This is a genomic window from Halovulum marinum (assembly GCF_009697225.1).
GTDB classification, from domain to species: Bacteria; Pseudomonadota; Alphaproteobacteria; order Rhodobacterales; family Rhodobacteraceae; genus Halovulum; species Halovulum marinum.
In genome coordinates, this window is the sequence record NZ_WIND01000001.1 from 552474 (window position 1) to 607100 (window position 54627).

A 54627-nucleotide genomic window follows, 5' to 3' on the forward strand; every position below is an offset into this window, starting at 1 on the left:
GGCTGGGGCGCGTTGGGCATGGCCCTGCTGGCGCGCGCGCCCGGTCTGGAAAGCTGCGATCTGATCGAGGCCGAGCACGCGGCGGCCGAGGCCGCGAGGGCCAACGTCACCGATCCGCGCGCCCGCGTGCACTGGGCCGACGCCACCGCCTGGACCGGCGGCCCCTACGATCTGATCGTCTCGAACCCGCCGTTCCACGTCAGCCGTGCGGCGGACCCGTCGCTTGGCCAGGCGTTCATCGCCGCCGCGCCACGGCTACTGACGCCGCGCGGACGGCTGCTGCTGGTCGCCAACCGGCAGTTGCCCTACGAACGCACGCTCGACGCGCACTTCCGCAAGCGCGAGATTCTGGTGGCCGATTCGCGCTACAAGATACTCGCGGCCGACCAGCCCCGGCGCGGCTAGCGGCGCAGAGCCACAGAGGACCCCTTCCCATGGCCTTTTCCCTGGACGGCAAGACCGTCATCGTGACCGGCGCCAGCCAGGGCGTCGGCCTTGCCATCGCCCGCCGGTTCTCCATCCACGGCGCCCGCGTGATGATGACCGGCACCGACGAGGAGCGGCTGGAGGCCGAAGCCGCCACGCTGCGGAAATCCGAGCGCGAGGTCAGTCATTTCGCCGGCGATCTGCGCGAGAAGCTGACGGTCAACAACCTGATCGCGGCCACGGTGGACCAGTTCGAGGGCATCGACATCCTGATCAACGCCAGCCGCGAGGTGCGCAAGTCCGACCCGCTGGACCCCGACGATACCACCTTCGAGACGCTGATGGACCTGAACGTGCGCCCCACCCTGCACCTGAGCCAGGCGGTGGCGCGGCGGATGATCAAGCTGGCCGGCCCGGCCGACGAGGACCGCGCCGGCATCGGCAGCATCGTCAACGTGACCTCGATCGCCTCGCGCCGCACCCTGCCCGAGCTGATGGCCTATTCGGTGGCCTCGGCGGCGGTGGACCAGCTGACCCGGTCGATGGCGGTGGCCTTCGCCGCGCACCGGATCCGGGTGAACGCGATCGCGCTGGGCTCGGTCCTGTCCGCCAGCCTGCAATCGGCGCTGAAGGACCGGCGGGACCTGCAGGACAACCTGACCGCAGTCACGCCGCTGGGCCGCATCGGCGAGGCCGACGAGGCCGCCGAGGCGGCGGTATTCCTGGCCTCGGACAGCGCCAGCTTCGTCACCGGCCAGATCCTGGCGGTGGATGGCGGGCGCACGATGCTCGACCCGATGGACACGCCGGCGCACTAGCCGGCCGAGCGCAGCAGCATCCCGTAAAGGTCGCGCGGATCGTCCGGGTCGGCCAGCAGGTCCAGCATCTGGCAGTGCCCGGTGCGAGCGACCCGTTCGCGGACGTAGCCCAGCGCCGAGAAATCCTCGATCGCGAAGCCGACGCTGTCGAACAGGGTGATCTGGCTGGCGTTCCTTCGTCCCTGCGCCCGGCCGGTGACGACCTGCCACAGCTCGGTCACCGGGTGGTCCGGGTCCAGCTGCTGGATCTCGCCCTCGATTCGGGTCTGCGGCGGGTATTCGACGAAGATATCGCTGCGCAGCAGGATGTCGCGGTGCAGCTCGGTCTTGCCGGGGCAGTCGCCGCCGATGGCGTTGATGTGCACCCCGGCGCCGACCATGTTGTCGGTCAGGATCGTCGCGAACTGCTTGTCGGCCGTGCAGGTGGTGATGATCTGCGCGCCGGCGACCGCCTCCTGCGCGCTGGCGCAGGACGTCACCCGCAACCCGGCGGCGGCAAGGTTCCGCGCCGCCTTCGCGGTCGCCGCCGGGTCGATGTCGTAAAGCCGCACCTGTTCGATTCCCAGCATGGCGCGGAACGCCAGCGCCTGGAATTCGCACTGCGCGCCGTTGCCGATCATCGCCATCACCGACGCGTCGCTCGGCGCCAGGTGCCGCGCCGCCATCGCCGAGGTCGCCGCCGTGCGCAGCGCGGTCAGCAGCGTCATCTCGGTCAGCAGCGCCGGATAGCCGGTCTCCACGTCCGAGATCACGCCGAAGGCGGTCACCGTCTGGTGGCCGGTGCGGACGTTCCCAGGGTGGCCGTTGACGTACTTGAAGGCATAGGCCTTGCCGTCGCTGGTCGGCATCAGCTCGATCACCCCCTCGGGCGAGTGCGCGGCGATGCGCGGCGTCTTGTCGAACGCGGGCCATCGGCGGAAGTCGGCCTCGATCCGTTCGGCCAGCTCGGTCATCATCCGCTCGGGTCCGACATCGCGGACCATGCGCATCATGTTGTCCACGCTGACGAACGGCACCATCGCCAGTTTCGACGGGGCGGGCGGGGTCATGGCGTTCATCTGCGTCTCCGTCAGTGGCTGCGGGTCGGGCGGTCGAGGATGCGGCGGCCCATCAGGCTGGCGGTCAGATCGACCATCAGCCGCGCAGTGCGGCCGCGTTCGTCCAGGAACGGGTTCAGCTCGACCAGATCGAGCGAGGTGACCAGGCCGCTGTCGTGCAGCCGCTCCATGATCAGGTGCGCCTCGCGCACGGTGGCGCCGCCGGGAACGGTGGTGCCGACCGCCGGGGCGATCTCGGGATCGAGGAAATCGACGTCCAGCGACACGTGCAGCAGCCCGTTCGCGGCCGCGATCTGCTCCAGGAACGGCTCCAGCAGCCGCAGCACGCCGTGGGTATCGATGGCGCGCATGTCGTGGGTGACGAAGCCCTGCCCGTCCAGCCGTGCGGCCTCGGCCTCGTCGACCGAGCGCAGGCCCATGAAGCAGACGTGGGCGGGCGCGACGCGGGCGCGCAGCGGCGGGAACAGCCCGTCGAACCCCGGCTGGCCGGTGACGTAGGCCATCGGCGTGCCGTGCAGGTTGCCGCTGCGGGTGGTGTCGGGCGAATGCAGGTCCGGGTGCGCGTCCAGCCACAGCACAAACAGCGGCCGGCCCGCGTCCTGCGCGTGGCGGGCGACGCCGGCGACGGTGCCGGCGGACAGCGCGTGATCGCCCCCCATGAACACTGGAAAGCCGTCGCGCATGGCCGCGCGCGCCGCATCGGTCAGTGCCGCGGTCCAGCCGGCGACGACGTCGAGCTGCTTTACCGCCGGCGGCGCCGCCGCGACATCGGCGGGGCGCGCGGTGACGTTGCCGCGATCCTCGACCGGAAATCCCAGACCGGTCAGCGCCGCGGCGATGCCCGCGGTGCGCAGCGCGTCCGGCCCCATGATGCAGCCCGGGCGGCCGGCGCCATCCTGCACCGGAGCGCCCAGAAGGATGCACTTGCCGTCGGTCATGATCTGCGTCCGCCCTTTGCCTCTGTCACAACATGGCGCGGGCGTGCCGTTCGCAGATAGTCGCAAATCTGCGCATTTTCGGCTATGGATTGGACAGAGTGACAAGCGAAACGGACAAGATGGAAACTCAGCTGCCCGATGCGACCGACCGCCGGCTGATCGCCGCGCTGCGCCGCGACGCGCGCCTGCCGGTGTCGTCGCTGGCCGCGGCGCTGGGCCTGTCGCGCGCCACGGTGAAGGCGCGCATCGACCGGCTAGTCGCGGCGGGGGTGATCAGCCGGTTCACCGTGGAGCTTGGTACCGGGCAGGAGGACGACCGCGTGCGCGCCATCGTCCTGATCGAGCTGGAGGGCAGCCTGTCGCGCGCGGTGATCCGGGCGCTGGCGGCGCTGCCGCAGCTGGCGCGGCTGCACTCGACCAACGGCAACTGGGATCTGGTGGCCGAGATGGACTGCGCCGACCTGCGCGATTTCGATGCCGCGCTGCGGCGCATCCGCGAGGTACCGGGCGTGGTCAGCAGCCAGTCCTGCCTGCTGCTGGACACGGTGGGCTGACGCGCCCGGCCGATTGGCGGCGGCCTGTGCGGCCGCCGCCGGATCTCAGTCCTCGTCCTCGTCATCCTTGTCGTCCGACTTCGGCAGGTTGAACAGGCTGTCGGCGTCGAACTTCTTCCCGGGCTTGCCCTCGTCCTCGTCCGTGCTTTCGTCCTTGCGGCTCAGGCTGAAGGTCTCGAGGCCGGAGATGCTCGACGGCATCCGCGGCTCGTCCCCCATCGACAGCGCCTGCTCGGTCGAGACCAGCTTCATCCGGGCCTCGTCGTCCAGCGCCTCGCCGGTCTTGGCGGCGCGCTTGGCGGCCTTGGCCACGGCGGCGTCCAGCTCGACCTGCTTGGTCAGGCCCAGCGCCACCGGGTCGACCGGCTGGATGTTCGACATGTTCCAGTGCGTGCGGTCGCGGATCGACTGGATCGTCGGCTTGGTGGTGCCGACCAGCTTGGCGATCTGGCCGTCGGACAGCTCGGGATGGAACTTCACCAGCCAGGCGATCGCCGCCGGCCGGTCCTGGCGCTTGCTGAGCGGCGTGTACCGCGGCCCCTTGCGCTTGGTCTCGCCTTCGGCGGCGGGGTTGTGCATCAGCCGCAGCCGGGCGCGGGGATCGTCCTCGCAGCGTTTGATCTCGTCCGGGGTCAGCTGGTGATTCGCGATCGGGTCGAATCCCTTGATGCCGACGGCGACTTCACCGTCGGCGATACCGTTCACTTCCAGTTCGTGAAGGCCACAGAACTCGGCGATCTGCGTAAACGTCAAGGTTGTGTTCTCGACCAGCCACACAGCCGTAGCCTTCTGCATCAGGGGCAGTGCCATTTTATCTCGTCCTTGTCTCAACACGCGGGTTTCCCGAGGAAAACCGCGGGGCATTTGCCGTATTTGCAGTTTGTCGGGGAATGCAAACGGGTGTATACCTGCATTCGACAAACAGGGAAAGGGGGCTTCCGATGAAGCGCGTCCTGTCTTTGTTTTTCACGGTTGCGCTGTTCGCGCGGGTCGACGCCGCTGAAATCGGCAATTTCGACTACTACATCCTCTCGATGGGCTGGTCGCCCAGCATCTGCGCCGAGGCCGGAAGCAAGGACTGCGCCGGCGAGACCGGTCGCGGCTTCGTGCTGCGCGGCTTCTTCCCCCGCTTCGAGGAGGGCATGCCGTCGTTCTGCCTGAGCGGCGCGGTCGGCCCGACCCGGGAATCCGCCGACGCGATGGCCGATATCATGCTCAGCGGCGACCGGGCGTGGTGGATGTGGAAAAAGCACGGCAGCTGCTCGGGGCTCGAGGGCGACACCTACCTGCGGGCGGCGCGCTATGCCTACGAATCGATCACCCAGCCCTGGTCGCTGAAAGAACTGGACAAGGACGTCGAGGTTCCGCTGGATTCGATCCGCGACACGATCCTGATGCTGAACCCGGAACTGCCGCCGCAAGGCATCGCCGTCACCTGCGAGCGCGGCCGGATGACCGAGATCCAGATCTGCCTGGACAAGGACCTCAACCCGCGCGATTGCGCCGCCGAGATCCGCGCCTCGTGCCGCCAGGAACGGGTGGCGATCGCGCCGCTGCCGCAGGGCTGAGGTCAGCCGGCGACGTCCAGAACGATCTTGCCGATGTGCGCCGAGCTTTCCATCCGGGCGTGCGCCGCGGCCGCATCCGCCAGCGCGAACCTGCGGTCCATCACCGGCCCGATGCGCCCGGCGGCCAGGTGCGGCCAGACCTCGCGCTCCAGCGATTCGGCGATGGCCGTCTTCGCCGCCATCGACTGCGGCCGCAGCGTCGAGCCGGTGATCGTCAGCCGCTTCACCATCGCCGGCGCCAGGTTCAGCTCGACCTTCGGCCCCTGCAGGAACGCGATCATCACCAGCCGGCCGTCCGCGGCCAGCAGCTTCAGGTCGCGGGCGATGTAGTCGCCGCCGACCATGTTCAGGCTGACGTCGATCCCCTGCCCGCCGGTCGCCTCGCGCAGTGCCTCGACATAATCACGGTCGCGGTAGTTCACCGCGCGCTCGGCGCCCAGCGCCTCGCATGCGGCGCATTTCTCGTCCGAGCCGGCGGTGGTGAACACCCGCGCGCCGCGCAGCCGCGCCAGCTGGATCGCCGTCGTGCCGATCCCGGACGAGCCGCCGTGCACCAGGAAACGTTCGCCCGCCGCCAGCCGGCCGCGGGTGAAGACGTTGCTCCAGACGGTGAAGAACGTCTCGGGCAACGCCGCCGCCTGCGCCAGGTCCAGCCCCTCGGGCACCGGCAGCGCGTGGGTGGCGGGGGTCACCGCGTACTCGGCATAGCCGCCGCCGGGCAGCAGCGCGCAGACCGCGTCGCCCTCGGACCAGCGGCCGGCGCCGGGGCCGACGGCGGCGACGTGCCCGCTGCATTCCAGCCCCGGCAGGTCCGAGGCATCGGGCGGCGGCGCGTAGCTGCCGGCGCGCTGCAGCGCGTCGGGCCGGTTCACCCCGGCGTGGGCGATGCGGATCAGGATCTCGCCCGCGCCCGGCCGCGGCACCGGCCGCGCGACCGGCTTCAGCACCTCGGGGCCGCCGGGGGAGGAGATCTCGACGGCGGTCATCGTCGCGGGCAGGCTCATCAGGCGGTCTCCAGCTCGGAATGGGCAAAGTCCCAATAGGCGGCGCGGGCGGCCTTGCCCACCGGGCCGACCGGCAGGTCGCGGTCCTCGAAGCGGGTCACGGGCATGACCTTGGAGGCGTTGCCGGTCAGGAAGATCTCGTCGGCCCGGTGGAAATCGGCCACGCCGAGCGACGTCTCGACCACCTCGTGCCCGGCGTCGCGCAGCAGGCCGATGACCCGCGCCCGGGTGATGCCGGCCAGGAAGGTGCCGTTCGGGACCGGGGTGAACACCACCCCGTCGCGCACCATGAACGCGTTGGTCGAGGCGGTCTCGGCCACGTTGTCGTCCAGGTCCAGCGACAGCGCGTTGTTGAACCCGCGCCGGCGGGCGTCGGCGATGATGCGCGCGTTGTTCGGATAGAGACAGGCGGCCTTGGCCTCGGTCAGCGCGGTGTCCTGCCGCGGCCGCCGGTAGGGCGAGACGGTCAGCGCCAGCCCGGCGGGCTCGGGCATCGGCAGATCCTCGATGCAGATCGCCATCGCGGTCGAGCCGGGCAGCGCGTCGATCAGCGCCGGCGACGATTCCGTCGACCACATCATCGGCCGCAGGTACAGCGCCGCGCCGGGGGCGAAGCGCCGGACGCCCTGGCGAATCAGCGCGGCGATCTCGGGCCCCTCCATCACCGGGTCCATGCCCATCGCCCGGGCCGAGCGCGCCAGCCGCGCGCAGTGCGGCTCCAGGTCCGGCATCACGCCCTCGAAGGCGCGGGCGCCGTCGAACACCAGCGTGCCCTGCCAGGTGCCGTGGTCCGCCGCGCCCAGGATCGGCAGGTTGCCCTCGTGCCATGTGCCCCTGAACCAGGTCTGCGCGACGGTGCCCATTGCCATGCGGTATGCCCTTGCGTTGCTGCCCCGCCGGACCGGGGGCGTCCGGCGCGCATCTTCGCGCCGGCCCCGCCGGGGTGCAACCCGTTCCCGGTCCCGCCGGCCGGCTAGTGGCGCCAGCGGCCGGGCAGGTCGGCGCCGCCCGCGCCCGGGGCGCGGATGCCGCCCAGCAGGCGGCCCGGACCGGCCATGAAGGCGCGGCCGAGCGGATTGTCGCGCATCGCCGCCTTGACCTTCTCGACCTGCATCACGTCGGCGATGCGGCGGTCGATGAAGCCGCGGGTGTCGGCATGGCCGGGGCTGTCGTCGCCCAGCCAGTACAGCACGCACGAGGAATAGACCGCCGACAGCGTCATCCGCTTGGTGTACCAGTTCACGTCGTCGGATCGGTCGCCCAGTGCGGTCCAGATCGTGTCGGCGGTGTGCCAGACTGCGCGGGCGCCGTCGGCCGCGTGGATCGGCAGCGCGAACAGCGCCGCTGCCCGGCGGACCGCCTCGCGCTCTGCCGCGGCGATCTCCAGGCGCAGTGCGATGGCGTGGGCGATGCGCTCGGAGAAGCGCATCTCGGCCAGGTCTTCGGTCTCCAGCCGGGCGGCGAGGGCCTCGTCGTTGGCATGGTGGAACGCCAGCGCCAGATCGACGCCGCCGCGCGGAAAGGCCAGCCGTGCCAGCCCCGGATCGACCCCGGCGTGGCGCACCGCATCGGCGAGCGTGCGATCGGTCCAGCCGTCGAAGGCCACATTGGGCAGTGCTGCGCTCAGCACGGCCTGGCGTACCTGCGCGACGCTGTCGGCGGTCGGCGTCTGTTCGTCTGTCATGCTGTCTCTCGTCGAATTGAGGTCCGTTCAGGCGCCGCGCCGGGTGTGGACAGTGCGGCGTGTCGTTGTTATATAGCGGCTTCCTGCGAGATTTCGAAACTCCAACCGACGGAAAGGTGGTGAAAACCAGTGCAGGTACAGGTACGCGACAACAATGTCGACCAGGCGCTCCGGGCTCTCAAGAAGAAGCTTCAGCGCGAGGGTGTGTTCCGCGAGATGAAGCTTCGGCAGCATTTCGAGAAGCCCTCGGTGAAGCGCGCCCGCGAAAAGGCCGAGGCCATTCGCCGCGCGCGCAAGCTGGCGCGCAAGAAAGCGCAGCGCGAAGGGCTGCTTTAAGTCGGCATTGCCGCGTGAAGCGGGCCTTCGGGCCTGCCCCAGACGGGCCCCGGGCATCAGCCACGGGGCTTTGTCGTTTCCAGACCCTCGCCACAGGACGCCCGCGCAATGCCCGGAACCGACGGCCGCCGGATCTATGCGATCGGAGACGTGCACGGCTGCCTGGAGCAGCTGGACACGGTGCTGGACCGCATCGCGGCGGACCTGGCGCAGCGCCCGCATGACGCGCCGCTGATCGTCTTTCTCGGAGACTACGGCGACCGCGGCCCCGACAGCCGCGGCGTGATCGAGCGGCTGGTGGCGCTGGCCGCGGAGCCGCTGCCGACGCTGTTCCTGCTGGGCAACCACGACCACATGTTCCTGGAATACCTGCGCGAGCCGCCGGTGCGCGGCAGCGACCGCCTGCACTGGCTGAGCCGCGCGCTGGGCGGCAGCCGGACGCTGGCGTCCTACGGCGTCACGGCGAACGCGCTGGCCCCCGGGCGGGCGCACCGCGCGTTCGTCCGCGCGGTTCCCGCGGCGCATGTCGCGTTCCTCGAGGGCGCCGCGTTCGGCGCCCGGATCGGCGGGTATTTCTTCGCCCACGCCGGGATCCGGCCCGGGGTGCCGCTGGACCGGCAGGACCTGTGGGACCTGATCTGGATCCGCGAGCCGTTCCTGTCCGACACCGGCGCGCACCCGGCGGTGGTGGTCCACGGCCACACGCCGACCGATCGCGTCGAGAACCACGGCAACCGGATCGGCGTGGATACCGGCGCGGTGTTCGGCGGAAGGTTGTCGTGCATCGTGCTGGAGGACGAGGACCAGGCCGAGCTGACCGGCGCCGGCCTGGCGTCGCTGCCGCTGCTGCGCTGATCGCTAGCGCATGCCGCTCAGCACCCGGACGAAGCTCAGCGTGTCGTCGGTGGCGCCGAAGCGGCCCAGGTCCTCGTGCCCGCCGCCCTCGTAGACCCGGATGAACTTCGGGTCGCGGGCGGCGTCGAACAGCGCCCGCGCCTGCGCCACCGGCACCCGGTCGTCGGCGGTGCCGTGCAGGATCAGCAGCGGCGTATCCACCTTGTCGATATTGTCGAGCGTCGCGTATTCCTCGCCGGCCAGCATCCAGCAGCCGGGCAGCAGCCCGATCAGACCGGTGGTCGCGGCACAGAGCCGGGTGAACGGCGCCTCCAGGATCAACGTCAGCTCCTCCTGCTCGGCCGCCAGCCGCGCGGCCAGCGCCGCGCCCAGCGAGAACCCGTAGATCACCCGCCTGTTCTCGCCCACCGGCTCGGCGAACAGGGTGTCGAGCCCGGCGTACAGCCGCCGCGCGTCGCGGAACAGCGCCTCCTCGGAGGGCTCTCCGGCCTGGCCGCCGCCGCCGCGATAGGCCATGGCGGCGATGCCGAACCCGGCCTCGGCGATGTCGCGCAACCGCGGCTCGTAGACCGACAGCGCGCCGACGTCGCCCATGAAATAGACGAACACCGGATACCCCGGTTCGGGCTGGGTGACCCAGACCTCGAGCGCCGGGTCGTCGCCATGCGCGGGCAGCAACTCGACGCTGGTGCGCGGCAGGTCGGCCGGGCCCGCCGCGGTCCGCGTGAACAGGTAGATGAAGTCGGTGCGGGTGAACCACAGCATGCCGATCAGCAGTGCGACGATCGTCAGCAGCACGACCGCCAGCCGCCCAGCCGCCGACATCAGCGGGCCGGCCGCAACGCTTCGGGAGGCAGCGCCTTCTCGGTGTCGTCCTCGTAGACGTAGCGGTCGATCACGTTGGGCAGGCGCGCCACCTGGGTGCGCAGCTGCTCGGGGAAGAAGCTGCTCCGGAAGCTGGGCAGCCCGTCCACCCCGTTCAGCACCGCGATCGTGTCGACGGTGCAGAAGGATTTCGGCGACGGCCCCTGCGCCTGCGCGCGGCGCAGCGTCGCCTCGGCCACCTCGCGCGAGACGGGGATCTTCTGGACATGGACGAAATGGGACTTCCGCGCGTGGTAGCGCTCGTAATAGTCGATCATCCGGTCGGTCGCACCGTAGTTTATGTCCCCCCGCTCCGGCATGGCGGGGTGCTGAAAGGTTCCGGCCGGATCGTAGATCACCCGTTCTGAAGCATTGATGAACAGCGCCGTGTGCGCCGCCCGACCGTCGCGGTAGGCCACCATCGACACCACCGCGACATAGGGCGCATCTGCCGGGACAAACCGGGCGCGGGCGATTTCCTCGGCCGGGGCGCCGACCTCGACCGCGCAGCCGGCCAGAGCCATCAGCATCAGAACCGGGGCGATCAGCCGGCCTAGGCCCATGAGCAATTCCTTTTTCAGGAGCCCCGCGCCTGGCGCGTGCACTCCCCCTGGATCATCCTGTAGTCCGCGCCGAACCGTTCGTTGAAGGCAATGATCGTCGGATCGTCGAACTGCGCACCCTTCGATAGCACGCTCATCAGGTCCAGCAACTGCAGGACGCCGGCGGCGCCGAAACCTTCCTCGAAGCGTGTCAGGATGCACACGGCCCGCGACCGGCGCTGCGGCGCACTCAGCCCCGCCACCGGCGAGGAGCCTTCCAGCTGCGCGTGGAACCGGTCCGACAGCCGCACGAAGCGCTCGACGGTGTCGGGATCGACCGCCAGCGCGGGCGCGCCGGCTGCCGCCCACGCCAGCACGATCGCCGGGGCGGCCAGGCAGGACCGAAGGCGCCGGCCGGCGCGAGCCATCAGGAGTTGAAGATCGCCAGGAAGATCAGCGTCGCGACACTGATGCCGAACAGCCAGATCCAGAACTTGATGAATCCCTCGAACGTCTTTTCCTGTTCGGTGATGTCCATCTTGCCGTGCTCGTGTTCCGACATGTCCCGTGATCTCCGGTTGCATAGTCCAGCGTTCGCGCTCCCTTACGCAAAGCGTAGCAGAATGTCACGCCCTAAGCGAACGCCGCGCCGCCTGCCAGGCCCAGGCGCCGTCGTCGCGGCGGCGGCGGGTGGCCCGGCCGCTGCGCAGCAGGTGGTTCAGGTGGCCGACCGCCTCGACCAGGGCCAGCCCGTATTCGGCCTCGCCGATCTCGCGCTTGTAGAGCGCCGGGAAACAGTCGTGCGCGGTGCGCGGCCGGTCCAGGTGCGCCTCCAGCCGCGCCAGCGCCCCGCGATGGTTCTGGATCAGCTGCGCCAGCCGCTCGGGCAGGCCGTAGAACGGCAGCTTGTGGCCGGGCAGCACATAGTGGCGGTCGGTGGCCAGGATCTGCAGCCGGCTGCAGCTTTCCAGCCATTCGCCGACCGGGTCGGCCTCGGGCTCGGTCGGGTAGACGCCCAGGTTGGGCGAAATGCCCGGCAGCACCTGGTCGCCGGCCAGCACCAGCGTTCCGTCCGCGGCCCAGAAGGTCGCGTGTTCGGGCGCGTGGCCGTGACCGATGCGCACGGTCCAGTCGCGGCCGCCCATGCGCACGGTCTGGCCCTCGACCAGCCGGCGGAAGCCCAGCGGGATCGGATGCACCACGTCGGCGAAATTGAACGGCCGTTCAGACATCCGCTGGTCGAGCAGCGGCGCCGGCATGCCGGCGCCGCGCAGAAAGTCGATCTGCCGGGCCGAGGCCTGCTCCTGCACGTCCAGCGTCAGCATCCGCGCCATCAGCCAGGCGGTGCGGGTGGCCCAGACCTCGGCGCCGCGCGCGGCGAACCAGCCGGCCATGCCGACATGGTCGGGGTGGTGATGGGTCAGCACGACGCGGTGCACGGGGCGGCCCTGCAGCGGGCCGGACAGGATGCGCTCCCACAGGGCGCGGGTCTTGCCGGTGTGAAAACCGGTGTCGATCAGGGTCCAGCCGTCGCCCTCGTCCAGCGCGTAGACGTTGACGTGGTCCAGCTTCATCGGCAGCGGCAGGCGCAGCCACAGGATGCCCGGCGCGACCGTCCGCGCCTCGCCGTGCGGCGGGGCGTCGGCATGGGGGAAGCGCAATTCCTCGCCGCCGCCGTCCATCAGACCGCCAGCGCGTCGGCGTCGAGCGCGTAGAGGTCCGCCGCCCCCGCCCTTGCCGCGGCGCACAGCGCCGGCACCTCGGGCAGCATCTGCCGGACGGCGAAGCGCGCCAGCGGCAGCCGCGCATCCTCGGCCAGCGCGGCCTTCAGCAGGTAGTGCCCGCCCAGCACCAGCGCGAAGCCGCGCAGGAATGGCGCCGCGCCGGCGAATCGGTCGTTCAGGTCCGGCATCGCCAGGACCGTGTCCAGCGTGTCGGACAGCGCGTCGACCGCCGCGCTCAGCCCGGCCGACAGCTCCGGCTGCGCGGCGGCGGCCCGTTCGGCGGTCGTCCCGGCCTCGGCCAGCAGCGCGCGGGCCGCGGTGCCGCCGTCCATCAGCTTGCGCGCCACCAGGTCCATCGCCTGGATGCCGTTGGTGCCCTCGTAGATCGCCGTCACCCGGACATCGCGGTAGAACTGGGCGGCGCCGGTCTCTTCGATGAAGCCCATGCCGCCATGGACCTGCACGCCCAACTCGGCCACGCGGCAGCCGGTGTCGGTGCCGAACGCCTTGGCGATCGGCGTCAGCAACGCGCCGCGCGCCTGCCAGTCGTCGCCCTGCCCGGCCCTGGCCATGTCCAGGCTCAGCGCGCAGTCCAGGCAGATCGCCCGCGCCATCGCGGTCTGCGCCTTCATCGTCATCAGCATCCGCCGCACGTCGGCATGGTCCAGGATCGTGCCGGTGCCGCCCGCGACCGGCGGCCTGCCCTGCCGGCGCTCCAGCGCATAGGCCAGCGCCTTCTGGTACGCCGCCTCGGCCTGGCTGAGGCCCTCGACGCCGACCCCCAGCCGGGCGTTGTTCATCATCGTGAACATCGCCGCCATGCCGCCGTGCGGCGGGCCCACCAGCCAGCCGGTGGCGCCGTCGAACTGCATCACCGCCGTGGGCGATCCGTGCAGGCCCATCTTGTGCTCCAGCGAGACCACCGACAGGGCGTTGGCCGGCCCCGGCCTGCCGGCGTCGTCGGGAAGGTACTTCGGCACCATGAACAGGCTGATGCCGCGGGTGCCGGGCGCGCCGTCGGGCAGGCGGGCCAGCACCATGTGACAGACGTTCCCGGCCAGGTCGTGATCGCCCCACGAGATGTAGATCTTCTGCCCGCTGACCGCGTAGGTGCCGTCGCCGTTCGGCTCGGCCCGGCTGCGCAGCGCGCCGACGTCCGAGCCGGCCTGCGGCTCGGTCAGGTTCATCGTGCCGGTCCATTCGCCGGAATTCAGCTTCGGCAGGAACAGATCGCGCAGCGCGTCGTCGGCGTGATGCTCCAGCGCCTCGATCTGGCCCTGGGTCAGCAGCGGGCACAGCGACAGCGACAGGCAGGCACTGCCCAGCATCTCGTTCACGCACGAGGTCAGCGTCATCGGCAGGCCCATGCCGCCCCAGCGCGGATCGCCGGCGATGCCGACCCAGCCGCCGTCGGCGATGGCGCGGTAGCCATCGGCGAACCCGGGCGAGGTGCGCACGACGCCGTTCTCCAGATGCGCGGGGTGCAGGTCGCCGGCGCGGTTGAGCGGCGCGAGCACGTCCTCGGCCAGGCGGGCGGCCTCGGCCAGCACGGCGTCGGCGGTGTCCGGCGTCGCCTCGGCATAGCGGTCGGTCCGGGCCAGCCGATGCGCCCCCAGAACGCTGTCCAGATAGAACCGCATCTCGCGGATCGGTGCGCGATAGCTCATCCCGGTCCTCCCGATTGCCGCTTGTGTCGCGGGCGGTTTCCTCATACCGCAGGCCCGAACCGTAGAGCCCGCCTTTTTTACGGACAAGGACCGACGCTGCGTCATGGCGACACCACCGTCCGAAAACACGATCCGCCTCGGCGACACCGGCCGCGGGCTGCGCGCCGCCGCGGCGATGCTGCGCGATGGCCGGCTGGTCGCCTTCCCGACCGAGACTGTCTACGGACTCGGCGCGGACGCCACCGACGCGCGCGCGGTGGCCGCGATCTTCGCCGCCAAGGGGCGGCCCCGCTTCAACCCGCTGATCGTGCACGTGCCGGACCTTGCCGCCGCCGAGGCGCTGGCCGAGTTCGACCACGACGCGCAGATCCTGGCCGATGCGTTCTGGCCCGGCCCGCTGACCCTGGTGCTGCCGCGCCGCGCGGGCGCGCCGCTGGCCGATCTTGTGACCGCCGGCCTGCCCAGCGTGGCGCTGCGGGTGCCCGCGCATCCGGTGGCGCGGGCGCTGCTGCGCGCCTTCGGCGGACCGCTGGCGGGGCCGTCGGCGAACGCGTCGGGGCGGATCAGCCCGACCACGGCGGACCATGTGCTGCACAGCCTGGGCGGGCGCATCGCCGGCGTGATCGACGCCGGGCCGACCGGCGTGGGCGTCGAGTCGACGATCATCGGCGTGACCGACGGCGTGCCGCGGCTGCTGCGCCCCGGCGGGCTGCCCGCCGAGGCGATCGAGGCGGCGCTGCGCCGGCCGCTGTCGCCGCCGGTCGCCGCCGAGGGGATCACCGCGCCCGGACAGCTCGGCTCGCACTACGCGCCGGGCGTGCGCCTGATCCTGGACGCGGACGTCGCCGTTGCCGGCGCGCTGTGGCTGGCGTTCGGGCCGCTGGCCGGCCGGCGCGGGCTGAGCCTGTCCGACAGCCGCGACCTGACCGAGGCGGCGGCGCATCTGTTCGCCCATCTGCACGCGCTGGACGCCGAGGCACGGGCGGCGGGGCTGGACCGGGTGCTGGTGGATCCGGTGCCCGAGACCGGGCTGGGGCGGGCGATCAACGACCGCCTGCGCCGGGCGGCGGCGCCGCGTCCCGGCGAAGATCGGGCCAAGGACGGCTGAACCGACGCAGGCGGGTCAGGCGCGGCCGCCCTCACCGGACAGCAGGCGCGGGTCGATGCCGATCCGCTCCATCGCCGCGGCCCAGCGATCCTCGGGACGGGTGTTGAACACCAGCGCCTCGTCCGCATCGCAGGTCAGCCAGCCGTTTGCCTGGAATTCCTGCTCCAGCTGCCCCGGCCCCCAGCCGGCGTAGCCCAGCGCCAGCAGCGCGGCGCGCGGGCCCTGCCCCTCGGAGATGTCGCGCAGGATGTCCAGCGTCGCGGTCATGCCGAAGCCGCCGTCGACCTGCATCGTCGCCCCCTCGAGCGCGTATTCCCCGGAATGCAGCACGAATCCCCGGCCGTGCTCGACCGGGCCGCCGAAATAGACCAGCGGCCCCTGCGCGCCGCGCCGGACCGGGATGTCGAGCTGTTCCAGCAGCTCGGCGAAGGTCAGCTCGTCGGCCTGCTTGTTGACCATCAGCCCCATGGCGCCTTCGGCGGAATGCGCGCACATGAAGATCACCGCGCGTTCGAAACGCAGATCGCCCATGCCGGGCATGGCGACCAGCAGCTTGCCCTCGAGGAATGCGGGTGCATCGTCCATATGTACCTAGATGGCGCGGCTGAACGGGGCGATCAAGCGCGTTCTGACCGAGACGTGAGTTCCCTGTTCGGCCGCGCGGGCCTAATTTCCGCTCACCGCAACCGCTTCCGACAGATGAGGCCGCGTGCTGACCGACCTTAGCCGACCCTTCCTTGCCCGCAGCGCCGCCCGCTGCCTGACCGCGTGCGCACTGGCGGCAGGCGTTCTGGCCGCCGCCCCGGCGGCGCGCGCGCAGCCGAATGCGCAGGACGACATCTCGCAGATGACGCTGCTGCCGGGCTGGATCACTGAGCGCGGCACCCGCATGGCCGGGGTGCGGATCACGCTGGCGCCGGGGTGGAAGACCTACTGGCGCGCGCCGCAGGGGATCGGCATCCCGCCGCAGTTCGACTGGGCCGGCTCGCAGAACGTCGCGCGGGCGCAGGTGCACTTCCCGGCGCCCGAGGTGCTGGACAGCTTCGGTCAGCTGTCGCTGGCATATTCCGACGAGGTGGTGTTCCCGGTCGAGCTGACGCTGCAGGATCCGGCAAAACCGGTGCGGCTGGCGCTGTCGCTGTCCTACGGCGTCTGCGCCGAGGTCTGCGTGCCGGCGCTGTCCGGCGCCGCGCTGGCGATCCCGCCCGAGGCCACCGGCGGCGGCGCCGCGATCCGCGCCGCCTGGAACACCCGCCCGGTCGCCGCCGCCGCGGCCGGCTTCACCGGCGCGGGCTGCACGATCCGCCCCGCGGGCGACGGCTATGCGCTGTCGGCGCGGCTGGCGCACCGCGGCACCCCGGCGACGCCGCGCATGGTGGTGTTCGAGCCTGCCGCCGACGACATCTGGATCACCACCGACCGGGCCAGCGCCGCGCCCGGCGAGCTGCGGATCGACGCCACGATCGACTATTTCGGCGAGGGCGCGTTCGCGCTGGACCGCGGCGCGCTGCGCATGACGCTGATCGGCGACGGCCGCACCGTCGAGCTGACCGGCTGCCCCGCGCCATGATCCGCGCCGCGCCCCTTCAAGTTCAGATCGAACGGCCTTTCACAGCGGCAGGTCGAGACGCCCCGCCAGCCAGTGCTCGATCAGGAAATGCGCGATCGCGCCGCGCCGCGCCGGGCGCAGGCGCGGGCTCTCGGCGGTGCGCTCGGCCAGCAGGCCCTCGCGGCTGATCCAGAACGCGTCCTCCAGCTCGACCGGGTCGAGGACGATCTCGTCCGACAGCGCCTCGGCCCAGCAGCCGATCATCAGCGAGGCCGGGAACGGCCACGGCTGGCTGGCGAGATAGCCGACCCGGCCGACGCGCACGCCGGTCTCTTCGATCACTTCGCGGCGCACCGCCGCCTCGATGCTTTCGCCCGGCTCCATGAACCCGGCGAGCAGCGAGAACATGCCCTCGGGCCAGGCCGGCGAGCGGCCCATCAGCAGCCGGCCGCGGTGCAGCACAAGCATGATCACCACCGGGTCGGTGCGCGGGAAATGACTGCCGCCGCAGGCGTCGCACACCCGCTGCCAGCCGGCCTGGGCGACGCGCGACGGCGCCCCGCAGCGGGCGCAGAACCGGTGCGAGGCATGCCAGCCGAAGATCCCCTTGGCGGTCACCGCGTCGCCGGCATCGGTCGGGTCCAGCCGCGACATCGCCCCGCGCAGGTCCTGGAATCCCAGCCCGCCCGCCGCCGGATGGCGGTTGATCGAGGTGTCGGCGAAGCCGGGCGCGGCGTCGGCAACGGGATCGGCCCAGCCCGAGATGTCGTGCGCGAACCGCGGCGCAGTGCCGTCGAGCCCGAGAAAGATCGGCGGCTCGGCCGCGTCGCCGAGGATCGGCGCGTCCGGCGGCAGCCAGGCCAGCCGCGGCGCCGCATCGTCCTCGAACAGCGCCTTGCCGCGCCACATCACCATGCTCCGCGCCTCCGGATCGGCCAGCAGCGCGTCGGCGCGCATCCGCAGATGCGCGGCGCGGTCGATCCGCCCGCCGGCGAACAATACGGTCTCGCTGTCGAACATCGCCCTGCCCCCGAATACCTGCCCCCGAATGCCTGCCCCGCTTGTATCACCCGCAGGCGCGCTGCCAAGGCCGGGATCTTGCAGTCCGGCGCGGGAATCGCTATATTCCCCGGTGAGAGGTTGGTGCGGGCGAACGCCTCGCCAACCCGGTCAGGTCCGGAAGGAAGCAGCCGTAACGAGTCCCGTTTGGGTCGTTTTCCAGCCTCTCACCTTCGGCCCGAGAAAGGCCGCGAAGCCCCGCGCTGCAGTCGCGGGGCTTTCTCGTTGCACAGGCCCGCCGGCTCGTTGCACAGGCCCGCCGCCTCGTTGCACAGGCCCGCCGCCTCGTTGCACAGTCCCGCCGCCTCGTTGCACAGGCCCGCCGCCTCGTTGCACAGGCCCGCCGCGTCCCGGCGGTTTGCAGTTTGCCCCCCAGACGATTGCTGCTAGCAAGACGGCATGAGCGGCGACCCCTCACAGACGACTCGATACCAGGTTCTGGCGCGCAAGTACCGGCCGGCGAACTTCGCCGACCTGATCGGCCAGGACGCCATGGTCCGCACCCTGCGCAACGCCTTCGATGCCGACCGCATCGCCCACGCCTTCGTGCTGACCGGGGTGCGCGGCGTCGGCAAGACCACCACCGCGCGGATCATCGCCAAGGGGCTGAACTGCGTCGGTTCGGACGGCAGCGGCGGCCCCACCACGACACCCTGCGACGTGTGCGAGCCGTGCCGCGCCATCGCCGAAGGCCGCCATGTCGACGTGCTGGAGATGGACGCCGCCTCCCGCACCGGCGTGAACGACATCCGCGAGATCATCGACAGCGTGCACTACCGGGCCGCATCCGCGCGCTACAAGGTCTACGTGATCGACGAGGTGCACATGCTGTCCACCTCGGCGTTCAACGCGCTGCTCAAGACGCTGGAAGAACCGCCCGAGCACGTCAAGTTCATCTTCGCCACCACCGAGATCCGCAAGGTGCCGGTCACCGTGCTGTCGCGCTGCCAGCGGTTCGATCTGCGCCGGATCGAGCCGGAGGTGATGATCGCGCACCTCGCGGGCATCGCCGGGAAGGAAGGCGCCGAGGTGGACGCCGACGCGCTGGCGCTGGTGGCGCGCGCCGCCGAGGGTTCGGTGCGCGATGCGCTGTCGCTGCTCGACCAGGCGATCGCCCACGGCCACGGCGGCGTGTCGGTCGAGCATGTGCGCGGGATGCTGGGCCTGGCCGACCGCGGCCGGGTCATGGATCTGTTCGACATGATCCTGACCGGCGACGCACCGGGCGCGCTGCGCGAGCTGTCCGAGCAGTATGCCTCGGGCGCCGACCCGATGGCGGTGCTGCGCGACCTGGCCGAGATCGCGCACTGGCTGTCGCTGGTCAAGATCACCCCCGAGGCCGCCGACGATCCCGCCATCGGCCCGGCCGAGCGCGACCGCGGCCGCGAGATGGCCGGCGGGCTGAGCCTGCGGATCCTGACCCGCATGTGGCAGATGTGCCTGAAGGCGCTGGAAGAAGTCGCCGCCGCGCCCAGCCCGATGATGGCCGCCGAGATGGCGGTGATCCGCATGACCCATGTCGCCGACCTGCCCACGCCGGGCGATCTGGTGCGGCAGCTGACCGACAACCCTCCGGCGCCGCCGACCCCCGGCCCCGCACCCGGCGCCCCGGCGCCGCAGGGCGCCGCGCCGGTGCACGCCGGGCCCTCCGCCCGCGCCGGGGCGCCCGCCGGCCCGTCCTCGGCGCCGCGCGCCCAGGCGCAGCGCGCGCCGCGCGCCGAGACCGATCCGCTGGCGCGGTATGCCGGCTTCGAGGACGTGGTCGAGCTGATCCGCGCCCGCCGCGACGTGCACCTGCTGGTCGAGGTCGAGACCGGGCTGCGCCTGGCGCGCTACGCCCCCGGCCGGATCGAGTTCCAGCCGACCGAGACCGCGCCGCAGGACCTGGCGGCGCGGCTGGGCCGGCAGCTGCAGGCCTGGACCGGCGCGCGCTGGGCGGTCTCGGTCGTCGCCGACGGCGGCGGCAAGACCATCGCCGAGCAGCGCGCCGAGCGCCGCACCGACCTGGTCGGCCAGGCGATGCGCCACCCGATGCTGCAGGCGGTGCTGGCCGCGTTCCCCGGCGTGACCGACGCGAACGTCCGCGTCAACGAGGCCCCGCCCGAGGACGCCCATGCCGCGCCCCCGCCCGAGCCCGACGACGACTGGGACCCGCTGGACGAGTTCGACTGAAGCGCGGCTTGTTTCGCGACCGGGCCGACAGTATGTCAGTCGCAATCCGCCGCAACGAAGGGGCACCGAGATGCTGAAGGGACTGGGGGGTCTTGGCGACATGGCCAAGCTCATGAAGCAGGCGCAGGAGATGCAGCAGAAGATGGCCGAGGCGCAGGAAAGCCTCGACCGCATCACCGTGACCGGCGAGGCCGGCGCCGGGCTGGTCAAGGCCACCGCCACCGCCAAGGGCGAGCTGACCGGGCTGGACATCGATCCGTCGATCTTCTCGCCCGAGGACAAGGAAGTGGCCGAGGACCTGATCCTGGCCGCGGTCAAGGACGCGCAGGCCCGCGCATCCGAGGCCGCGCAGCGCGAAATGGCCAGGGTGACCGAGGGCATGGACCTGCCGCCGGGAATGAAGCTGCCGTTCTGACGGCGCGGCGACTTCCGGGTCGGGGTATTTAGCCACCCCGCGAAGGGCTCTCTTGTGGTAGTGTCGCGGACGACCGGCGCCAGCCGGTCGCTCAACGATAACAAGGGGGGACGTGCCATGTACGCGCGCATCACGAGATACCAGATCAAATCCGGACACATCGACGCGGCCAAGGCGCAGGCCGAGGCGATGAAGGCCGACATCATGGCGTTGCCCGGGATCAAGCGCTTCGTGAACGCGATCCGCGACGACGGCTCGGGCTATATCGTCACCCTGGTCTCCAGCCAGGCCGAGGCCGAGGCAAGCCTGCCCCGCGTGCGCGAGATCTGGGGCAAGATGGCCGAGCACCTCGACGGCATGCCCACGCCCGAGGGCTTCGATGTCGTCGCGCAGTGGGAAAACACCTGACCGCAATCGGCGCTTGACCCGCCCCGCCAACCGGCTAACACCGGCGCATGGGCGAGGGCGGCAAGGAAATCGAACGGCTCGTGGAGCTGATGGCGCGGCTGCCCGGTCTGGGGCCGCGGTCGGCCCGCCGCGCGGTGCTGGCGATGATCAAGAAGCGCGAGCTGGTGATGGAGCCGCTGGCCCGCGCCCTTGCCGATGTCGCCGCCACCGTGCGCGAATGCGAGGTCTGCGGCAACATCGCCACCGGCGCCCGCTGCGCGATCTGCACCGATCCGCGCCGGTCCGAGGCCGAGCTGTGCGTGGTCGAGGATGTCGCCGACCTGTGGGCGATGGAGCGCGGCGCCAGTTTCCGCGGCCGCTATCACGTCCTGGGCGGGGTGCTGTCGGCGCTGGACGGCGTCGGCCCCGACGAGTTGCGGATCCCGGCGCTGGTGAACCGGGTCGAGGCCGGCGGCGTCACCGAGGTGATCCTGGCGCTGAACGCCACCGTCGACGGGCAGACCACGGCCCACTACATCGCCGACCAGCTGGAGCGTCTGCCGGTCGAGGTCACCTCGCTGGCGCAGGGCGTGCCGGTGGGCGGCGAGCTGGACTATCTCGACGACGGCACGATCTCGGCCGCGCTGCGGGCGCGCAAGCGGTTCTGATCAGGCGTCGGGCCCGGCCGGCGCACGGGTCGCCGCCCGCAGCCGCCGGCGCCGCACCGCCTCTCGCCGGGCGATGTAGAGCGTCGAGGCGACGATGATCGCGGCGCCGACCAGCGTCGGGCCGTCGATCACCTCGTCGAAGAGCAGATAGCCGGCGAGGCCGACGAGGATGATCCGCAGATAGGTGACCGGCGCCAGCACCGACGCCTCGCCATGACGGTAGGCCTGGATGTCCGCCAGCCCGCGCAGCGTTCCTGCCGCCACCAGCACCATCAGGATCGTCCAGAACACCGGCGTCGAGGGCAGCGCCAGCACCGGCAGCGCCGCCGGGATCGACACCACCAGCGTCATCACGTTGGCCGAGACCAGCGCCGCCACCGGCCCGTCGGCCTCGGCGATGCGGCGCGACTGGCTGAGCGCCACCGCATAGCAGGCCGAGGACGCCAGCGCCGCCAGCATGCCCGCGTCCAGCCCCTGCACCCCGGGCCGCAGGATCACCAGCGCCCCGGCGAAGCCCGCCGCCACCGCCGCCCAGCGGCGCGCGCCGACCTGCTCGCCCTGCAGCGTGGCGGCGAGGATGGTGGCGAAGATCGGCGCGGTGAAGAACAGCACCGAGGCGGTCGCCAGCGGCACGTGCGACAGGGTGTAGAAGCCAAGCTGCGTCGCCACGCCGATCAGCGCGCCGCGCGCGACGTGCAGCCAAGGGCGCGTGAAGCGCAGCTGCCGCAGCGTGCGGCTGACCGGCAGCGCGCAGCCCATCAGCGCGACGATGATGACCGCCCGCACCAGCACGATCGCGCGGCTGTCGATGTCGGCGCTCAGCGCGCGGACCGCGACCGCCATGATCGCGGCCATCAGCACGGCCACCAGCATCCAGGCGAGCCCGCGCAGATTGTCGATCGCTCCGGTCGTCGCGGCGCGGGTGGTCCCGATCACGTGTTGCGGCATGCCTCGTGATTAGCGGCGCCGCCGGGGCGAGGCAAGCATGCGCCATTGTCCCGCGCCGCCGGCGACGCCATGTTGGCCAGGACCGTCAGCCTGCGAGGATCCGATGTCCCGGCCCGGACGCCCGGCAGAAACGAGAATGCCTGCCCGCGCGGCGCGGCGCGGGCGTGGCTGCGTGCGGTCAGTCGCGGCGCAGATCGCTGCGCGGCTCGAGGCTGGGGGTGCCCCGGCGCCGCTCGACCCGCCGCTCGCCAAGCAGGTAGTCCTTCAGGAACAGCAGCACGCCGATCAGCCAGATCGCGCCGATGATCAAGAATATGGTGGTACGGTCCATGTTACCTGCCCGTTTTGTTGCCGTCGTCCCGGTTATCGCCCCGCAATGCGGCACGAACGGGACGCGGATTCCGCGATTTTCGGGCGATGTCACGGAGAGTTCGTGGCCGGCGCAACCGGTTTCCGGCCGCGACGGTCACCGCGCGGGCACGCCGCCGCCGCGCAGCGCAGCGCGGCGCAGGATCCGGAACCGGCCGTCGTCGCCCTCGCCGAACAGGCACAGCGAGGCCAGCGTCCACGGCCGCCCCGCCAGCGGCGGCAGCCGCCGCCGAAGCGCCTCGGCGACCGGGTCCAGTTCGTGCCGCTGCAGCGGTCCGGTCAGCGTCATGTGGAAGCGGAACTCCTCCATCACGTAGGGATAGCCCCAGCGCTGCAGCAGCGCGTCCTGCCGCGCGTTCAGCCCGGCGGCCCGGCGGCGCGCCAACTCATCCTCGGTCAGGGCGGCGCGGAACGGCTCGAACGCCGCAACCGCCTCCTCGGCCAGTGTAGCGAGCGGGCGGGACTCCTCGACCGGGACCAGCGCCAGGAACCGCGCCAGCCGCGCCAGCCGCAGCCCGCGCCCCAGCCGCACCGGCGCATGCGCGGCAGCAAGCCGGTCCAGCGCCGCCTCCAGCTCCGCCCGCCGCGGCCCGGCCACCGGTCGGAACGGCGCCTTCAGCGTGCCGTGAAAGCCGTAGCGCCGCGGCTGGCGCGTGATCTCGGCCAGCGGACGGGGCAAGCCGGGCGCCTGCAGCGCGGGCACGGCGGTGCCACGCTCGGCGTCCCAGCCCAGCCAGGCGGCGCCGAACCGCGCCAGCGCGGTGTCCGGCTCGGGCGCGGCATAGATCGCGTAGCGGCGGCAGTCCCCGGTCATGCATCGCTCCTTGTCGCCGGCATCGGGCCCCCGCACGGTGCGCCAGGTCGATGATGCGGCGCAACGCCCCCGAGACGGTCTGGACCAACGCCCGGCTGGTCCTGCCCGACCGCGTCGAGACCGGCGCGCTGCGGGCCGCGGGCGGCACGATCGCAGATCTCGACCCCGGGGCCGCACGCATGCCCGGCGCGATCGACTGCGCGGGCGACTACCTGTGCCCGGGGCTGATCGAGCTGCACACCGACAATCTGGAGCGGCACCTGCAACCGCGCCCCGGGGTGGAATGGCCGCACGCCGCGGCGATCGTCGCGCACGACGCCGAGCTTGCCGGCGTCGGCGTGACCACCGTGTTCGACGCGGTCCGCGTCGGCACCGTGCTGAAGGCCAGTGGCGGGCGCGACCGGCGCTACGCCCGGCAGATGGTCGACGAGATCCTGGCAGCGCGCCGGCGCGGGGCGCTGCGGATCAGCCACTTCCTGCACCTTCGCGCCGAGATCTGCTCGCACACGCTGACCGAGGAGCTGGACGAGTTCCACCTGCAGGACCGCATCGGCATCCTCAGCCTGATGGACCATACCCCGGGCGCGCGCCAGTTCCGCGACATGGACCGGTACCGGACCTTCATGACCCGCCGGCAGGGGCTGAGCGAGGACGCGTTCGAACGCCGCGTGGCGCAGCTGCGCGCGCTGGGCGCCCGGGTCGGCGCGGCGCACCAGGCCGCCGCGATCGCGGCCGCCGGTCGCCTGGGCGCGATCCTTGCCAGCCATGACGACACCACCCCCGAGCATGTGCGCGCATCGGCCGGACACGGCGTGCGCATCGCCGAGTTTCCGACCACCGCCGAGGCCGCGCGCGCCTGCCGCGAACACGGCATCGCGGTGATGATGGGCGCGCCGAACCTGGTTCGCGGCGGCTCGCACTCGGGAAACGTCGCCGCGGCCGCGCTGGCCGACGCCGGGCTGCTCGACATCCTGTCGTCGGACTACATCCCCGGCGCGCTGCTGGCCGCGGCGGTGGACCTGGGCCGGCGGGCGGGCGGCATCGCCGCCGGCATCGCCGCCGTCACCGCCGCGCCCGCGGCGGCGGCCGGACTGGACGACCGGGGCACGCTGCGCCCGGGGCTGCGCGCCGACCTGGTGCGATTCGCGCTGATCGGCGGCGTGCCGGTGGTCCGCGGCGCCTGGGTGCGCGGCGAGCGCGTCGCCTGACCGGGCCGGTCCTAAAGCTCGTGCCGGGGCAGCGCCGCGGGATAGACGCCGAGGATGTGCAGGTACGAGGTGAAGTAGCGCAGCTCCTCCATCGCGCGGGCGACGGCGGGATCGTCGGGGTGGCCCTCGATGTCGGCGTAGAACTGCGTCGCGGTGAACGAGCCGTTCACCATGTAGCTTTCCAGCTTCACCATGTTGACGCCATTGGTCGCGAAACCGCCCATCGCCTTGTACAGCGCCGCGGGAATGTTCCGCACCCGGAAGATGAAGCTGGTGACGACGTCGCCGCCGGGCGGCGTGTGCGCCGGCGCGGGCGCCATCAGCAGGAACCGCGTGCGGTTGGTGTGGTTGTCCTCGATCCCGTCGGCCAACACGTCCAGCCCGTAGATCTCGCCCGCCAGCGGCGAGGCCAGCGCCGCCAGCGCCGGATCGCCGGCATCGCGGACATGTTTGGCCGCGCCCGCGGTGTCGAAGCCGGTCACCCGGGCGATCCCGTGCGCCTTCAGGAACTTGCGGCACTGGCCCAGCAGCACGGTGTGCGACATGGCGCTGCGGATCTGCTCCAGCTTCGCGCCCGGGGCGCCCAGCAGGTTGATGTGCACGCGCACGAAATGCTCGCCGACGATGTGCAGTCCCGATTCGGGCAGCAGCTGGTGCACGTCGGCGACACGGCCGTAGGTGGAGTTCTCGACCGGGATCATCGCCAGATCGGCCTCGCCGGCGCGGACCATGTCGATCGCGCCCTCGAACGTCGGCATCGGATGCGGCTTCAGGTGCGAAACCGCTTCGATGCAGGCCTGGTGCGAATACGCCCCCGGCTCGCCCTGAAACGAGACGATCCCCGTCTTGCCGCCCATCTGCCTCTCCCGGTCGATTGGTCGCGGTTACTATACCTTGCGGACCGGCAGGGGAAGCGGATAGATACCGACCGGACGGCGCAGGCCGCTTTCGACAGGAACAGTGCGGGACGAACCAGCATGGATACGATGGAAATCACCAAGATCGTCGGCGGGGTCTGTGGCAGCCTGCTGGTGTTCCTTCTGATCCAGACGGGTGCGGAAAGTCTGATCGTCGCCGAACCCGGCCACGGCGACGAGGAGCAGTTCGCCTATGGCATCGAGGCCGAGGAAGCCGGCGGCGAGGAAGCCGCGCCCGAGGCGGAAGTGCCCTTCGGCGAGGTGTTCGCCAGCGCCGACGCCGCCGCCGGCGAAGGTCTGTTCCGCGCCTGCGCCTCGTGCCACAAGCTGGAAGACGGCGCCAACGCCGTCGGTCCTTACCTGTACGGCGTGGTCGGGCGCGACATCGCGGCGGTCGATGGCTACAGCTATTCGGACGCGCTGGCCGGCCTGGACGGCGCCTGGACGCCCGAGGATCTGAGCGCCTTCCTGGCCGCCCCGTCGGACTACGCGCCCGGCACCAAGATGAGCTATCGCGGCATGCGCGACGTCGAGGATCGCGCCAACCTGATCGCCTATCTGCAAAGCATTGGCGGCTGAGCCGCCGTTGCGGCGAAGGGCCCGCGTTCAAGCCCCCGCGATCCGCGGGGGCTTTCGTCTTTACGCCCCTCGTGTTTGCATTAGTCTGGCCTGACAGCACCGGAACCGTTCGAGGGGACATGCAGATGCGGGTGCAGATCGCCGCGACCACGACACCGACCACCGCCACACCGATCACCGCCACACCGGTCACCGACACACGGCCCGCCGGCCTGACGGCCCGGGCGGTGGCGCTGCCGCTGCTCGCCGCGGCGCTGCTTGTCGCCGCCCCCGTCCGCGGGCAGGAGGCGATCACCTCGCACGGCATCTCGGCCTTCGGAGAGCTGAAATACGGGCCCGAGTTCCCGTATTTCGACTACGTCAATCCCGACGCGCCCAAGGGCGGGCGGATGACCTTCCGCGGCACCGGCGCCTCGGCGACGTTCGACAGCCTGAACCCGTTCATCCTGAAGGGCGAGCCGGCGCAGGGCCTGGGCCTGCTGTACGACAGCCTGCTGGTGGGCTCGGCGGACGAGCCGGACAGCGCCTACGGGCTGATCGCCGAACGGCTGGAATACCCCGAAGACCGGTCCTGGGTGATCTTCCACATGAACCCCGAGGCGACATTTTCGGACGGCGAGCCGATCGAGGCCTCGGACGTGGTGTTCACCTACAACGTGCTGCTGGAAAAGGGCCACCCGGCCTACAAGATCAGCTACAAGGATTTCGAGACCGTCGAGGCGCTGGACACCTACAAGGTCAAGTTCACCTTCCGCCAGGACGCCGCCAAGCGCGAGCTGATCCAGCAGGCCGGCGGCATCTCGATCCTGCCCGAGCACTATTACCAGGACGTCGACTTCGCCGAGTCGACGCTAACGCCGCCGGTCGGCTCGGGCGGATTTCTGGTCGAGGAGGCCAAGCCCGGCCGCTCGATCACCTACTGCCGGAACCCCGACTACTGGGCCTGGGACCATCCGGTGAACGTCGGCGCCAACAACTTCGACTGCTACACCTACGAGTATTTCGCCGACTACACCGCCGCGTTCGAGGCGTTCAAGGGCGGCTCCTACCTGCTGCACGAGGAGTTCTTCTCGAAGCTGTGGGCGACCGGGTACGACTTCCCGGCGATCGACGAGGGCTGGGTGGTGAAGGAATCGGTGCCCGACAACCGGCCGTCGGGCACCCAGGGTTTCTGGATCAACATGCGCCGCGACAAGTTCCAGGACCCCCGCGTGCGCGAGGCGATCGGGCTGATGTTCAACTTCGAATGGTCGAACCAGACGCTGTTCTACGGCATCTACCAGCGCACCGACAGCTTCTGGGAAAACTCGCCGATGCAGGCCGAGGGCCTGCCCGAGGGCGCCGAGCTGGAGCTGCTGCAGGAATTCCACGACGAGCTGCCCGAAAGCATCTTCTCGGAGCCGGTCTACACGCCGCCGGTGAACCAGCCCAGCCGTACCGACCGCGCCGCCGTGCGCAAGGCCTCGCGCCTGCTGGACGAGGCCGGCTGGACGCTGCAGGGCGGCGTGCGCAAGAACGCGCAGGGCCAGACCCTGACGCTGGAGATCCTGGACGACAGCGCCAGTTTCGAACGCGTCTTCAACCCCTATGTCGAGAACCTCAAGCGGATCGGCATCGACGCGCGCCTGTCGCTGATCGACGCCGCGCAGTACCAGCAGCGGCAGGAGGATTTCGACTACGACATGATCCCCGGGCGGCTGGTGATGTCGCTGACGCCGGGGCTGGAGCTGCGGCAGATCTTCGGCTCGGACAGCGCGAAGGAGCCGGGCACGGCGAACTTCTCGGGGGTCTCGGACCCGGTGATCGACGCGCTGCTGGAAAAGGCGGTCGCCGCCGGGAGCCGCGAGGATCTCGAGGTTGCGGTGCGGGCGCTGGACCGGGTGCTGCGCTCGATGCACATCTGGGTGCCGAACTGGTACAAGGGCGAGCACAACCTGGCCTACTGGGACGTGTTCAGCAAACCCGCCGAAAAGCCGCTGTACTCGCGCGGCGACGCCTACTGGTGGTGGGACGAGGACAAGTACCGGGCGCTGAAGGCTGACGGGGCGCCGCTGCCGTAATGGGCGCCTACATCCTTCGACGCCTGCTGCTGGTGATCCCCACGCTGATCGGCATCATGCTGATCAACTTCGTGCTGGTGCAGTTCGTCCCCGGCGGCCCGGTCGAGCAGATCATCGCGCAGCTCGAGGACGCCGCCTCAGCCACCGAGCGGATCTCGGGCGGCGGCGGCGACGCGGGCGGCGGCGGCGGCAGCCAGGACGGCGGCGGCTACCAGGGCGCGCGCGGCCTGCCGCCGGACTTCATCGAGGACCTGGAACGGCAGTTCGGCTTCGACAAGCCGGCCTGGCAGCGGTTCGCGAACATGTTGTGGAACTATCTGCGGTTCGACTTCGGCGAGAGCTATTTCCGCTCGATCTCGGTGATCGAGCTGGTGCTGGAGAAACTGCCGGTCTCGGTCACGCTGGGGCTGTGGTCCACCGTCATCGCCTACCTGGTGTCGATCCCGCTGGGGATCCGCAAGGCCGTCACCGACGGCTCGAAGTTCGACACCTGGACCAGCGGCATCATCATCGCCGCCTACGCGATACCCGGCTTCCTGTTCGCGATCATGCTGCTGGTGTTCTTCGCCGGCGGCTCGTACTTCAGCTGGTTCCCGCTGCGCGGCCTGACCTCGGACAATTTCGACGAGCTGTCGCTGCTGGGCAAGGTCGCCGACTACCTGTGGCACATCGCGCTGCCGGTGACCGCGGCAACCATCGGCGCGTTCGCCACGCTGACGCTGCTGACCAAGAACAGCTTCCTCGACGAAATCAAGAAACAGTACGTCGTCACCGCCCGCGCCAAGGGGCTGGCCGAGCGCCGGGTGCTGTACGGGCATGTGTTCCGCAACGCCATGCTGATCATCATCGCCGGCTTTCCGGGGCTGTTCCTGTCGGTGCTGTTCGGGGCCTCGCTGATCATCGAGGTGGTGTTCTCGCTCGACGGGCTGGGGCGGCTGGGCTTTGAATCCGTCCTGAACCGCGACTACCCGGTGGTGTTCGGCACGCTCTACTTCTTCGGGCTGATCGGCCTGCTGATCGGCATCATCTCCGACCTGATGTACGTCTGGGTCGACCCCCGCATCGACTTCGAATCCCGCGAGACCTGATGTTCAAGCTCAACCCGCTGCAACGCCGGCGCTGGAACAACTTCCGCTCGAACCGCCGCGCCTACTGGTCGCTGATCATCTTCGCGGTGCTGTTCGTGATCTCGATGGCGGCCGAGATCGTCGCCAACGACCGGCCGATCATGCTCAGCCACAACGGCGAATGGATGTTCCCCGCCCTGGGCGGCACCTACGAAGAGGCCGACTTCGGCGGCGATCCGGGCTTCGTCGCCGACTTCACCGACCCGGTGGTGCGGTGCCTGGTGATCGCCGCCGGGCTGGACGGCTGCTTCGACGCCCCCGACGAGGTCATCGCCGACGCCCGGGACGGCGAGGTGGACGGCCAGCCGGTCCGCACCGGCTGGATGATCTGGCCGCCGATCCCCTATTCCTTCAACACCATCAACTACGACGTGCTGACCGCGCCCTCGCCCCCCGACGGCGACCACTGGCTGGGCACCGACGACCAGACCCGCGACGTGACCGCGCGCGTGATCTACGGCTTCCGCATCTCGGTGATCTTCGCGCTGATCGTCACTTTCTTCTCGTCCGTGGTCGGCATCTTCGCCGGCGCGGTGCAGGGCTATTTCGGCGGCTGGCTGGACCTGACCTTCCAGCGCCTGATCGAGATCTGGCAGGCGACCCCGGCGCTGTACGTGATCATCATCATGGGCGCGATCTTCCAGATGAGCTTCGCGCTGCTGACCTTCCTGATCGTGCTGTTCTCGTGGACCGCGCTGGTCGGCGTGGTGCGGGCCGAGTTCCTGCGCACCCGCAACTTCGAATACGTCCGCGCCGCCAAGGCGCTGGGGGTCGGCGACGGCACGATCATGTTCCGCCACATGCTGCCCAACGCGATGGTCGCGACGATCACCCTGCTGCCGTTCCTTGTCACCGCCGCCGTCGGCACGCTGACCGGGCTGGATTTCCTGGGTTTCGGGCTGCCGCCGTCGTACCCGTCGCTGGGCGAGCTGGCGCTGCAGGGCAAGAACAACCTGCAAAGCCCGCACCTGGGCATCACCGCCTTCGTCACCCTGACCGTGCTGCTGTCGCTGCTGGTGTTCATCTTCGAGGGCGTGCGCGACGCCTTCGACCCCAGAAAGACCTTCGCATGAGCGACCCGATCCTGACGGTAACGGACCTGACGGTCGACTTCGTGCAGGGCGGCAACGTCACCCGCGCGGTGCGCGGCGTCAGCTTCGACGTCTCGGCCGGCGAGACGGTGGCGCTGGTCGGCGAAAGCGGCTCGGGCAAGTCGGTCACGGCGCTGTCGACGGTCAAGCTGCTGGGCGACAGCGCCCGCACCGGCGGCTCGGTGGTCTACAAGGGCACCGAGATGATGACCGCCCCCGAGAAGGAGCTGCGCCGGGTCAGGGGCAACGACATCAGCTTCATCTTCCAGGAGCCGATGACCTCGCTGAACCCGCTGCACACGCTGGAAAAGCAGCTGGGCGAGTCGCTGGCGCTGCACCAGGGGCTGGACGGCGCCGCCGCCCGCGCGCGCAGCCTGGACCTGCTGCGCCGGGTCGGCATCCCCGACGCCGGGACGCGGCTGAGATCCTATCCGCACCAGCTGTCCGGCGGGCAGCGGCAGCGGGTGATGATCGCGATGGCGCTGGCGAACGGCCCCGAGCTGCTGGTCGCGGACGAGCCGACCACCGCGCTGGACGTGACCATCGAGGCGCAGATCCTCGACCTGCTGGAAGAGATCCAGCGCGAGGAAGGCATGGGGATGCTGTTCATCACCCACGATCTGGGCGTGGTCGAGAAGATCGCCGACAGGGTTTGCGTGATGCAGGACGGCGAGATCGTCGAGACCGGCCCCACCGCGCGGATCTTCGCCAGCCCGCAGCATCCCTATACCCGCAAGCTGCTGGGCGCGCTGCCCGCGGGCCAGCCCGATCCGGTGCCTGCGGACGCCGCGCCAGTGGTCGAGACGCGCGACCTGCGGGTCTGGTTTCCGATCACCCGCGGGCTGCTGCGGCGGACCGTCGGGCACATCAAGGCGGTGAACGCCGCCACCGTCAGCGTGCGGCAGGGCGAGACGCTGGGCATCGTCGGCGAATCCGGCTCGGGCAAGACGACGCTGGCGCTGGCGATCATGCGGCTGATCAGCTCGGACGGGCCGATCGTGTTCATGGGCCGCAATGTCGACGGGCTGCAGCACAAGCAGCTGCGCCCGCTGCGCGCCGACATGCAGATGGTGTTCCAGGACCCCTACGGCTCGCTCAGCCCGCGCATGACCGTCGAGCAGATCATCGCCGAGGGGCTGACCGTGCACCGCCGCCCGGGCGATCGCCGCCAGCTGGTGGCCGACATCATGGCCGAGGTCGGGCTGGACCCGGCGACGATGGACCGCTACCCGCACGAGTTCTCGGGCGGGCAACGCCAGCGCATCGCCATCGCCCGCGCGATGATCCTGCAGCCCCGGCTGGTGGTACTGGACGAGCCGACCTCGGCGCTGGACATGACCGTGCAGGTGCAGATCGTCGACCTGCTGCGCGCGCTGCAGCGGAAATACGGGCTGGCCTACATCTTCATCAGCCACGACCTGCGCGTCGTGCGCGCGCTCAGCCACCGGGTGATCGTGATGAAGGACGGCGACGTGGTGGAACAGGGCACCGGCGACCGCATCTTCGACGCGCCGCAGACCGAGTATACCCGCACCCTGCTGGCCGCCGCCTTCGGCAAGCGCCGCAGCAGCGCCTGAGGCGCGCCGCCGGCGCATCCGCGCCCGTCCCGAAGCCGTCCGGGACGGGCGCGTACGTTTCTGCCTACTGCGCGAACACGGCAGCGATCTTCTGGCGGCGCGTCTGCCGGATGTCCTCGGCGATCGCGCGGATCAGCGATACGCCCACCAGAAGGATGATCGCCGAGAACGGCAACGCCGCGATCATCATCGCCGCCTGCGTGGCCTGCAGGCCACCGACCAGCAGCAGCGCACCCACGGTCAGCGCCAGGGCAGCGCCCCAGAACAGGATGTGCGGGCGGGCCTTGGGGCCGTCATCGCCGGCCGCGTTGATGGTGTTGATGATCAGCACTGCCGAATCCGCCGTGGTGATCTGGTAGGTCAGCAGCAGCACCACCACCAGCACCGAGAACAGCCACGCCATCGACGGCTCGAGCATTTGCGCCAGCGTCGCGTACAGCTGGTCCGACACCGACGTGCCGGCGATGCTGCCCTGCGCCACGCCCGACATCTCCAGATCGATCGCGGTCGCACCCAGAAGGGCGAACCACACGAAACACATCACCGACGGCATGATCATCGCACCCAGCATGAACTCGCGCAGCGTCCGCCCCTTCGAGATCCGCGCCAGGAACAGGCCGACGAAGGGCGCCGAGGCGATCCACCACGCCCAGTAGAAGATCGACCAGCCGCCCTGCCAGGCCTCCAGCGCCGCGCCGGTCGAGCCCTCGGGCCCGGTCCAGACGCTGAGCGCCATCGTCGGCAGGTTCAGCAGGTAGTCCAGCGTGCCCAGCGAGAACGCCTTCAGCGCGGCGGCGGTCGCACCGAACAGCAGGAAGAACGCCAGCAACGCCAGGCTGAGGCCCATGTTGATGTTCGACAGCCACTTGATGCCCTTGCCGACCCCGGACAGCGCAGACAGTGTCGACGCGCCAAGGATCACCACGACCGCCAGCACGATCGCCGACGACGACGGGGTGAGTGCGCCGTCGGAGCCGCCGGTCAGCACCCAGTCGCCCAGCCCGATCCGGTGCATGCCGGTGACGAATTGCGCCACCCCGTATCCCAGCGTCTGCGCCACCCCCAGCGTGGTCGCGACCACCGCGATGATGTCCACGGCGTGGCCCAGCGGCCCGGACAGGTGCCGGCCGAAGATCGCGGCCATGCCGCTGCGGATGGTCATCGGCAGACCGCGGCGATAGGCGAAATAGGCCAGCGCGGCGCCGGTCAGCGCATAGGTCGCCCAGGCCGTCAGCCCCCAGTGGAAGAAGGTCCACTTGTAGGCGCTGCGCAGCGTCTCGGCGCTGCCGGCCTCGACCAGCCCCATGATGGTGTCGGGGTTCTGCTGGAAATGGTACAGCGGCTCGCCGGTGGAATAGGTCAGCACGCCGATCCCCAGCCCGGCCCCGAACATCATCGAGAACCACGAGAAGCGCGAGAACTCGGGCCGGTCGTCCGCCGTGCCAAGCCGCAGTCGGCCCGCGGCGGGAACCAGCGCCAGCGCCACGCAGATCACCACGAACACCGCGGTCAGGTACATGTACCAGTGGTTGAAGCTGGCCAGGATGAAGGTGTTGACCTGCCCCAGCGCCGCGGCGGCCTGTCCGGGGAAGGCGACCGCCCAGACGATCAGCGCGCCGACGATCAGCTTCGCGGTGATGGTCACGTCCTTGGTGTAGCCGCGATAGAACCCCCTGTCCGCGGTGCGGATATTGAGCTCCAGTGGCGGTGTCGGATTCGGCATGCTTTCCTCCCTCGCTGCCGTGGTGGCGCGGACAGGGCCGTCGGCCCCGCGCCGCGCCGAGCGCCATTGTTGATTATTCCGCGCTGCGCTCCGCCCAGTTGCCCGGCTGGACCGCGTAGAAGATCCGGGCGGCGCGGCCGCCATAGATCAGGCTGGTGCCTTCGGGGATCCAGACCACGTCGCCCGGTTCGGCGACGTGTGTGACCCCGTCGGCGGTGATCGTCAGTTCGCCGGCGATCACGTAGATGACCTCGTCGTATTGCAGCGTCCACGCAACCGAGCAGCCGTCGAACGCCGCAAGCCCCGCCCCCATGCCGGGCGACAGCGCGGACGAGACTGCCCGGCCAACCTGCGCCAGTCCCGGCGGCCCGCCGCGGTGGCGCATCCTGACCGCCGCGGCGCGGATGACCTGCACGCCCATCAGAACCGCATCCGGTGCGCGCGCCCGCGCGCGGCGAGGCGTTCGTTCAGCGCACCGACCTGCGGCGCCCCCGACTCCAGCGCGAAGACGAAGGCATGGGTCAGATAGAAGCACGCGGCGTCGATGTCGCCCGCGGCCTCGGCCCAGTCTCCGGCAGTCGTGTAAAGCCGCGCCAGGGCGTCGGCGTCACCCGCCGCGTGGGCGGCCAGCAGCGCCGCGTCCAGCCGGTCGCGGTCCGCCGGGATGCGGTCCGGTTTCACCGCGCTAGCCATGCAGCGCGATCGCGATGTTCTTGGTGCGGACATAGTTGTACAGCGCCTCGACGCCCTTCTCGCGTCCGAAGCCGGACTTGCCGATGCCGCCGAACGGCGTGGCGATGCCGCCGGCGAACCACTCGTTGACGAACACCTGGCCTGCGCGGAGCCGGTGCGCCGTGCGCAGGGCGCGCGACAGATCGCGGGTGAAGACGCCGGCGACCAGCCCGAATTCGGTGCCGTTGGCGATGCGGATCGCCTCGGCCTCGGTATCGAACGGGGTCACGCACAGCACCGGGCCGAAGATCTCCTGCTGCGCCACGCGGGCCGATGGCAGGACATCGGCGATGACCGTCGGCGCCATGAAATGCCCGGGCCGGTCCAGCCGCGCGCCGCCGGCCGCGATCACCGCCCCGTCATGCCGCGCGGTCGGCATCAGCGCCTCGATCCGCGCCAGCTGGGCGGCCGAGATCACCGGCGTGTGCTCGGCCTCGTCCAGCCCGTGGCCGGGCTTCAGCCCCTTCGCCAGCGCGGCACAGGCCTCGACCGTGCGGGCGTAGACCGAGCGGTGGACCAGCAGCCGCGACATCGCCGAGCACACCTGCCCGGCGTTGAAGAAGATGCCGCCGCGCACGCTGTGCATCAGGGTGTCGAGGTCGGCGTCCTCGAACACCACCGCCGCCGACTTGCCGCCCAGCTCGACCAGCGCGGGCGTCACCGTCTCGGCCGCGGCGCGCAGCACCGCCTGCCCGGTCGGGACCGAGCCGGTGAACACGATCTGGTCGACCTCGGGCGCCGCCACCAGCCGCGCGCCGGCTTCGCGGCCGAGGCCGTTCAGCACCGACACCGCGCCCTCGGGCACACCGGCGCGCTGCAGCGCCCGCGCCAGCAGCGTCATCGCCAGCGGGTCAAGCTCGGGTGACTTCACGATCACCGCGTTGCCCGCCGCCAGCGCCGGCGCCAGCGACCGCGCGGCCAGCGACACCGGGAAGTTCCACGGCACGATCTGGGCCGACACGCCCACCGGCTCGTAGACGGTGTAGTCGACATAGTCCGGGCCCAGCGGGATGTGCTTGCCCTCGATCTTGTCGGCCAGCCCGCCGTAGTAGTCGAAATAGGCGGCGGCCTCGTCGAACTCGCCGCGGGCATCGGACAGCCGCTTGCCGCTTTCGCGGGACAGCAGCGGCGCGCCCCCGACGGCCAGCGCGCGGATCTCTCGCGCCACGGCACGCATCAGGTCGGCGCGGGCCTGCGGACGCATCGCCGCCAGATCGCCGCGGTCGGCGCTGGCGCGCGCCGCCTCCAGCGCGCGGGCCACCGTCGCCTCGCCCGCCAGCGGCGCTTCGGCCACGGTCTGCCCGGTCGCGGGGTCCTCGACCGCAAGCGCGGCGTCGCCATCGACCCACCGGCCGGCGAGAAAGTTCTGGTAGGTCATGCCGCGCGCCCCGCCTCGACCTGGGCCGCGACCCATTTGTGGAAGTTGTGCGTCGGCCCGTCCATCGCCGGCGAGAAGCGGCCGCCGTCGAACAGCGCGCCATGGCGGCCGCGTTGCATGCCCTCGACCACGAACAGGTCCTCTTCGAACACGGTCCGCCACAGCCGGGCGTTCGCGCCGCGCAACCCGTCGTGCCGGGGCGAATCCCTTTCCGGCACCGCGTAGTACAGCTCGACATGCTCGACGGTGTGGCCGGTGTCGATCGGCTGCAGGACGATCGCGAAGGCGTGGTCGCGCTGCACGCCCAGCAGCACGTTCGGGTAGACCGCCAGGTATTCGGCCCCTTCGTCCCAGCGCGCGGACAGCCCGGCGAAATCGCTCAGCGACGCGCCGTTCTCGTCCTTGAGCTGGCGGTAGACCCGCGTGCCCTGTCCCGAGAACCCCGGATGATCGTCGATATTGTAGTGATCCTCCAGCCGGGAATAGCTGTTCAGCCCGGGGTGGACCCAGGGCAGGTGATAGCTTTCGCAGTAGTTCTCGACCGCGAGTTTCCAGTTGGTCGCCACCTCCAGCCGGAAGGACGAGCTTTCGCCGCCGTGGTGCAGCGGCTGCTCGAATTCGGCCCAGCGGACCAGCAGGTCGCGGTGCACCTGCTCGAACGGCGCGGCGTTGCCGTCAACGTTGACGAAGATCACGTCGCGCCAGACATGGCTGCGGATGCGGTGCAGCCCCAGCTTGGTCATGTCGACGGCCTCGTGGGTGTTCCGGCCGGGGCCGCCGACATGCGGCGTCGTGCGCAGGCCGCCGTCGAGGCCATAGCACCACGAGTGGTAGGGGCAGCGGATCGCGCCGCGGATGCGGGTCGGCTCGTTCACCAGGATCATGCCGCGGTGGCGGCAGGTGTTCTGGAACACGCCGATCTCGCCGGTGCGGTCGCGCACCAGCAACAGCGGCATGCCCATGAAATCGACCGGACGCGCATCGCCCGCCGCGGGGATGTCCTTGCCGAAGCCGATCCCGGACCAGTTGGCGAACAGCACCGCGCGTTTCTCTTCGGCGAACACCGCCTGGTCGATGTAGTGGGCGTTGGGAAGGCCGTTGGCCTGGTTGATGTCCGCCATCACCGGCGCCAGCTGAGTCATGTGAGTCACGGTCGAACCCTCCTCCGTTCTGCTGACACCAAGCATCAGCGCGGCAGGCGGATCGGACAACGTCGGAAAATCTAACCTTCGGGTGAGTTCAACTCATGCAGGTTCGCGACCAGCCAGTCGCGCAGCAGCAGCGCGCCCGGCGACAGCTCGGCCTCGGGCCGGGTCACCAGGTAGAACCGGCGCGGCGCGGGTACGCTGTGCCTGCCGACAGTGGCCAGATCGCCGCGCCGCAGCATCGGGTCGATCAGCCGCCGCCAGCCCAGCGCCACCCCCTGCCCGTCCTTCGCTGCGTACAGCGCGATCATGTAGTTGTTGACGCGCAACCCCGGCTGCGACGGCGGCGCCTGCTGCAAGGCGGCGAACCAGTCGCTCCACCGGGTCCAGCTTTGATCGAAGGAATCCAGATAGATCAGCCGCTCGGCCGCCAGTTCGGCCAGATCCGGATCGGGCAGGCGTGCGGCCAGCGTCGGCGCGGCGACCGGGATCAGCTCGTCCCGGAACAGCGGGTGATGGTCCAGCGCCGCGTTCGCGTCGCGGCCGTAGCGGATGAACATGTCGATGTCGCCGGCCGGGCCGAAGCCGCTGTCCGAGACGTGCTGGTCGACGGTGATATCCGGGTGCTCGTGCCAGAAGCCCGCCAGCAGCTGCGCCGTCCACAGGCTGGCAACCGCCGATGTCGCGCCAAGGGTCACCCGGCTGATGCTGTTGCGCTGGCGGATGTCGCGCAGGTTCTGCGAGATGCGCACGAAGGCTTCGGCCAGCGCCCCGAACAGCCGGTGGCCGTCCTCGGTCAGTTCGACGCCGCGGTGGCGGCGGATGAACAGCGCCGCGCCAAGCTCGCCCTCCAGTGCCTTGATCTGGTGGCTGACGGCGCCCGGCGTCACGTTCAGCTCGGTCGCGGCGTTCTTGAAGCTCAGGTTGCGGGCCGCCGACTCGAACGCCGCTAGCGTCGTCAGTGGTGGCAGGCCGTAGAACCGTCTGGACATCCCGTCGTCTCCCCGTGACCGAATACAGGTGAGTTGGGCTAACGCCAAGATGAATTTTTGTGGCGTTGCCGGCGCCGGCCGGTCCGGGGCATTAGCGGGGCAACGCGAACCCGGATGAGCCCCGCCATGACCGCGATCCACCGCCGACCGCCCGCCGACACCCCCTCTGGCTGGATGCCGCCTTCGGAACTGGCGGTGATCGGCAGCGACCCGGCGCCCGCGCAGGCGGACTGGGCGGTGGTGGGCGCGGGCTTCACCGGCCTCGCCGCCGCCCGCCGCCTGGCCGAGTTGAACCCCGACAAGCGGGTGGTGCTGATCGACGCGATGCCGGTCGGCTGGGGCGCCTCGGGGCGCAACGCCGGCTTCGTCATCGACCTTCCGCACAAGTTCGACCTGGACGGCGACGACGCCGGGCGCATGCGCCGTGTCGTGCGGCTGAACCGCGCCGCGCTGGCCGATCTGCAGCGGCAGGTCGAGGCCGGCGCGATCGACTGCGACTGGTCGCCGGTCGGCAAGCTGCAGGCGGCCATTGCAGATACCGGACTGAAGGGAATGCGGACCTTCGCGCGCATCCTGGACAGTCTGGACGAGCCCTACCGGTTGCTCTCGCGCGAGGATCTGCACCGGATCACCGGCACACGGCATTATGCGGGCGCGATCCACACCCCCGGCTGCGTCCTGATGAACCCGGCGCGGCTGGTGCGTGGACTGGCGCGGACCCTGCCGGCCAACGTCACCGTGCTGGACGGTTGCCCGGTGTCCGCGATCGCGGCCGAAGGCAGCAGCCACCTGATCTCGCTGCGCCGCCGGGGCGTTCCGATCCGGATCCGGGCCGGGCGGGTGATCGCGGCGATGAACGCCTACACTTCCGAATTCGGCTGGCTGCGCGACCGCATGGTGCCGATCGCCACCTTCGCCTCGCTCAGCGCGCCGCTGGACGACGCGCAGATGGCGATTTTCGGCGGGCAGACCGACTGGGGGCTGACCCCCGCCGACGCCGGCGGCACGACGCTGCGCATGACCCGCGACCGGCGGCTGCTGGTGCGCAACAGGTTCGACTACCTGGGCGCGTTCGGCGCCTCGGACCGGACGCTGGACCGTGTTCGCGACAGCCATCGCCTGGCGTTGCGGAGGCGCTGGCCGGAGCTGGCCGACCTGGCGTTCGAAAGCACCTGGGGCGGCGTCTGCGCGCTGTCGCGCAACCGGGTCAGCTATTTCGGCCAGATGGCGCCGGGGGTCTGGGGCTCGAACACGCACAACGGCGTCGGTGTGGCGCGCGGCACGATCTCGGGCCGGTTGCTGGCCGAAGCCGCCTGCGGCCACGACAGCGACCTTCTGGCCGACATGCAGGCCGTCTCGGGCCAGCCGGTCCGCAACCCGCCCCGCCCGTTCGTCGGCCTCGGCGTGAAGACACGCCTGCGCTACGAAGCCTGGAAAAGCCGAAAGGAGATATGACCCATGCCGACCGCCGCCCGCCTGATCGCCAAGACCCAGCTGTCGGCAGACATCGCCGATTTCCGCTTTGCGCCGGTTCAGGGCCGCTTCAGCGGCATGGAGCCGGGCGCGCATATCGACGTCGTCCTGCCAGGCGGCCTGATCCGGCAGTATTCGCTGTGGGACTGGGACCCGCAGGGCGGCTGGCTGGCCGTCGCCGTCAAGCGCGAGCCGGCCGGCCGCGGCGGATCGCGCGCCATGCATGCTCTGCAGCCGGGCGACGCGGTCGGCATAGGCGGCCCGCGCAACCATTTCGTGCTGCGCCAGAGCCGGCAGCACGTCACGCTGATCGGCGGCGGCATCGGCGCCACGCCGATCGTCGCGATGGCGCGGCACCTTGGCCTGCAGGGCGCCGACTTCCGCGTCGTCTACCTGACCCGGTCGCGCGCCGACGCGGCGCTGGACGGCGCGTTTGCGGCGCTCGACCTGGGCGGCGCCTATCATCTGCACTGCGACGATACCGACGGCCGGTACGATCTGGCGGCGCTGATGCGTTCGATGCCGGTCGACGGCGACGTCTATTGCTGCGGCCCCGAACCGATGCTGAACGCGGTGCTGGATGCCGGCCGCCAGTTGCGCGGCGGCACGATCCATTTCGAGCGCTTCGCCGCGGCCGCCGCGATCGACACCGCCCCGAAGCGGGAGTTCGAGATCCGCATCGCCTCGACCGGGCAGCGGTTGCCGGTGTCGGCGGACGAGACGATCCTCGACGTGCTGCGCGGCGCCGGCCACCCGGTCGAGTTCGGCTGCTCCGAGGGGTTGTGCGGCGCCTGCATGGTCGACGTGATCGAGGGCGAGATCGACCACCGCGACGGCGTGCTCTCGCCAGAAGAGCAGCAGGCCAACGCCTGCATGTGCATCTGCGTTTCGCGGGCGAAGTCGCCGGTCCTGACGCTTGATCTGTAAAGCCGCAGGCGGGTCACGCTTGCTTGCGGGTTCGCATAAAAAAACCGTCGCCACGGGGTAGCGCGGCGACGGTAGCAGCCCCCGACATGGTGGGGTGTCGGGGGCCGGGGTCGCGAACCGTTACCGGTAGGTAGGGGTGGGGTACGGTGGTTCGCGGCGAGTGAGCCGATGCCAGGGTAGCAGCATCGGGGTAGTGTGCCGCTGCGAAAGCCGCCGACCGAAAGCCGCTGGGAGCACCTGTCCGGGATCGTCTGCTTGCGCAGGACCCCCGCACTCTCGAGGCCGCGGGAATGCGGCCACCAGCAACTCGCGCACGACCGACTTCCGCCGGAACGACACACGTCCCAAGGCCATCCTCAACTTTATTACCGATTCTTACAGTCAGAACCGTTTGGCGACGGATGGATGGCGATTTGCCGCCGCCTGCACGTCGGAGCCAGTTCGCGCACCGGCGTGCTTAGCGCAGTATTATACATTCAAAATTTGCGATCCGAAACCGGCGAGTCAAGGGCACGGGCATGATTTTTTGTCGATCACGCCTTCGCGGCTGCACGAATCCGGCCGGATCAGCCCTGGTCCGGACCCGGCAGCATCGCGAGGGTCCGGGGGTCGGGGGCGCCGCCGTAGAACCGCGCCAGCACCGCCCCGAAGCAGCCGTTGTCGTCCGTGCCGGCACCGATCCGGTCGAACAACGTCATCGACGATCGCAGCTTCTGCGCGTCGACCGGCCCCATGATCTGCTCCGGATCGTCCGTGTCCGCCTGCAGCAGCAGCGCCGCGCATTCGCGCAGCCGCGGCCCCAGCACCGGATGCGCCAGGTAGGCGCGCGCCTCGTCGATACCGGCGATGCCGTAGTGCTGCGCGGTCGCCGAGCGGCCGAGGCCGCGAAGCTGCGGGAAGACGTACCACATCCAGTGGCTGACCTTCCGCGCCGCGCGCAACTCGGCCAGGATCGCCTCCCAGTGCCGGTCCTGGGCGGCGACAAAGCGTTCGAGCGACGTCTCCGGAGCCTGGGTCATGCCGCGGTGCGCTGTTCCTCCTTGCGCTTCTGCTCCTGCTTGAAGCGGCCCAGGATCTTGCGGCGCACGGGGAAGGCATCGAACTCGCACAGGATCCTGTCGTTGCCCTGCGGCGTCTCCGCGCCGTAGCCGAACATGCGGATCTCGCGGGCGCCGACGCAGTCCACCAGGGCCCACGCCTCGTCGTCGTAGAGCGCGCCGAGATCGCGCGACTCCGACGGCCGCAGCCCCGCCTTGTCCAGGTGCTGGTTGGTGTCGATCACCCCGGGCAGGTCCAGACGCCTGGAAACCTCGACAAAGCCCTCGGCCAGGGCCTCGTACTTCACGATCATGTCGACCGCCGGATACCCGCCCCAGAACGGCGAGCCGACCCGGTCGAAGCTGACATTCCCCGCCTTGACCCAGGTCTGGAATTTCGGCCGGACCTCCTCGATCGGGCTTTCCCGCAGGTCCTGATGATGCCAGTAGAACAGTGATACCGCCCGGTCCCACGGATTGCGGACCACGCTGACGAAGCGGTACTTCAGGATCTGCCGACGGAACTGCTCGACCAGCGCGGCGGCCCCGGCGTGGGATTTCGCCTCGACCTTGCAGGTCCGGCCCAGGTCGCGCAGGATCCGCAGGTTGCGCTGGCCGTTGTTGCCGACCAGGTCGTCGTTCTCGAGGAACGGGTAGATCGCGTTCTCGATGCTGCTTCCGCCGACCTTCATCGGCTTCACGAACACAAACCGATGCGCGTGGCTAATGATCATCCGCGTGATCCCTTCCTTGCCCCTGTCGTCCCATGAATACCGCCAATTTACCCGCCGTCCGAGTCGTTGTTCGGGTCGTCGTTCGGCCGCGCCGGCGTGTACCCGCCGCCCGAAGGGGTGTCCAGCCAGTAGACATCGCCCGGCGCCAGTTCGGTCCGGTCGGCCGAGCGCAGCACCTGCTCGCTGCCGTCGGCGCGGATCACGCGGCCGACGCCGCAGGCTCCGGGGCCGCCGGCCTCCAGCCCCGGCGGCGGCACCACGCGGTGCCCGGTCAGCACCGCCAGCGTCATCGCTTCGAGAAAGCGGGTCTTGCGCCGGGTGCCGTCGCCGCCGCGCCAGCGCCCCCGCCCGCCGGAGCCGCGCCGGATCGAGAACTCGTCCAGCACCACCGGGAAGCGCCATTCCAGCACCTCGGGGTCGGTGAGGCGCGAGTTGGTCATGTGCGTGTGCACGCCGCCCGTTCCCGGATGCCCGCTGCCGTCGGCAAGCCGTCCGGCGCCCGAGCCGCCGCAGATCGTCTCGTAGTACTGATGCCGGTCGTTGCCCCATGTGGTGTTGTTCATCGTCGACTGCGCCGCCGCCTGCACGCCCAGCGCCAGCAGCAGGGCGGACGTGACCGCCTGGCTGGTCTCGACGTTGCCGGCGATGATCGCCGCCGGATACGCGGGGCTGAGCATCGTGCCCTGCGGCAGGATCACCTTCAGCGGCTTCATCACCCCTTCGTTCATCGGGATGTCGTCGGCCACCAGCAGGCGGAACACATACAGCACCGCCGCCATCGTCACCGGCTCGGGCGCGTTGTAGTTCGTCTTGAGCTGCCCGGTGGTGCCGGTGAAGTCGATGGTGGCCGAGCGGGCGTCGTGGTCGACGCTGATCCGCACCTCGATCTTGCGGTCCTGACCGTCGTAGTCCGGGTCCATGTGATAGGTGCAGGTCGCGTCCCGCAGCGTCGCGATGGCGCGGCGCACGCATTCCTCGGCGTTGTCCTGCACATGGCCCATGTAGGCCTGCACCACGTCCAGACCGAACTGGGCGACCATCTTGCGCAGCTCCTGCGCGCCCTTCTCGCAGCTTGCGACCTGCGCCTTCAGGTCGGCGATGTTGATATCGACGGAGCGCACCGGGTACCTGGCGCCCAGCAGCAGCTCGCGCGTCTCGGCCTCGCGGAAGGTGCCGCGATCGACCAGCTTCCAGTTGTCGATATAGGCGCCCTCGTCGTGGATCGTCCGGCTGTCGGGCGGCATCGAGCCGGGCGTCAGCCCGCCCACGTCGGTATGGTGCCCGCGCGCCGAGGTGAAGAACAGGATCCCGGTCCCGTCCTCGTTCCAGACCGGCGTGACCACGGTGATGTCCGGCAGGTGCGTGCCGCCGTTGTAGGGCGCGTTCAGCACGAACACGTCGCCCGGCACCATGTCCGGGTTCTGCGCGATGATCGCCTTCACGCTGGCGCCCATGCTGCCCAGATGCACCGGCATGTGCGGCGCGTTGGCGATCAGATCGCCCGCCGCGTCGAAAACGGCGCAACTGAAATCCAGCCGCTCCTTGATCGTCACGCTGGCGGCGGTGTTCTCCAGCACCGCGCCCATCTGCTCGGCGATGGACATGTAGAGATTGTTGAACACCTCCAGCATCACCGGGTCGGCCTCGGTGCCGACGGCATAGGCGTCCGCGCGCGCCGCGACGCGCAGCAGGGCGACGTGGTCGTGCTCGGTGATCCGCGCCTGCCAGCCCGGCGAGACCAGGATCGAGGTGTGCGGCTCGACCAGCACCGCGGGACCGGTCAGCGTGTCGCCGGGGCGCATGGCCTCGCGCCGCACGAAGCGGGTGTCGGTCCACTGGCCGTTGATGAACACCGGCGCGGTCATCGCGGTCGGATAGGCATCCTCGGGCCGCTCGGACGTTTCGTGCGAGACCTCGGGCATCGCCCCGGTCTCGCCCACGGCCTCGGCGCTGACGGCCTCGATGATCAGCTCGGCGTCGCCCGGATCGAAACCGAAGCGGGCGCGGTGCGCGGCCTGGAACTCGGCGCGCATTTCGGCCAGGTCGCCGAACGGGATCGGCAGCGCGGTGTCGGTGCCCTTCACCTTCAGGTGCACGGTCATGGCGACGCGGATCGCATCCTCGCCCAGCCCCTGCTTCTCGACCTCGCCGGTCACGGCGGCGCCCAGCCCGTCCAGAACGGCGGCGGCGCGCAGCCGGCCCTGATCGTCCAGCGTCGCCTCGACCGCCTGTTCCCGGCTGGCGCGGATGTCCGCCAGCCCCATGCCGTAGGCCGACAGCAGCGATGCGAACGGGTGGATCAGGCAGCGCGTCATGCCCAGCGTGTCGGCGATGGCGCAGGCGTGCTGCGCCCCGGCCCCGCCGAACACGCACAGCGCATAGCCCGAGACGTCGTAACCGCGCTGCACGCTGATCTTCTTGACCGCGTTGGCCATGTTCTCGACGGCGATGGTCAGAAAGCCCTCGGCGGTTTCCTCGGGGGTCAGGCCGGTCTCGGCGGCGACCTCGTCGAACTTCGCGCGGGTGGCGGCGATGTCCAGCGGCCGGTCGGCCTCGGGGCCGAAGATCTCGGGGAAGAACTCGGGCCGCAGCCGCCCGGTCATCACGTTGGCATCGGTCACCGCCAGCGGCCCGCCGCGGCCATAGGCGGCGGGACCGGGGTTCGCCCCGGCGCTTTCCGGCCCGACCCGCATCCGCGTCCCGTCGAAGGTCAGCAGCGAGCCGCCCCCGGCGGCGACCGTATGAATGTGCATCATCGGCGCGGTGATCCGCACGCCCGCAACCTCGGTGTTCAGCACCCGCTCGTAGTCGCCCGCGTAATGGCACACGTCGGTCGAGGTTCCGCCCATGTCGAAGCCGATGATCCGGTCCTCGCCGGCGATGCCGCTGGTGCGCACCGCGCCGACGACGCCGCCCGCCGGCCCGGACAGGATCGCGTCCTTGCCCTGGAACAGCTGCGCGTCGGTCAGCCCGCCCGAGGACTGCATGAACATCAGCTTGCCGGCCGGATCCCCGTCGAACGCCGCCGCCACCCGGTCGATGTAGCGCCGCAGGATCGGCGACAGGTACGCGTCGACGACCGTGGTGTCGCCCCGGCTGACCATCTTCATCAGCGGGCTGACCTCGTGGCTGACGCTGACCTGGGCAAAGCCGATCTGCCGCGCGATGCGGCCGGCCTCGGCCTCGTGCGCGCGATGGCGGTAGCCGTGGACGAAGACGATGGCGCAGGCCTCGATCCCGGCGTCATGGGCGGCCTGCAGTTCGGCGCGCAGGCGCTGGCCGTCCAGCGGCACCTCGACGGTGCCGTCGGCGCGCACCCGCTCGTCGGCCTCGATCACCCGCTCGTACAGCATCTCGGGCAGCACGATGTGCCGGTCGAACAGCCGCGGCCGGTGCTGGTAGCCCAGCCGCAGCTGATCGCCCAGCCCGCGCGTGGTCACCAGGACCACCGGCGCGCCCGTGCGCTCCAGCAGGGCGTTGGTGGCGACGGTCGTGCCCATCTTGACCGCGCCGACGCTGTCCAGCGGGATTCGCGCATCGGGTTCCAGGCCCAGAAACTGCCGGATGCCGTGCAGCGCCGCGTCGGCATAGACCTCGGGGTTCTCGGACAGGTACTTGCCGGTCAGAAGCGCCCCGTCGGGGGCGCGCGCCACCACGTCGGTGAAGGTGCCGCCGCGATCGATCCAGAAATCCCACCGCCCCGAGGTCTCGGCCATGCCCGCGCTCCCTTGTTCGCCGCCCCTGTTGTTAGGGCCTCCGGAAGGGCGCTGCAATCGCGCCCCGCCGGATGGAAATACAATACCGTGACCGATTGCCGCCGGGCTGGCAGCCGCCCGCAACGCCGGATAGAATCGCCCCATGTCGATCTGGAGCCGCATCGCTGAAGCACTCAAGGCCCTCGCGAGCGGCGAAAGCCTCTCCGAGCTGTTCGGGCGCATGCGCACGCCCCCCGAGCGGTCGGTGGCGTTCACCATCGCGGTGATCTCGCTGGGCGCGAAGATGGCGAAGGCGGACGGCCAGGTGACCCGGGACGAGGTGCGCGCCTTCCGCGAGATCTTCTTCATCCCGCCCGAGGAGGAGGCCGCCGCCGCGCGGGTCTTCAACCTCGCCCGGCAGGACGTGGCCGGGTTCGACGTCTATGCCCGGCGCATCGCGCGGATGTTCCAGGACGACCCGAAGATCCTTGAGAACCTGATGGAGGGGCTGCTCCACATTGCCGTCGCCGACGGCGACTATCACGAGTGCGAGAACAGGTTCCTCGAGAAGGTCGCCACCGCCTTCGGGCTGGACGAGCTGACGTTCCGCGCCCTGCGCGCGCGCCATGTGCCCGACGCCGATCCCGATCCCTACACGGTGCTGGGCGTCGCCCCCGACACCCCGATGAAGGAGATCCGCGTGCAGTGGCGGCACCTGGTGGCCGAAACCCACCCCGACCGTCTGGTCTCGCGCGGGGTGCCGGAAGAGGCGCTGAAGCTCGCCACCCGCCGCATGGCGGCGATCAACGCCGCCTGGGAAGAGATCCGGCAGAGCCGGCCGCAGCACGCCTGAGGCCACGCCCAGATGCGCATCGCCACCTGGAACATCGAATGGTTCGCCGAGCTGTTCGACGACTCCAACCGCCTGCTGGCCGACGAGGAGCCGTCGCACCGCCACAAGATCAGCCGCGCCGCGCAGGCCGACGCCATCGCCTGGGTGCTGGAGCGGATCGACGCCGACCTGACGGTCGTCATCGAGGCCCCCGACACCGGCACCACGCGCTCGACCGTCACCGCGCTGGAGGGCTTTGCCGCGGCCTACGGCCTGCGCCAGACGCGGGCGATGATCGGCTTTCCGAACCACACCATGCAGGAGATCGCGGCGCTCTACGATCCCGGGCGGCTGACGCTCCGCCACCTGCCGATGAAAACGCCGCACGCGCCGCGATTCGACGCCACCTTCAGGCTGGACGTCGACGTGGACGACCAGCCGGACGTGCACAGCTTCTCGAAACCGCCGCTGGAGCTGGAGCTGACCGCCGACGGCATCGCCGCGCCGCTGCGGCTGATCGGGGTGCACGCCAAGTCCAAGGCGCCGCACAAGACCCGCTCCGATGCGGACTTCCTGCGCGTGGCGATCGCCAACCGCCGCAAGCAGCTGGCGCAGTGCGTCTGGCTGCGGCGGCGGATCGACGACATGCTGGCGGCGGACCTGCCGGTGATCGTGCTGGGCGATCTGAACGACGGCCCCGGCATCGACCACTACGAAAAGCTGTTCGGACGCTCGTCGGTCGAGGTGGTGCTGGGCGATCCCGACGATCCGGGCACGCTGCTGCACGATCCGCACGCCGAGACCTGGCTGAACCCGCGGCAGGGCTGGACGCTGTCGACCGCGCGCTTCTACCACCGGCCGCTGCAGCGCTATGTCAACGCGCTGCTGGACTACATCATGGTCAGCCCCGAGATCCGGCGGGAATACCGGCCGCGCTGGCGCATCTGGCACCCGTTCGACGACCCGCGCATCTATGCCGATGAACCGCTGCGCGATGCCCTGCTGACCGCCTCGGACCACTTCCCGGTGAGCATCGATCTGGGGTGACTTTCGCCGGTGCCGTCCCCATATTGGGCCCATGCGTACACTAATGCTTGCCCTTTCGCTGACCCTTGCCACGCCGGCGCTTTCGCAGGACGCCGACCCGCAGGACGAACCCCGCGGGCGGCCGCTGGATTCGATCCTCGAGATGTTCGTCGACCGCACCGAGAAGGCGATGCGCGGCATGGTCGACGAGATCGAGCCCGAGCTGAACGCGCTTCTGGAAGAAATGGGCCCCGAGATGGAGCGGCTGATGGGTGCGATCGTGCCCGAGTTGCAGAAGCTGGCCGATACTGTCGGCGGGCTGGCCAACTACGAGATGCCCGAGGTGCTGCCGAACGGCGACATCATCATCCGGCGCAAGAAGGACGCGCCGCCGCTGCCCGAAGGGCTGATCGACGAAGACGAATCGATCGACCTCTGATCCACCCGATATCCGGAGTTTTCATGACCGACGCGACACCCTTCCGCCTGTCCGTGCCCCGACCGCTGTTCGACGCCGCCGACCCCGGCGCGGCGCAGCTGGGCGATCTGCCCGAATGGAACCTGGACGATCTCTATCCGGGCATGGACTCGGACGCGCTGACGGCGGATCTGGACCGGCTGGCGGCGGACTGCGCCAGCTTCGCCGCCGACTACGAGGGGCGGATCGCCAAGCTGGACGCCGCCGGTCTGCTGCAGTGCATCCGCCGCTACGAGGCGATCAGCGAGACCGCCGGCCGGATCATGAGCTATGCCGGCCTGCTGCACGCCCAGGACACCACCGACCCGGTGCGCGGCAAGTTCCTGTCGGACATGCAGGGCAAGGTGAACGAGGCGACCACCGCGCTGGTGTTCTTCTCGCTCGAGATGAACCGCGTCCCCGACCAGACGCTGGAAGCGCACCTTGCCGCGAACGCCGACCTGGCGCGCTACAAGCCGGTGCTGGACCGCCTGCGCAAGATGAAGCCGCACCAGCTGTCGGACGAGCTGGAGCATTTCCTGCACGATCAGGGCGTCGTCGGCGCCAGCGCCTGGGTGCGCCTGTTCGACGAGACGATGGCCGGGCTGCGCTTCGCCGTCGACGGCGAGGAAAAGCCGCTGGAGGCGACGCTCGACCTGCTGTCCGACCATGACCGCGCCACCCGCGAGAAGGGCGCCCGCGCGCTGGTCGAGGTGTTCGGAAAGAACGTGCCGCTGTTCGCGCGCATCACCAACACGCTGGCCAAGGAAAAGGAAATCGAGGACCGCTGGCGCAAGCTGCCCACGCCGCAAGCCTCCCGCCACCTGGCGAACGACGTCGAACCCGAGGTCGTGCAGGCGCTGCGCGATGCCGTGGTCGCCGCCTATCCGCGGCTCAGCCACCGCTACTACCGGCTCAAGGCGAAATGGCTGGGCCTGGACAAGCTTCAGGTCTGGGACCGCAACGCACCGCTGCCGATCGAGGAGCCGCGCGTCTTCGACTGGGACGCCGCGCGCGACACGGTGATGACCGCCTATTCCGGCTTCGATCCGCGCATGGCCGAGATCGCCCAGCCGTTCTTCGAGAAGGGCTGGATCGACGCCGCGGCGAAACCGGGCAAAAGCCCCGGTGCCTTCGCGCACCCGACCGTGGTCAGCGCGCATCCCTACATCCTGCTCAACTACCTGGGCAAGCCGCGCGACGTGATGACCCTGGCGCACGAACTGGGCCACGGCGTGCATCAGGTGCTGGCGGCGGATCAGGGCGAGCTGCTGTCGTCCACGCCGCTGACGCTGGCCGAAACCGCCTCGGTCTTCGGCGAGATGCTGACCTTCCAGAAGATGCTGGCCGAAGCGCCCAGCAAGAACGCCCGCAAGGCGATGCTGGCGTCCAAGGTCGAGGACATGATCAACACCGTGGTGCGGCAGATCTCGTTCTACGAATTCGAGACCCGCGTCCACGCCGGCCGCCGCGACGGCGAGCTGACGCCGGACCAGATCGACGCCCACTGGATGGAGGTCAGCAGGGCCTCGCTGGGCGACGCCTTCGAGTTCATGGACGGCTACGAGCATTTCTGGAGCTATGTGCCGCACTTCATCCACTCGCCGTTCTACGTCTACGCCTACGCCTTCGGCGACGGGCTGGTGAACGCGCTCTACGCCGTCTACGCCGAGAACGGCACGGACTTCCAGGACAAGTACTTCGAGATGCTGAAGGCGGGCGGCTCCAAGCACCACAAGGAGCTGCTGGCGCCGTTCGGCCTCGACGCCTCGGACCCGGCGTTCTGGGACAAGGGCCTGTCGATGATCGAGGGCTTCATCGACGAGCTGGAGGCGATGGAGGACTGAGCCGCGCGGCGCCGAGCCTCCGGATGTGATCCGTGAGGCGGCGGGCGACGACCCTCCGCCTCAGCGCCACTTCGGATCGATACCCGTCTCGCCCATCCTCTCGGCCAGCCGCCCGACCGTGGCCCCGGCGACGTTCGGGATCTTCTCGGGCAGGGCGCCCAATGCCGGACCGCCACGCGTGCGGCCGCCTTCCGGCGGTCGAGGCGCGCGTTCCGGCCGGGGACAAAAAAACCCGCCAGCTTGCGCTGGCGGGCCAGAATCGCTTTTTGGATCCCCGGACTGCGGTCCCCCGACCGCTGCCCCCACCGCCGGGCATTGCCGGCGGACAGTACTCGCTACACTACACCCGGTTGCGCAGACACCGGCCTGAAACAAAGGCCGTCCACACCACCCACTCGTCAGTCACACCGTACCCGATTACCCACTTACAAACTCAGGGCGCCGGGGATCTGGACCCCATTTATCGAAATGATCGTAAACTTGTCCACAATATTTAGGGTTAACGCACCGCCTGTTGCGCGCCGGCGACAATTCGGCACACGCATCGGTGGAAATGACGGTTAACTCCCGCCTTCCGCTGCATCGTAGATCATGTCGATCATCTTCTGGTTGCCGCGCGAGAACTCCAGCGGGCAATGGTACGGCGCCCCCTCCAGCACGGTGGCGTTGAAATTGTCGATCTGCCGGACGTAGTGCAGCGCCTGCGGGAAGCGCTCGGTGACCTGGCGGTCGCCGAGCCGCAGGCGCACCACGTCGTCGCCGTAGAGATGGCTGTTGAACGGGGTTTCCACCGTCAGCGTCGCCCTGGTGCCGTGGAACACCATCTGCTGCCGCGGCGCCATCCGCATCGAGACGTAGAAATCCATGTTGAAGCTGGGAAACTCGGCCCAGACGCGGGCGGTGGCGTCGATCCCCGCCTCCCAGTCGATTTCCGAGCGGATCCGCACCGGCTCCTCGCCGGTGGCGAAGCGGGTGACGACGCTGGGATAGACGCCGATGTCGCGCAGCGCGCCGCCGCCCAGGCCGGAGATGTTGCGGATGTTGTCCTTGTCGTCGTTGAAGAAGCTGAACGCGCCCTGCACATGGCGCAGCGGGCCGATCTCGCCGCTGGCCAGGATCTCATGCACCCGGTGCCATTGCGGGTGGTGCAGCACCATGAATGCCTCGGCGCACAGCTTGCCGGCGTCGTCGCGGGCGGCGATCAGCGTGTCGATCTGCTCGGCGCGCAGCGCGATGGGCTTTTCGCACAGCACGTGCTTGCCCGCCGCCAGCGCCTTCTGCGTCCACTCGACATGGTCGCCGTTGGGCAGCGGGATGTAGACCGCGTCGATGCCGTCGTCGGCCAGCATCGCCTCGTAGTCGTCGGTGATACGGACGTCGCCATAGGGCCGGGACAGCGCCTCGGCCTTGCCCGGCGTGCGGCTGGCGATCATCGCGATCTCGCCCGCCTGGCTCAGGTGGATGGCGGGCGCCACCCATTCGCGGGCGATCTTCGCCGCGCTGAGAATGCCCCATCTGACGCGTTCGGCCATTGTGTCCCCCCTGGTCCGAGATTTCGCGACAACCTACCCCCTGGGCGCGGAAAACGCGAGCGGCGCCGAACCCCAGGGTCCGACGCCGCCCGGCACTGCACATTGTCGGCCGCTGGTCAGTCGGCCTCGACAAGAACGCCCGACTCGACGGCCAGTTCCTTCATCGCCTTCTGCAACTTCTCGAAGGCGCGGACCTCGATCTGACGGATCCGCTCGCGGCTGACGTCGTAGACCTGGCTCAGCTCCTCCAGCGTCATCGGGTTTTCCTTCAGGCGCCGCTCGGTCAGCACATGGCGCTCGCGCTCGTTCAGCGTCTCCATCGCCTGGTCCATCAGCGCCCGGCGGCTGTCCAGCTCGTCGCGCTCGGCGTATTCCTCGGCCTGGTTGGCGTCCTCGTCCTCCAGCCAGTCCTGCCACTCGGCGGCGCCTTCGCCATCGGCCTTGATCTGCGCGTTCAGCGAGGCGTCGCCCCCCGACAGGCGGCGGTTCATGCTGATGACCTCTTCCTCGGTCACGTTCAGCTCGTCGGCGATGCGGGCGACGTTCTCGGGGCGCAGGTCGCCCTCCTCCAGCGCGCCGATCTTGGTCTTCGCCTTGCGCAGGTTGAAGAACAGCTTCTTCTGCGCGGCGGTGGTGCCCATCTTCACCAGGCTCCAGGACCGCAGGATGTACTCCTGGATCGCGGCGCGGATCCACCACATGGCATAGGTCGCCAGGCGGAAGCCCTTTTCCGGATCGAAACGCTTGACCGCCTGCATCAGACCGACGTTGGCCTCGGACACGACCTCGGCGGTGGGCAGACCGTAGCCGCGATAGCCCATGGCGATCTTGGCGGCCAGACGCAGGTGCGATGTCACAAGCTGATGCGCGGCGTCGGTGTCCTGATGATCCACCCACGCCTTCGCCAGCATGTACTCCTGCTCCGGTTCCAGCATCGGGAACTTCCGGATTTCCTGCATGTAACGGCTCAGTCCCTGTTCCGGGGACGGGGCCGGAAGTGTGCTATAGCTGCTCATTCGCATAATCCCTGTTTCCTTGACCAGCGATGTAAGCATTGCTTACTAGCTGTTCAAGAGCCTTTACGAGCCTACGAGGCCCTCTCCGTCGCGCAAGACCATCAACAAACTGTTGATCGTCGCGGGAAGAGGCGCTTCGAAGACCATTCCCTGTCCGCTCACCGGGTGCCGGAAGCCCAGCGTCGCGGCGTGCAGCGCCTGGCCCGGCATCGCGGCAAGCGCCGCCTTCGCGTCCTCCTCCAGCGCCGCCGCAGCGCCGCGCCGGGCGCCGCCGTAGACCGGATCTGCCAGCAGCGGATGCCCGATGTGCGCGGCGTGCACGCGGATCTGGTGCGTGCGCCCGGTCTCCAGCCGGCATTCCAGCCGCGCCGCGGCGCCGCCGGCCAGCCGCTCGGCCACCTTCAGCCGGGTCACCGCCCGGCGGCCGCCGTCGCGCACCGCCATCTTCTTGCGGTCGCTCCGGTGCCGTCCCAGCGGCAACTCGATGCGCAGCACGCCGCCCGGCTCGAAGCCGACACCGTCAAGCCCGGCCAGCCGCGGATCGCCCGCGTCCGGCACGCCCCAGCAGATCGCGTCGTAGCGCCGCTCGACCTCATGGGCGGCGAACTGCGCCGCCAGGCCGGCGTGGGCGCGGTCGGTCTTCGCCACCACCAGCAGCCCCGAGGTGTCCTTGTCGATCCGGTGCACGATGCCCGGACGCTCCACGCCGCCGATGCCCGACAGACTGTCGCCGCAGTGATGAAGCAACGCATTGACCAGCGTTCCGGTTTCAGCGCCCGGCGCCGGATGCACGACCATGCCGGCGGGCTTGTCGATCACGATCAGCTCGGCGTCCTCGTAGACCACGGCCAGCGGGATCGCCTCGGGGCCGGCCGCGGCCGGGGCGGGATCGGGCAGGGTCAGCACCAGCGCCTCGCCGGCGCGCACGCGCGTCCTGGCGTCGGCCAGCACCGTCCCGCCGCGGGTGACCGCGCCCCCGGCGATCAGCGCCTGCACGCGGCTGCGGCTCAGGCCCAGCGCCTCTGGCAGCGCGGCGGTCAATGCCTTATCCAGACGCGGCGCGTCGGCCGGCACGGTGACGCGGATGATGCGGGAAGGATCCTCCATGACGCACGCTGATACCCCCGACGAGCCGCCCGAGCCACCCCGGATCCGCCGCCTGCGCCTGCTGGTGACGGCGCTGACCGCGGTGATGATGATCGGCATGGTGATCGTGGTCGGACTGCTGGTCTGGCGGCTGGGCGGGTTCGGCGCGCCGCGGATGACCGCCGTGGACCTGCCGGCGCAGATCGCCCTGCCCGCGGGCGAGCGGCTGACCGGCTTCGCCCGCAACCCGGACTGGCTGGTGCTGATCACCGAAACGCCCGACGGCCAGCGCCTGCACCTGGCCGCGCCCGACGGCAGCATCCGGCAAAGCGTCGAGATCACCGCGACGCCCGACTAGCCCTTGCCGACTCCCTCGCGCGCGGCGATATTGCGCCATGGCTCTGCCGGACGGATTTCTCGACGAACTCAGGAACCGCGTGTCCATCGCCCAGGTGGCGGGGCGCAAGGTGACGTGGGATACGCGCAAGTCGAACGCCGCCAAGGGCGACATGTGGGCGCCCTGCCCGTTCCACGGCGAGAAGACCGCGTCGTTCCACGTCGATGACGCCAAGGGCTTCTATTACTGCTTCGGCTGCCACGCCAAGGGCGACGCGCTGAGTTTCGTGCGCGAAACCGAGAACGTCGGCTTCATGGACGCGGTCGAGATCCTCGCCTCCGAGGCCGGGATGACGATGCCCGCCCCGGACCCGCAGGCGCAGAAGCGGGCCGAGCAGCGCGCCGGCCTGGCCGAGGTGATGGAGATGGCCGTCGCCTGGACCCGGCTGCAGCTGTCCACCGCCGCCGCGCAGGCCGCGCGCGACTATCTTGCGCAGCGCGGGCTGACGCCCGAGACGCTGAAACGCTTCGAGATCGGCTTCGCCCCCGACAGCCGTGGCGCGATGCTGGGCC

Annotated in this window: 56 protein-coding genes and 1 other RNA gene (2 of these 57 running past the window's edge); 27 read left to right on the forward strand and 30 right to left on the reverse strand. The window is 70.3% G+C overall.

The genetic code is table 11. From position 1 onward, the window contains the following. On the forward strand, nt 1-405 hold the final stretch of the coding sequence (locus tag GE300_RS02815) for a class I SAM-dependent methyltransferase (RefSeq protein WP_154444614.1). It extends 648 nt beyond the left edge of the window; only the last 405 of its 1053 coding nucleotides appear in the window; the start codon falls outside the window, past its left edge; its stop codon occupies nt 403-405. A gap of 29 nt (nt 406-434) precedes the next feature. Then, a complete protein-coding gene (locus GE300_RS02820) occupies nt 435-1244 on the forward strand; it encodes an SDR family NAD(P)-dependent oxidoreductase (protein WP_154444616.1) in 810 nt (269 codons plus the stop codon). On the opposite strand, the gene GE300_RS02825 is transcribed toward GE300_RS02820, so the two are convergent. Beyond that, nucleotides 1241-2293 (reverse strand): ornithine cyclodeaminase, encoded by a 1053-nt coding sequence (locus GE300_RS02825; protein ID WP_154444827.1) that lies wholly within the window; start codon nt 2291-2293, stop codon nt 1241-1243. The genes GE300_RS02820 and GE300_RS02825 overlap by 4 nt on opposite strands. Nucleotides 2294-2313: 20 nt before the next feature. Further along, nucleotides 2314-3240, reverse strand: coding sequence for an arginase (gene rocF / locus GE300_RS02830; RefSeq protein ID WP_154444618.1), 927 nt, complete (start codon nt 3238-3240; stop codon nt 2314-2316). Nucleotides 3241-3338: 98 nt separating this feature from the next. On the opposite strand from rocF, the gene GE300_RS02835 reads away from it, so the two are divergent. Beyond that, complete coding sequence (locus tag GE300_RS02835; protein WP_325063073.1) at nt 3339-3794, forward strand: Lrp/AsnC family transcriptional regulator; 456 nt, start codon at nt 3339-3341, stop codon at nt 3792-3794. A gap of 45 nt (nt 3795-3839) precedes the next feature. On the opposite strand, the gene GE300_RS02840 is transcribed toward GE300_RS02835, so the two are convergent. Continuing rightward, nucleotides 3840-4604, reverse strand: a complete 765-nt coding sequence (locus tag GE300_RS02840; protein ID WP_154444620.1) for a DUF1013 domain-containing protein — start codon at nt 4602-4604, stop codon at nt 3840-3842. Between the two features lie 131 nt (nt 4605-4735). Here GE300_RS02840 and GE300_RS02845 point away from each other — a divergent pair, with 131 nt between their 5' ends. Continuing rightward, complete coding sequence (locus GE300_RS02845) at nt 4736-5362, forward strand: ribonuclease T2 family protein (protein WP_233416716.1); 627 nt, start codon at nt 4736-4738, stop codon at nt 5360-5362. Between the two features lie 2 nt (nt 5363-5364). Here GE300_RS02845 and GE300_RS02850 read toward each other — a convergent pair whose 3' ends face one another. From GE300_RS02850 to GE300_RS02860, 3 genes are all read right to left on the reverse strand, one after another. Beyond that, entirely contained in the window at nt 5365-6366 is a 1002-nt protein-coding gene (locus tag GE300_RS02850) for an NAD(P)H-quinone oxidoreductase (protein ID WP_407647668.1), read from the reverse strand. Then, on the reverse strand, nt 6366-7235 hold the full coding sequence (locus GE300_RS02855) for a branched-chain amino acid aminotransferase (RefSeq protein ID WP_154444624.1): 870 nt from the start codon (nt 7233-7235) through the stop codon (nt 6366-6368). Before GE300_RS02855 ends, GE300_RS02850 begins: the two co-directional genes overlap by 1 nt. Nucleotides 7236-7339: 104 nt before the next feature. After that, a complete protein-coding gene (locus tag GE300_RS02860; RefSeq protein ID WP_154444626.1) occupies nt 7340-8050 on the reverse strand; it encodes a COQ9 family protein in 711 nt (236 codons plus the stop codon). Nucleotides 8051-8179: 129 nt separating this feature from the next. Here GE300_RS02860 and rpsU point away from each other — a divergent pair, with 129 nt between their 5' ends. After that, nucleotides 8180-8386, forward strand: a complete 207-nt coding sequence (gene rpsU / locus GE300_RS02865; RefSeq protein WP_325063074.1) for a 30S ribosomal protein S21 — start codon at nt 8180-8182, stop codon at nt 8384-8386. Between the two features lie 108 nt (nt 8387-8494). Then, nucleotides 8495-9241, forward strand: coding sequence for a metallophosphoesterase family protein (locus GE300_RS02870; protein WP_154444628.1), 747 nt, complete (start codon nt 8495-8497; stop codon nt 9239-9241). A gap of 3 nt (nt 9242-9244) precedes the next feature. On the opposite strand, the gene GE300_RS02875 is transcribed toward GE300_RS02870, so the two are convergent. The 6 genes from GE300_RS02875 to GE300_RS02900 form a co-directional block, all read right to left on the reverse strand. Next, nucleotides 9245-10066 (reverse strand): alpha/beta hydrolase, encoded by an 822-nt coding sequence (locus tag GE300_RS02875; RefSeq protein ID WP_154444630.1) that lies wholly within the window; start codon nt 10064-10066, stop codon nt 9245-9247. Continuing rightward, nucleotides 10066-10668, reverse strand: a complete 603-nt coding sequence (locus GE300_RS02880; RefSeq protein WP_154444632.1) for a hypothetical protein — start codon at nt 10666-10668, stop codon at nt 10066-10068. The genes GE300_RS02875 and GE300_RS02880 overlap by 1 nt, the downstream gene beginning before the upstream one ends. Nucleotides 10669-10682: 14 nt before the next feature. Next, nucleotides 10683-11075 carry a hypothetical protein gene (locus GE300_RS02885; protein WP_154444634.1) on the reverse strand — a complete coding sequence of 131 codons (393 nt, stop codon included), beginning with the start codon at nt 11073-11075 and terminating at the stop codon, nt 10683-10685. After that, the gene (locus GE300_RS02890; protein WP_154444636.1) at nt 11075-11209 is read right to left on the reverse strand and encodes an aa3-type cytochrome c oxidase subunit IV; all 135 of its coding nucleotides are present in this window, start codon (nt 11207-11209) and stop codon (nt 11075-11077) included. Before GE300_RS02890 ends, GE300_RS02885 begins: the two co-directional genes overlap by 1 nt. A 64-nt stretch (nt 11210-11273) precedes the next feature. Then, nucleotides 11274-12329 (reverse strand): MBL fold metallo-hydrolase, encoded by a 1056-nt coding sequence (locus GE300_RS02895; protein ID WP_154444638.1) that lies wholly within the window; start codon nt 12327-12329, stop codon nt 11274-11276. Continuing rightward, nucleotides 12329-14038, reverse strand: a complete 1710-nt coding sequence (locus GE300_RS02900) for an acyl-CoA dehydrogenase (RefSeq protein ID WP_154444640.1) — start codon at nt 14036-14038, stop codon at nt 12329-12331. Before GE300_RS02900 ends, GE300_RS02895 begins: the two co-directional genes overlap by 1 nt. A 103-nt stretch (nt 14039-14141) precedes the next feature. On the opposite strand from GE300_RS02900, the gene GE300_RS02905 reads away from it, so the two are divergent. Beyond that, nucleotides 14142-15146: an L-threonylcarbamoyladenylate synthase gene (locus GE300_RS02905; RefSeq protein ID WP_154444642.1), complete on the forward strand. Its 1005-nt coding sequence runs from the start codon at nt 14142-14144 to the stop codon at nt 15144-15146. Nucleotides 15147-15161: 15 nt separating this feature from the next. On the opposite strand, the gene GE300_RS02910 is transcribed toward GE300_RS02905, so the two are convergent. Beyond that, entirely contained in the window at nt 15162-15731 is a 570-nt protein-coding gene (locus GE300_RS02910; RefSeq protein WP_154444644.1) for a YqgE/AlgH family protein, read from the reverse strand. Nucleotides 15732-15855: 124 nt separating this feature from the next. Here GE300_RS02910 and GE300_RS02915 point away from each other — a divergent pair, with 124 nt between their 5' ends. Beyond that, nucleotides 15856-16716 carry a protein-disulfide reductase DsbD domain-containing protein gene (locus GE300_RS02915; protein ID WP_154444646.1) on the forward strand — a complete coding sequence of 287 codons (861 nt, stop codon included), beginning with the start codon at nt 15856-15858 and terminating at the stop codon, nt 16714-16716. Nucleotides 16717-16755: 39 nt separating this feature from the next. Here the strand turns inward: GE300_RS02915 and nudC are convergent, their stop codons facing one another. Next, the gene (gene nudC, locus GE300_RS02920) at nt 16756-17715 is read right to left on the reverse strand and encodes an NAD(+) diphosphatase (protein ID WP_154444648.1); all 960 of its coding nucleotides are present in this window, start codon (nt 17713-17715) and stop codon (nt 16756-16758) included. A gap of 114 nt (nt 17716-17829) precedes the next feature. Between nudC and ffs the strand changes: the two genes are divergently transcribed. The 5 genes from ffs (at nt 17830) to recR (ending at nt 21396) form a co-directional block, all read left to right on the forward strand. After that, nucleotides 17830-17926: signal recognition particle sRNA small type (gene ffs / locus GE300_RS02925), an RNA gene on the forward strand. A gap of 227 nt (nt 17927-18153) precedes the next feature. Then, entirely contained in the window at nt 18154-19926 is a 1773-nt protein-coding gene (locus tag GE300_RS02930) for a DNA polymerase III subunit gamma/tau (RefSeq protein ID WP_154444650.1), read from the forward strand. A 70-nt stretch (nt 19927-19996) separates the two neighbouring features. Next, nucleotides 19997-20341: a YbaB/EbfC family nucleoid-associated protein gene (locus GE300_RS02935; RefSeq protein WP_154444652.1), complete on the forward strand. Its 345-nt coding sequence runs from the start codon at nt 19997-19999 to the stop codon at nt 20339-20341. A gap of 117 nt (nt 20342-20458) precedes the next feature. After that, entirely contained in the window at nt 20459-20749 is a 291-nt protein-coding gene (locus GE300_RS02940; protein WP_154444654.1) for a hypothetical protein, read from the forward strand. A 47-nt stretch (nt 20750-20796) separates the two neighbouring features. Continuing rightward, complete coding sequence (recR, locus tag GE300_RS02945; RefSeq protein ID WP_154444656.1) at nt 20797-21396, forward strand: recombination mediator RecR; 600 nt, start codon at nt 20797-20799, stop codon at nt 21394-21396. Here recR and GE300_RS02950 read toward each other — a convergent pair whose 3' ends face one another. From GE300_RS02950 to GE300_RS02960, 3 genes are all read right to left on the reverse strand, one after another. Beyond that, nucleotides 21397-22332 (reverse strand): DMT family transporter, encoded by a 936-nt coding sequence (locus GE300_RS02950; protein WP_325063075.1) that lies wholly within the window; start codon nt 22330-22332, stop codon nt 21397-21399. It lies immediately after the preceding gene. A gap of 190 nt (nt 22333-22522) precedes the next feature. Further along, nucleotides 22523-22675, reverse strand: coding sequence for a hypothetical protein (locus tag GE300_RS02955; protein WP_154444660.1), 153 nt, complete (start codon nt 22673-22675; stop codon nt 22523-22525). A gap of 135 nt (nt 22676-22810) precedes the next feature. Next, a complete protein-coding gene (locus tag GE300_RS02960) occupies nt 22811-23527 on the reverse strand; it encodes a DUF1045 domain-containing protein (RefSeq protein ID WP_154444662.1) in 717 nt (238 codons plus the stop codon). Nucleotides 23528-23580: 53 nt separating this feature from the next. Here GE300_RS02960 and GE300_RS02965 point away from each other — a divergent pair, with 53 nt between their 5' ends. Next, nucleotides 23581-24735 (forward strand): alpha-D-ribose 1-methylphosphonate 5-triphosphate diphosphatase, encoded by a 1155-nt coding sequence (locus GE300_RS02965; protein WP_154444833.1) that lies wholly within the window; start codon nt 23581-23583, stop codon nt 24733-24735. 11 nt (nt 24736-24746) lie between these two features. On the opposite strand, the gene GE300_RS02970 is transcribed toward GE300_RS02965, so the two are convergent. Beyond that, on the reverse strand, nt 24747-25592 hold the full coding sequence (locus tag GE300_RS02970) for a prephenate dehydratase (RefSeq protein ID WP_154444664.1): 846 nt from the start codon (nt 25590-25592) through the stop codon (nt 24747-24749). Nucleotides 25593-25712: 120 nt separating this feature from the next. Between GE300_RS02970 and GE300_RS02975 the strand changes: the two genes are divergently transcribed. The 5 genes from GE300_RS02975 to GE300_RS02995 all read left to right on the forward strand — a co-directional run bounded on the left by GE300_RS02975 (nt 25713) and on the right by GE300_RS02995 (nt 32086). After that, on the forward strand, nt 25713-26231 hold the full coding sequence (locus tag GE300_RS02975; RefSeq protein ID WP_154444666.1) for a c-type cytochrome: 519 nt from the start codon (nt 25713-25715) through the stop codon (nt 26229-26231). A 125-nt stretch (nt 26232-26356) separates the two neighbouring features. Then, nucleotides 26357-28291 carry an extracellular solute-binding protein gene (locus tag GE300_RS02980; protein WP_233416717.1) on the forward strand — a complete coding sequence of 645 codons (1935 nt, stop codon included), beginning with the start codon at nt 26357-26359 and terminating at the stop codon, nt 28289-28291. Beyond that, a complete protein-coding gene (locus GE300_RS02985) occupies nt 28291-29379 on the forward strand; it encodes a microcin C ABC transporter permease YejB (protein ID WP_154444670.1) in 1089 nt (362 codons plus the stop codon). Before GE300_RS02980 ends, GE300_RS02985 begins: the two co-directional genes overlap by 1 nt. Continuing rightward, nucleotides 29379-30491 carry an ABC transporter permease gene (locus tag GE300_RS02990; protein ID WP_154444672.1) on the forward strand — a complete coding sequence of 371 codons (1113 nt, stop codon included), beginning with the start codon at nt 29379-29381 and terminating at the stop codon, nt 30489-30491. Before GE300_RS02985 ends, GE300_RS02990 begins: the two co-directional genes overlap by 1 nt. Then, complete coding sequence (locus GE300_RS02995) at nt 30488-32086, forward strand: ABC transporter ATP-binding protein (RefSeq protein WP_154444674.1); 1599 nt, start codon at nt 30488-30490, stop codon at nt 32084-32086. Before GE300_RS02990 ends, GE300_RS02995 begins: the two co-directional genes overlap by 4 nt. 64 nt (nt 32087-32150) lie before the next feature. Here GE300_RS02995 and GE300_RS03000 read toward each other — a convergent pair whose 3' ends face one another. The 6 genes from GE300_RS03000 to GE300_RS03025 all read right to left on the reverse strand — a co-directional run bounded on the left by GE300_RS03000 (nt 32151) and on the right by GE300_RS03025 (nt 38056). After that, complete coding sequence (locus GE300_RS03000; RefSeq protein WP_154444676.1) at nt 32151-33809, reverse strand: BCCT family transporter; 1659 nt, start codon at nt 33807-33809, stop codon at nt 32151-32153. Between the two features lie 73 nt (nt 33810-33882). Further along, the gene (locus tag GE300_RS03005; protein ID WP_154444678.1) at nt 33883-34230 is read right to left on the reverse strand and encodes a cupin domain-containing protein; all 348 of its coding nucleotides are present in this window, start codon (nt 34228-34230) and stop codon (nt 33883-33885) included. Continuing rightward, nucleotides 34230-34502, reverse strand: a complete 273-nt coding sequence (locus GE300_RS03010; RefSeq protein WP_154444680.1) for a hypothetical protein — start codon at nt 34500-34502, stop codon at nt 34230-34232. The genes GE300_RS03005 and GE300_RS03010 overlap by 1 nt, the downstream gene beginning before the upstream one ends. Then, nucleotides 34495-35919, reverse strand: coding sequence for an aldehyde dehydrogenase family protein (locus tag GE300_RS03015; protein WP_154444682.1), 1425 nt, complete (start codon nt 35917-35919; stop codon nt 34495-34497). Before GE300_RS03015 ends, GE300_RS03010 begins: the two co-directional genes overlap by 8 nt. Next, nucleotides 35916-37061 (reverse strand): aromatic ring-hydroxylating oxygenase subunit alpha, encoded by a 1146-nt coding sequence (locus GE300_RS03020; protein ID WP_154444835.1) that lies wholly within the window; start codon nt 37059-37061, stop codon nt 35916-35918. Before GE300_RS03020 ends, GE300_RS03015 begins: the two co-directional genes overlap by 4 nt. Nucleotides 37062-37141: 80 nt before the next feature. Next, nucleotides 37142-38056 (reverse strand): LysR substrate-binding domain-containing protein, encoded by a 915-nt coding sequence (locus tag GE300_RS03025; RefSeq protein ID WP_154444684.1) that lies wholly within the window; start codon nt 38054-38056, stop codon nt 37142-37144. A 126-nt stretch (nt 38057-38182) separates the two neighbouring features. Here GE300_RS03025 and GE300_RS03030 point away from each other — a divergent pair, with 126 nt between their 5' ends. Then, nucleotides 38183-39511, forward strand: coding sequence for an NAD(P)/FAD-dependent oxidoreductase (locus GE300_RS03030; RefSeq protein ID WP_233416718.1), 1329 nt, complete (start codon nt 38183-38185; stop codon nt 39509-39511). A 3-nt stretch (nt 39512-39514) separates the two neighbouring features. After that, nucleotides 39515-40456: a PDR/VanB family oxidoreductase gene (locus GE300_RS03035; protein ID WP_154444688.1), complete on the forward strand. Its 942-nt coding sequence runs from the start codon at nt 39515-39517 to the stop codon at nt 40454-40456. A 566-nt stretch (nt 40457-41022) separates the two neighbouring features. On the opposite strand, the gene GE300_RS03040 is transcribed toward GE300_RS03035, so the two are convergent. Genes GE300_RS03040 through GE300_RS03050 form a run of 3 tightly spaced genes read right to left on the reverse strand, consistent with a single transcriptional unit; the run spans nt 41023 to nt 45943 of the window. Continuing rightward, a complete protein-coding gene (locus GE300_RS03040; protein WP_154444690.1) occupies nt 41023-41475 on the reverse strand; it encodes a DUF1810 domain-containing protein in 453 nt (150 codons plus the stop codon). Further along, complete coding sequence (locus GE300_RS03045; protein ID WP_154444692.1) at nt 41472-42227, reverse strand: sulfotransferase family protein; 756 nt, start codon at nt 42225-42227, stop codon at nt 41472-41474. Before GE300_RS03045 ends, GE300_RS03040 begins: the two co-directional genes overlap by 4 nt. A gap of 47 nt (nt 42228-42274) precedes the next feature. Continuing rightward, nucleotides 42275-45943, reverse strand: coding sequence for a hydantoinase B/oxoprolinase family protein (locus GE300_RS03050; RefSeq protein WP_154444694.1), 3669 nt, complete (start codon nt 45941-45943; stop codon nt 42275-42277). A 142-nt stretch (nt 45944-46085) separates the two neighbouring features. Between GE300_RS03050 and GE300_RS03055 the strand changes: the two genes are divergently transcribed. From GE300_RS03055 to GE300_RS03070, 4 genes are read left to right on the forward strand one after another with little or no spacing between them, the layout of a single operon-like run. Continuing rightward, nucleotides 46086-46775, forward strand: coding sequence for a molecular chaperone DjiA (locus GE300_RS03055; RefSeq protein WP_154444696.1), 690 nt, complete (start codon nt 46086-46088; stop codon nt 46773-46775). Between the two features lie 12 nt (nt 46776-46787). After that, on the forward strand, nt 46788-47801 hold the full coding sequence (locus GE300_RS03060; protein ID WP_154444698.1) for an endonuclease/exonuclease/phosphatase family protein: 1014 nt from the start codon (nt 46788-46790) through the stop codon (nt 47799-47801). A 43-nt stretch (nt 47802-47844) separates the two neighbouring features. Then, nucleotides 47845-48219, forward strand: coding sequence for a hypothetical protein (locus tag GE300_RS03065; RefSeq protein ID WP_154444700.1), 375 nt, complete (start codon nt 47845-47847; stop codon nt 48217-48219). A gap of 23 nt (nt 48220-48242) precedes the next feature. Continuing rightward, nucleotides 48243-50084 (forward strand): M3 family oligoendopeptidase, encoded by a 1842-nt coding sequence (locus GE300_RS03070; RefSeq protein WP_154444702.1) that lies wholly within the window; start codon nt 48243-48245, stop codon nt 50082-50084. A 560-nt stretch (nt 50085-50644) separates the two neighbouring features. Here GE300_RS03070 and GE300_RS03075 read toward each other — a convergent pair. The 3 genes from GE300_RS03075 to GE300_RS03085 all read right to left on the reverse strand — a co-directional run bounded on the left by GE300_RS03075 (nt 50645) and on the right by GE300_RS03085 (nt 53739). Beyond that, a complete protein-coding gene (locus tag GE300_RS03075; protein WP_154444703.1) occupies nt 50645-51616 on the reverse strand; it encodes a Gfo/Idh/MocA family protein in 972 nt (323 codons plus the stop codon). Nucleotides 51617-51732: 116 nt separating this feature from the next. Further along, nucleotides 51733-52632 (reverse strand): RNA polymerase sigma factor RpoH, encoded by a 900-nt coding sequence (gene rpoH, locus GE300_RS03080; RefSeq protein ID WP_154444704.1) that lies wholly within the window; start codon nt 52630-52632, stop codon nt 51733-51735. 63 nt (nt 52633-52695) lie between these two features. Next, nucleotides 52696-53739 (reverse strand): RluA family pseudouridine synthase, encoded by a 1044-nt coding sequence (locus tag GE300_RS03085; protein ID WP_154444705.1) that lies wholly within the window; start codon nt 53737-53739, stop codon nt 52696-52698. Here GE300_RS03085 and GE300_RS03090 point away from each other — a divergent pair. Both GE300_RS03090 and dnaG read left to right on the forward strand, forming a co-directional pair. Further along, nucleotides 53738-54076, forward strand: a complete 339-nt coding sequence (locus GE300_RS03090; RefSeq protein ID WP_154444707.1) for a DUF6476 family protein — start codon at nt 53738-53740, stop codon at nt 54074-54076. The two genes, GE300_RS03085 and GE300_RS03090, sit on opposite strands and share 2 nt — an antisense overlap. A gap of 37 nt (nt 54077-54113) precedes the next feature. Next, nucleotides 54114-54627: the start of a DNA primase gene (gene dnaG, locus GE300_RS03095; RefSeq protein WP_154444709.1), read on the forward strand. 1550 nt of this gene lie beyond the right edge of the window; only the first 514 of its 2064 coding nucleotides appear in the window; its start codon is at nt 54114-54116; the stop codon falls past the right edge of the window.

What these genes read in the sequence shown, in the direction of transcription:
- GE300_RS02850 (WP_407647668.1), bottom strand. Translation starts at nt 6,366, where the DNA reads ATGAGCCTGCCCGCGACGATGACCGCCGTCGAGATCTCCTCCCCCGGC.
- GE300_RS02900 (WP_154444640.1), bottom strand. Translation starts at nt 14,038, where the DNA reads ATGAGCTATCGCGCACCGATCCGCGAGATGCGGTTCTATCTGGACAGC.
- GE300_RS03065 (WP_154444700.1), top strand. Translation starts at nt 47,845, where the DNA reads ATGCTTGCCCTTTCGCTGACCCTTGCCACGCCGGCGCTTTCGCAGGAC.
- GE300_RS02875 (WP_154444630.1), bottom strand. Translation starts at nt 10,066, where the DNA reads ATGTCGGCGGCTGGGCGGCTGGCGGTCGTGCTGCTGACGATCGTCGCA.
- GE300_RS02870 (WP_154444628.1), top strand. Translation starts at nt 8,495, where the DNA reads ATGCCCGGAACCGACGGCCGCCGGATCTATGCGATCGGAGACGTGCAC.
- GE300_RS03070 (WP_154444702.1), top strand. Translation starts at nt 48,243, where the DNA reads ATGACCGACGCGACACCCTTCCGCCTGTCCGTGCCCCGACCGCTGTTC.
- GE300_RS02960 (WP_154444662.1), bottom strand. Translation starts at nt 23,527, where the DNA reads ATGACCGGGGACTGCCGCCGCTACGCGATCTATGCCGCGCCCGAGCCG.
- GE300_RS02895 (WP_154444638.1), bottom strand. Translation starts at nt 12,329, where the DNA reads ATGGACGGCGGCGGCGAGGAATTGCGCTTCCCCCATGCCGACGCCCCG.
- GE300_RS02860 (WP_154444626.1), bottom strand. Translation starts at nt 8,050, where the DNA reads ATGACAGACGAACAGACGCCGACCGCCGACAGCGTCGCGCAGGTACGC.
- GE300_RS02930 (WP_154444650.1), top strand. Translation starts at nt 18,154, where the DNA reads ATGAGCGGCGACCCCTCACAGACGACTCGATACCAGGTTCTGGCGCGC.
- recR (WP_154444656.1), top strand. Translation starts at nt 20,797, where the DNA reads ATGGGCGAGGGCGGCAAGGAAATCGAACGGCTCGTGGAGCTGATGGCG.
- GE300_RS03035 (WP_154444688.1), top strand. Translation starts at nt 39,515, where the DNA reads ATGCCGACCGCCGCCCGCCTGATCGCCAAGACCCAGCTGTCGGCAGAC.
- GE300_RS02985 (WP_154444670.1), top strand. Translation starts at nt 28,291, where the DNA reads ATGGGCGCCTACATCCTTCGACGCCTGCTGCTGGTGATCCCCACGCTG.
- GE300_RS02935 (WP_154444652.1), top strand. Translation starts at nt 19,997, where the DNA reads ATGCTGAAGGGACTGGGGGGTCTTGGCGACATGGCCAAGCTCATGAAG.
- GE300_RS03040 (WP_154444690.1), bottom strand. Translation starts at nt 41,475, where the DNA reads ATGACCCAGGCTCCGGAGACGTCGCTCGAACGCTTTGTCGCCGCCCAG.
- GE300_RS03020 (WP_154444835.1), bottom strand. Translation starts at nt 37,061, where the DNA reads ATGACTCAGCTGGCGCCGGTGATGGCGGACATCAACCAGGCCAACGGC.
- GE300_RS02890 (WP_154444636.1), bottom strand. Translation starts at nt 11,209, where the DNA reads ATGTCGGAACACGAGCACGGCAAGATGGACATCACCGAACAGGAAAAG.
- GE300_RS02845 (WP_233416716.1), top strand. Translation starts at nt 4,736, where the DNA reads ATGAAGCGCGTCCTGTCTTTGTTTTTCACGGTTGCGCTGTTCGCGCGG.
- GE300_RS02955 (WP_154444660.1), bottom strand. Translation starts at nt 22,675, where the DNA reads ATGGACCGTACCACCATATTCTTGATCATCGGCGCGATCTGGCTGATC.
- GE300_RS03005 (WP_154444678.1), bottom strand. Translation starts at nt 34,230, where the DNA reads ATGGGCGTGCAGGTCATCCGCGCCGCGGCGGTCAGGATGCGCCACCGC.
- GE300_RS02965 (WP_154444833.1), top strand. Translation starts at nt 23,581, where the DNA reads ATGCGGCGCAACGCCCCCGAGACGGTCTGGACCAACGCCCGGCTGGTC.
- GE300_RS03000 (WP_154444676.1), bottom strand. Translation starts at nt 33,809, where the DNA reads ATGCCGAATCCGACACCGCCACTGGAGCTCAATATCCGCACCGCGGAC.
- GE300_RS02885 (WP_154444634.1), bottom strand. Translation starts at nt 11,075, where the DNA reads ATGGCTCGCGCCGGCCGGCGCCTTCGGTCCTGCCTGGCCGCCCCGGCG.
- GE300_RS02970 (WP_154444664.1), bottom strand. Translation starts at nt 25,592, where the DNA reads ATGGGCGGCAAGACGGGGATCGTCTCGTTTCAGGGCGAGCCGGGGGCG.
- GE300_RS02820 (WP_154444616.1), top strand. Translation starts at nt 435, where the DNA reads ATGGCCTTTTCCCTGGACGGCAAGACCGTCATCGTGACCGGCGCCAGC.
- GE300_RS03085 (WP_154444705.1), bottom strand. Translation starts at nt 53,739, where the DNA reads ATGGAGGATCCTTCCCGCATCATCCGCGTCACCGTGCCGGCCGACGCG.
- GE300_RS03090 (WP_154444707.1), top strand. Translation starts at nt 53,738, where the DNA reads ATGACGCACGCTGATACCCCCGACGAGCCGCCCGAGCCACCCCGGATC.
- rpoH (WP_154444704.1), bottom strand. Translation starts at nt 52,632, where the DNA reads ATGAGCAGCTATAGCACACTTCCGGCCCCGTCCCCGGAACAGGGACTG.
- GE300_RS02905 (WP_154444642.1), top strand. Translation starts at nt 14,142, where the DNA reads ATGGCGACACCACCGTCCGAAAACACGATCCGCCTCGGCGACACCGGC.
- GE300_RS03015 (WP_154444682.1), bottom strand. Translation starts at nt 35,919, where the DNA reads ATGACCTACCAGAACTTTCTCGCCGGCCGGTGGGTCGATGGCGACGCC.
- rocF (WP_154444618.1), bottom strand. Translation starts at nt 3,240, where the DNA reads ATGACCGACGGCAAGTGCATCCTTCTGGGCGCTCCGGTGCAGGATGGC.
- GE300_RS03060 (WP_154444698.1), top strand. Translation starts at nt 46,788, where the DNA reads ATGCGCATCGCCACCTGGAACATCGAATGGTTCGCCGAGCTGTTCGAC.
- GE300_RS02840 (WP_154444620.1), bottom strand. Translation starts at nt 4,604, where the DNA reads ATGGCACTGCCCCTGATGCAGAAGGCTACGGCTGTGTGGCTGGTCGAG.
- GE300_RS02980 (WP_233416717.1), top strand. Translation starts at nt 26,357, where the DNA reads ATGCGGGTGCAGATCGCCGCGACCACGACACCGACCACCGCCACACCG.
- GE300_RS02940 (WP_154444654.1), top strand. Translation starts at nt 20,459, where the DNA reads ATGTACGCGCGCATCACGAGATACCAGATCAAATCCGGACACATCGAC.
- GE300_RS03025 (WP_154444684.1), bottom strand. Translation starts at nt 38,056, where the DNA reads ATGTCCAGACGGTTCTACGGCCTGCCACCACTGACGACGCTAGCGGCG.
- GE300_RS02990 (WP_154444672.1), top strand. Translation starts at nt 29,379, where the DNA reads ATGTTCAAGCTCAACCCGCTGCAACGCCGGCGCTGGAACAACTTCCGC.
- GE300_RS02910 (WP_154444644.1), bottom strand. Translation starts at nt 15,731, where the DNA reads ATGGACGATGCACCCGCATTCCTCGAGGGCAAGCTGCTGGTCGCCATG.
- GE300_RS03030 (WP_233416718.1), top strand. Translation starts at nt 38,183, where the DNA reads ATGACCGCGATCCACCGCCGACCGCCCGCCGACACCCCCTCTGGCTGG.
- nudC (WP_154444648.1), bottom strand. Translation starts at nt 17,715, where the DNA reads ATGTTCGACAGCGAGACCGTATTGTTCGCCGGCGGGCGGATCGACCGC.
- GE300_RS03045 (WP_154444692.1), bottom strand. Translation starts at nt 42,227, where the DNA reads ATGATCATTAGCCACGCGCATCGGTTTGTGTTCGTGAAGCCGATGAAG.
- GE300_RS02825 (WP_154444827.1), bottom strand. Translation starts at nt 2,293, where the DNA reads ATGACCCCGCCCGCCCCGTCGAAACTGGCGATGGTGCCGTTCGTCAGC.
- GE300_RS03010 (WP_154444680.1), bottom strand. Translation starts at nt 34,502, where the DNA reads ATGGCTAGCGCGGTGAAACCGGACCGCATCCCGGCGGACCGCGACCGG.
- GE300_RS03050 (WP_154444694.1), bottom strand. Translation starts at nt 45,943, where the DNA reads ATGGCCGAGACCTCGGGGCGGTGGGATTTCTGGATCGATCGCGGCGGC.
- GE300_RS02880 (WP_154444632.1), bottom strand. Translation starts at nt 10,668, where the DNA reads ATGGGCCTAGGCCGGCTGATCGCCCCGGTTCTGATGCTGATGGCTCTG.
- GE300_RS03075 (WP_154444703.1), bottom strand. Translation starts at nt 51,616, where the DNA reads ATGGCCGAACGCGTCAGATGGGGCATTCTCAGCGCGGCGAAGATCGCC.
- GE300_RS02855 (WP_154444624.1), bottom strand. Translation starts at nt 7,235, where the DNA reads ATGGCAATGGGCACCGTCGCGCAGACCTGGTTCAGGGGCACATGGCAC.
- GE300_RS02975 (WP_154444666.1), top strand. Translation starts at nt 25,713, where the DNA reads ATGGATACGATGGAAATCACCAAGATCGTCGGCGGGGTCTGTGGCAGC.
- GE300_RS03055 (WP_154444696.1), top strand. Translation starts at nt 46,086, where the DNA reads ATGTCGATCTGGAGCCGCATCGCTGAAGCACTCAAGGCCCTCGCGAGC.
- GE300_RS02995 (WP_154444674.1), top strand. Translation starts at nt 30,488, where the DNA reads ATGAGCGACCCGATCCTGACGGTAACGGACCTGACGGTCGACTTCGTG.